We start from the raw sequence: 57,293 nt of genomic DNA on the forward strand, positions 1-57,293 counted from the left end.
CGCGCGCCACAACGCGGGTGTGGACGGCGGCTCCCAGCCGGGCTGGGCCGTGTGCGCCTGCAAGCACACGTAACCGCGGCCGCTGTAGGTGACCCGGGCGCCCGCGGAATAGCCGGTTCCCGCCGCCCAGGTCGTCCCGCCGGGCGGGTTGGAGGTCGAAGTCGGCGTCGTCGGCGTCGTACTGGTCGGCCGTGAGGTCGACGTCGGCGTCTGCGGCACGTTCAGCACGAAGTCGAACGCGGCCTGCTTGCCGGGAGGCTGATCGCGGACGGTCATCAGCAGCCGTGGGTCGAAGATCGAGTCGGTGTTGTTGCGCGGCTCGTTGGGGAAGTAGAGCTGCGTGGTCAGCACCGGCCTGCCGGGCGCCTGCACCTTGACATGGATGTGCCGCGTACGGCCGGGGTACAGGCCCGGCACGATCGTGCTCAGCGAGAACGCGCCCTGGTCGTTGGTGAACTGGTGACCGCGGAAGGTGTACCCCACGTTGTCGTAGGCGCCGTTGACGTCCGCCTGCCAGAAGTCCAGCAGCGCCCGCGCGATCGGAAGACACCCGAGACCGAAGACGTAGCCGGACACGGTGAGCCTCGTGCCCTGGGTGTTCGGCGTGACGAGCGACGTCCGCTGCGGCGAATTCGGCTTGAAGTAAGGACCTTCGGTCTGCGGCGGGGTCGGGTCGTCACCGTCGTCGCAGGCGGGGGTCAGCTCGGGTGCCTGGCCGTTCGCGACGGTGGTGCGCGCGAGGGCGGGGCCGCCGATCAACGCGACCGGCGCCGCCACACCCGCGGCGATCGCGGCCTTCAGCACGGTCTTCCGGCTGAGTTTGCTTTCTTCGTCCATACCTGCTCCTCGTGGGGGCTTCGGGAATCACCCTCGACGGTATGGAGAAGATCAGCCGCGGACGATGGACTGGGCCGGTCAGTCGTGGTGAATCTCCGGGGGCGCGTCACCGGTCCGGCGGTAATCGCCGGGGCTCAACCCCGTTTCCCGCCGGAAGAACCGGCAGAAATAGGCGGGATCCGCGAAGCCGACCCGGCTGGCGACCTGACGCACGGTCAGATCCGTACCGCGCAGGAATCGTTTCGCCTCCCTCGTCCTCGCCTCACGCATCAGTTGTGCCGCCGTCCGGCCGGTCGCCGTTTTCACCGCGTCGGTGAGATATCCCGGCGTGACCCCGATCCGCTCCGCGAGCGCGCCGACCGACCAGAGTCCCAGATCGGGCCTGCCGAGCAGCCGCGCGAATTCCGTGCCCACCGCCTGTGCCCTGGCCGGCGGGCGCGGGTCCGCCAATCCCGGAAGGCGTCCCGCCCGGACGATCAGCACGTGCATCAGTGCCCGGAGCACCGAATCGGTACCCTGGCCGCCACAACGGAATTCCTCGTCCAGTTCGGCGACCATCCGGGCCGTCTCCTCGGCCGCGCGTTCGTCGAGCCGCCACGGCTGTTGGCTGAGCCTTCGCAGTGTTTCGCGATCCGACGGATGTTCGAGCAGGAAATCGTCGGTGAACAACACGACGTACCCGCTGAGATCGCGGGCATCCCAATGATGCACCTGCCCCGGTGTTATGACCGCGAGTTGCGGCGGCCCCAATTCCCAGCGGGTGAAATCGATGACGTGGTCACCGGTACCACCGGTGACATGGACGATTTCGTAGAACGTGTGCCGATGCGGGAACGCCGCCCGCGACATCGGCCCGATCGTGTCGAATGTGCCGACCGTGAACGGCAGGGCGTCCGGCGCGCGGACCTCCAGCCGATGCAGTGGCAGTTCCCCCGCCTTCGGTTCGAGGCAAGGCGTCCTTGGCAACACCGTCGTTCCGCGCATGGACCGGTCCCTTTCACCACACTGGGAAAGAAAAGTCTAGACCAATGCCGGGTACGTCGGCTGCCGACGGAAGTCGCTTGTCCCCGCCGGGGTACAGTCGAGATCATCGACGCACGTCCGAAGGGTCACCACGCGATGTTCCCCACCAAGTCGCGCGGTCGGGCCTGGTGGCCGGTCGGCGCGTTCGCCGCGCTGACGCTGGCCTGCGCCGTGGCCTGGGCGACGACGGGCGCTTCCCACAGCGACCTCGAGATCTATCGATTCGGCGTCGACACCCTGTGGAACGGCGGCGACCTCTACGGCGCGTTGCCGCTTTCCGACGCGGGCATCCCGCTGCTGTTCATCTATCCACCGTTCGCCGCGCTGGTGCTCACCCCGCTGGCGCTGGGTGCCGTGGACCGGCTCGGTGCTCCTGCTGTTCGCGCTCAGCCTGGCCGCGCTGGGAATCACCTTCTACGGCATCGTCCGCACGCTGTGGCCGTCCGGGGGCCGGCGGAAGGCGCTGCTCGTCGCGTCGCTGGCGATCACGCCGGCGCTCTTCCTCGAACCGGTCCGCCAGACGCTCGGCTTCGGCCAGATCAATCTGGTACTGATGGGTCTCGTCGCGGCGGATTGCCTGCTGGCGCGGGGCCGCTACCGGGGAATCGGGGTCGGTCTCGCGGCCGCGATCAAGCTGACGCCCATGGCGTTCCTGCTGTTCTTCCTGGTACGCAAGGATTTTCGTGGTGCGCTGACCTCGATGGGCACGTTCGTGGCCGCCTCCGCCGTCGCGTTCGCGGTCGCCCCGGAGGCTTCCGCGCGGTATTGGTTCGGCGGCTTCGCCGGGGCGTCCGGAATCAGCGGCACCTCGTTCCACACCAACCAGACCCTGCAGGCCGTGCTGGCGCGATTCGGCGTCGAGGGCGCCGCGAAGCCGCTATGGATCGTCCTCACCGGCGTTCTGCTGGTTCTGGTGGCACTGACCATGTACCGCTCGGCCCCGGTGCCGGCGCTGCTGCTGAACGCGACGTTCGCGCTGCTCGTCTCACCGACGTCGTGGTCACACCATTGGGTGTGGATCGCCCGGCGCTGTTCACTACTGCCGCCTACGTGGCACTCAGACACCAGGCGATGCTTTGGCTCGCCGTCACTGGAGCAGGCGCCACGATCTTCGTCGCGGCGCCGTTCCGGTATTTCCCGGCCTTCGATCGGCCTGGCCAGACGTGGACGACCGCCCAGCAGTGGCTGGGAAACTGCTACGTCGTCGCGGGTCTGGTCTTCCTCGTCGTCGCGGCCGTTCTCGCGCTGCGGAAAGGACCACGATGCTCGACCTGAGCGGCACCACGACCCTCGTCACCGGGGCCAGCGGCGGCATCGGCCAAGGCATCGCGCTGCGCTTCGCCGAAGCGGGCAGCGCCGTCGCCGTGCATTACCACCGCGATGAACCCTCCGCGCACGCCGTCGTCGAGCGGATCCAGGAGGCGGGCGGCGCCGCCAAGGCGTTCTCCGCCGACCTCACCGACGACGGCGAATGCCGACGTCTCGTGGCCGCCGCCGCGGCCTGGACCGGGCGGCTGGACACGCTGGTCAACAACGCCGGCGTGCAGCCGATCGAACCCTTGCCGGAGATGTCGGCGGAAAGCTGGCGCGCCGTCCTCGACGCGAACCTCACCAGCGCGTTCTCCTGCACGCAGGCCGCCGCCGAGGTGATGGACAGCGGCAGCGTCATCCACATCGCCTCGATCGAAGCGGCCCACCCCGCGCCGGGACACGCGCACTACAGCAGCGCGAAGGCCGCCCTGGTCATGCACGCCCGCGCCGCCGCGCTCGAATACGGGCCGCGAGGCCTGCGCGTCAACGCCGTCTCCCCCGGTCTGATCGACCGCCCCGGCCTCGGCGACGACTGGCCGGACGGCGTCCGCCGCTGGGAACAGGCCGCACCCCTCGGCAGGCTCGGCACTCCTGGCGACGTCGCGAACGCCTGCCTGTTTCTCGCCTCGCCGCTCGCGGCGTGGATCACCGGACACAACCTGACCGTGGACGGCGGCGTCTCGGCGCGTCCCACGTGGTGATCGGGGATTCGGCTCGCTTGCTTCGTGTTCTTTAGTGGCGGTTCGGCGTCGTACTGGGCAAGCGAAGGGACTCACTTCAGGGCTGACACAGCGTCTTGCCGGGCGTCGCTCGCCCCTTTCTGCCTACTCTCTTGCTTCGCGTTCTTAAAGCTCTTCGCACCCTTAATCGCTTCGCGTCTCTAGGGGCTTCGCACCCTTAAGAGTGCTTCGCTACCTATTTCCGAAACATTTGCCCACTAGGCCGTTTGGACTAGCGCAGGTGTTCGATTCGGAGTAACGTCAGTGTCGTGGCCAGCAACGATGCACCCCAGAGGACGTCCACCGAGTGGTGGCGCGCCGACACCGCGAAGTTGCATGCCCGCAAACAGGAACTGGAAGTCCTGAAGCGCCAAGCGGATGCGGAGCAGAATGCGATCCTGGCGGAAATCAATCGTCGCGGGGTGCGCGGATGTTCGGGTCATTCGACGTTGGCGGGGCTGATTGTCGAGGACTTCCTGGTAACGGACAAGGAAGCCGGCGCTCGCGCCGACCGGGTGCTGGCGCTGCATCCCGGCCCAGCCATCGGCGGAGATCCCGAACCACCGCTGGCACCCCTGACAGCTGAAGCCGCCGCGGAGGGCGCGATCGGCGGGTCGCAGATCGACGCGATCATCAAGACGCTCGCCCGGATCCCGTCCATGGTGCCGGAGGATGAGGTGCGGGCCGGGGAGAAGATCCTGGTCGCACTGGCTCGCCACGCCGGACCCCGCCAGATCATGCGCGCCGGGCGCCGTCTGCTGGACGAGCTGGATCCCGATGGGAAAGAGCCCCGGAATGAGGACCCGAAGGACACCCGGCCGGAGTTGCGGTTCGTCAAGCACCGCGACGGCACCCTCGGCCTGAAAGCGCGCCTCGACCTGGAAACCTATGCCCGCCTGAAATCCGACCTCGACCCCATGGCGAAACCGCACAAAGCCATCGACGGGGTGCGCGACTCCCGCAGCCAGGATGAGCGCTACGGGGATGCCTTCACCGACTACGTGCGGTTGAAGACCACCAGCCGGAACCTTCCCGGCCAGGCCGGGGAAGCGACCCACATTTTGGTCACCATGTCCTATGAGGATCTGATCAACGATCTTGGTGAAGCACACCTGGATCTGGTCGGGCCGATCAGTGCCACCGACGCCCGCATCCTCGCCTGCGACGCCCGCGTGCGACCGGGTGTTCTCGGCACCGCCGGAGAACCCTTGGACATCGGCCGGTCGAAACGCACCGTGTCCCTGGCGCAGAAGTACGCACTCACCCTTCGTGACGGCGGCTGCGCGTTCCCCGGCTGTGACATGCCGGTACCCCGCTGCACCGCACACCACATTGTTTTCTGGCGCCACCACGGCGAAACGAAGATCGACAATTTGGTGTTGTTGTGCACCAAACACCACCGGTTGATCCACCACAGCGAATGGAAAGTTCAGATCGCCCAAGACGGACTTCCGGAATTCACCCCGCCCGCCTACCTCGACCCCACCGGGACACCGAGGCGGAACACCATGCACCTCAGGACATAGGCCGACCCCATGAAACTCCGAGACCGAGTCGACCCGGCGTTGCCAGGCCGCGACATCGACGAGCGCGGTTGCGGCGTCGGATCACATGGCTCCATCTCGCCGACCCGACCGCACCGAAGGCCAGCGAGCCACCTTCCGTGGCCACAGCCCTCCAGAACAGCCCTCTGGACCCCGAGGGCCGCCGCCTCCCCAGACCGCCGCCTCCAAGGGCGCCGCCCCCCGGACCGCTACCTCCAGAACCACTGCCTCCCAAGGGCGCCGCTCCCAGGACCGCTACCTCCCAAGAGCCCCCCAGGGCCCTACCTCCCGATGCCGCATCCCACAGACCGCTGCCCTCCCCAAAAAAGAGACCACAGCCCCCGGAACCGGCGCAACAGCAGAGGGCCGCCGCGACAATCACCGGCTCCGGATCTCGGCCCCACGCTTCAGATTCGTCACCAGCGCCGTCGACTTCCCCGTGACAGCGGCCGCGAGTGGCCGCTCGAGCCCGGGGAGGCGTGCCACGTGAAGGAAGACCCGGCGCACCTGGAGCAGGAATCGGTTGGCGGGCAGGAACCATCGCGCGCCACGGCGGGCGACCTGCTGCTTTTCGGTCACCACCGGGCGGACCAGTTTTTCGTACGCCGCGAGCGCGGTTTCGATCGAGGCCGAGCGGGCGAGCTGCTCGGCCAGCACGAACGCGCCCGCGATCCCCAGCGAAGCGCCCTGTCCGGCGAGAAGGGAGACGGCATAACAGGAATCGCCGACGAGCACGACCCGCCCGCGGCTCCAGGACGGCATCTCGATCTGCGCGACCTGGTCGTAGTACACCTCGGCGGAAGGCGGGCACAGAGCGAGCGCCCGGGGCACCGCCCAGCCGAGCGAACCGTAGGTCGCGCGCAAAGCCGCTCGCGCGTCGTCCGGCAGCACCGGATCCGTCGTGCGGTGCACGGCGAACGCCGCGAGCTTGCCGTCGCGAAGACCGTAGAAACCCATCTGCATCCCGATCGTGTCGGTCAGGCAGAACCGGTCCCCCACCCGCGCACGGATCTCCTCGTCCTCGAACACGAAGGCAGCCGTATGAAACCCGAGATGACGCAAGAACCGGCTCTCGTCGCCGAAGACCAGCCGGCGCACGGTCGAATGGATCCCGTCGGCCCCGACCAGCAGATCGGCTTCGAGCGTCTCGCCGTCCGCCGAAGTGACCCGCACCCGGTCGCCGAGATCCTCGACTCCCGTGACACCGGCACCGAATCGGACGTCCACTGTGGACGGAAGTCCGGCGCGCAGGACACGTTCCAGATCGGGCCGCATGATGCTGCAGATCCTGCCCCGCACCGATTTGGCGAACTGGACGTAGTCGATGGAGGCGCGGCGGCGACCGCGCTCGTCCAGCAAGCTCGCCTCGTCCACCTGGTACGCCGCGTCTACGACCCGGGGCAACAGGCCCATCTCCTCGACGGCGTCGAAGCCGGGACCGAAGAAGTCGATCATGTAGCCCTGCTCCCGGGGCCCCGCGGCCCGCTCCAGCACCACGACCTCGACGTCCAGCGCCGCGAGCCGGTGCGCCAGCGCCAGCCCGGTGATTCCGGCACCGCAGATCGCCACCTTCATGGGGTTCCTCCCTTTCGGTTCAGTCGACCAGTCTGCGCAGGACGGCAGGAGACACAGTGCCCGACTCCGGCCCGAGCGCCCGATGCAGCAGAAGCCCGTCCACCGCCGCGAAAAGAACCGCGGCCGTGTCCTCGGCCTCGGCCACCCCGCGCTGTGCCAGCCAGCCGCCGAGCCGGGTGCGCAGGTCGGCGAGCAGCTCGCGGATGCCTTGCCGCAGGGTGTCGTCGCGGGTCGCGGCGAGGTAGGACTCGGCGAACAGCAACGACATCGGGTCGATTCCGGAGTATCCACCGACCGACGCCAGCAGCGCGTCCACCGCGTCCGCGGGCGTTTCGACGGTTTCCAGTGCCGGCTCGAAGGCGAGGGCGACCTCGTGCATCGCTCCCAGCACGGCCTCGATCAACAAGGCCTGCAGCGAAGGGAAGTGGTAGTGCACGACGCTCGGCGTGACACCAGCGCGTTCGGCCAGGATCCGGGTGCTGACCGCGGACCAGCCGAGCTCAGGTACGAGCGCGACGGCCGCTTCGAGCAACCGCCGCCGAACGAGCTGACCGCGCGCCGCGGCCGGGGATCCTGCCACCGGTTCATCTCCTAGGGCGTTCGTCCTGTACGACTGCCCTGATCATATGCCCGGATCCAGCCGCGGCGCAAACAAGGGGGTCAGACCGCCTTCAGAAGCTCCACCACTCGCTCCGCGGTCGCGACGCTGGATTGCGGGTTCTGTCCGGTGACGAGGTTTCCGTCGACGACGACCTCGCTCGTCCAGGCGGCCGCCGGCGTGACGATCGCGCCCTGCTCCCGAAGCCGGGTCTCGACGAAGAACGGGCTCTTGTCACCCAGCCCGCCTTGCCGTTCCTCTTCGTCACTGAACGACGTCATCGTTCGGCCGGCGAAGGTGAACGAGCCGTCTTCGCCGCGCGCGCTGAGCAAGGCGGCGAGTCCATGGCAGAGGGCGGCGATGGTCTTGCCGCGCGCATCGGCGTCGTTCAGGAGGGCACCGAGCTCACCGTCGTCCACCAGGTCGGTCATCGGACCGTGCCCGCCGGGCAGGTAGACGGCGTCGTAGGCATCGGCCGAAACATCGGAAAGCTTGAGCGGCGCCGAAAGATCGAGCCCGTTGAGGTATTCCGCGAACTTCGCGCCCTCGGCGGGGTCGACGCCGCCGCGTTCGTCGAGGCTGAGGGGATCGACGGTCGGCCGGAGCCCGGACGGCGTCGCGATCTCCACCTGGTGCCCCGCCGCGGCGAGGACCCGATGCGATTCGGCGACCTCTTCGGCCCAGAAGCCGGTCGGGTGGTCGGTGCCGTCGGTGAGCCGCACGTGGTCGGCGGCCGAGACGATCATGAGGATCCGCGCCATGACTGTTCCTTTCGTTCCTCCGGGGCGGTGTGCCCCATTGCCGGCTTCAACGAGGTCTTCGCCGCGCGTACTCCGCACAGGCGGCTACGATCCATAAGATTTCTTATGGAAGGTGACTTGCATGCCCAACTTGGATCGGCTGGCGACCTTCCTGGCCATCTACCGGCAAGGCTCGCTCTCCGCGGCCGCCGCGGAGCTCGGCCTGACCCAGCCCGCCGTCACCGGACAGCTGCTCAAGCTCGAAGAGGAGCTCGGCGAGCAGCTGTTCGTCCGGTCAAGACAGGGCGCGGCGCCGACCGCCCGCGCGGCCGAACTGGCCGCCAGGATCGGCACCCGCATCGACGAACTGCGGGGCGCGCTGACGGCGGGCGACGACGACGTCCAGTACCGCGAACGGGTGGCGTTGGGCGGCGCGAGCGACGGCATGGCGACGCGGTTCCTGCCCGCGCTCGCCCCCCTGACCGAACGCGGGCTGCGCATCACCGTCACCCTCGGGCTCGCCGACGAACTCCTGTCCGCGCTCGAAGCCGCGCGGCTGGATCTCGTCGTCTCCTCGGTCCGCCCACGGCAGCGCGGTATCACCGCCCTTCCGTTGATCGACGAGGAATTCGTCCTCGTCGCCGCACCGGCCCTGGCGCGGAGCGTCGATCCCGTGCTGCTCGAGACCGACCCGGTGCCCGCGCTGGCGCATCTGCCGCTGATCGCGTACGCCGACGATCTGCCGATCATCCGCCGCTACTGGCGCAGCGAATTCGGGCGGCGGCCGCCGAACCGCGTCGCGATGGTCGTCCCCGACCTGCGCGCGATCCTCGCCGTCGTCGTCGCGGGCGCCGGGGTGAGCGTGCTGCCGCGCTACATCGCCGCGGCCGCGCTCGAAGCGGGATCGGTCGCGATCGTGCACAACCCGGTGGTGCCGCCGCTCAACACGATCTATCTCGCGCACCGGTCGGGCACGGCGCGGCCCGTGGTGACCCTCATCCGCGACAGGCTGCTGGAACGCGCCCGCGGCTGGGGTTCGCTCTGAATTCCCGGTGCGGCAAAAATGACCTCTTTCCGCGGCGGGATCGTCGCGAGGCTTGCTCTTCCGAATCCGTTTCTTGGAGGACACATGGTCTCGAAGCCCCGCCTCGCACTGGGAATGCTCGTTCTCGCCGCCTTGGCGGGCGGGCTGCTCGCGTTGCTCATCTCGCTCGACGTCGGCGCCTTCTGGGCCAAGACGCTGCCGCTCGTCTTCCTGGCGGGCGGGGCGGCGTTCGCCCAATCCCTCGGCCTGTTCAACAAGGCGCCGAAGGATTAGGGACCGGTCCCCGCACCCGCCGTTAGCGTCCTGCCCGTGACCGAACTGGGTGCCTACGTCGAACGCTTCGAAACGAATTGCCGCAGACGTGCGCTCCGAGGTGTGGCGGCGATCGTGATCGGCACGCCGATCGCGGTCCTCGGTGTCGTCGTGTTCGTGCTGGGGCAGGAGGCCGGGATCTCCGGTGGGGAGATGGTCATCGGCCTCGTCATCGGCTGCGGGCTGGGGCTGACGCTGATGGGAGCCTGGGGCTGCTGGCACGCCATCAGCAAGCGGGGCGAGATCTTCACCTTGTACGAACAGGGATTCGTGCACACCTGGCGGAGATCGACCACCGTCGTGCCGTGGACCAAGGTGGCGGTGGCCGTCGACCACGCCAAGAAGAACGCCCTCGCCAAAGCGTTCGGCGGCGATGTCGGCTGCCTCGTCAAACTCACCGACGGCCGGAAGATCCTCATCAACGGGTTCACCGAAGGCGCCGCGTTGCTGGCTCACAACATCTTCGAGGCCGTCGGACGGCGTCCCGGCTGAAGGCCGAGTCAGACCCGCTGTGGCGCGAAGGTCCGGCGATAGTCCTGCGGGGAAACGCCGACGACCTTGTGGAAATGGTGCCGCAGCAAGGCTCCCGAGCCGAAGCCGCAGCGGCGCGCGACCTCGTCGATGCTCATCGTCGTCTCCTCCAGCAGCGACCGCGCGTGCAGGACCCGTTGCGTCGAAAGCCATCGGTGTGGAGTGGTGCCCGTTTCCGCGACGAACTTGCGCGCGAAGGTGCGCTCGGACATCCGGGCCCGGCGGGCGAGTTCGGCGACCGGATGTTCGTGGGCGATGGTGTCCAGCATCCAGGTGAGCACCGGCTGAAGACTGTCCCCGGTGCACTCCGGGATCGGCACCTCGACGAACTGGCGCTGCCCGCCTTCCCGTTGCGGCGGCACCACCATGCGCCGGGCGATCACGGTGGCCGCGGCGGAACCGAGTTCGCGCCGGACCAGATGCAGGCACGCGTCGATGCCGGCGGCCGTTCCCGCGCTGGTGACGATGTCGCCGTCGTCGACGAAGAGGACGTCCGGATCCAGCTCGGCCTGCGGGAACCGCTTCCGGAACGCCGCGCTGTGGCGCCAATGGTTGGTGCACCGCCGTCCGTCGAGCAGTCCGGCGGCGCCCAGCACGAACGCGCCCGTGCAGACCGAAAGCAACGTGGCGCCGCGCTCCGAAGCCTTCCGGAGGGCTTCGAGCACCGCGGGCGGGTACTCGTCGCGCACATCGCAGGCGGGGACGACGACGAGATCCGCGTCCTCCGTCGCTTCGAGACCGTGTTCCGGGGTCACTTTGACGCCGTGGCCGATGCTGAGTGGTTCTCCCGCGCGTTCACCGCACACGCGGAAGTCGAGCAGTGGCACTCCGTCGTCGGTGCGGTCGTAGCCGAACACCTCGCAGACGACGCCGAACTCGAAGGCGGCGAAATCGTCCAGCAGCACCACGGCGACGGTTTTCAGCATGGTCCGAGCATAACTGGCAGGATTTTGCCACACAACGACAGAACTGCCACTTCTGGCAGGATCTCGTGCGGCGCACACTTACTGCCATGACCGCAATCATCGTCACCCTCGCCCTGCTCGCCCTCGTCGCCTACCTCCTGGAGCGCAACCACACGCGCCAGGGCCGCCCGGACACCGCCGGTGGAGACCCGCTCGGCAGGCCCTTCTGGAGAGGCGGGACCACGGTCTGAAATCCCTCGAAACCAGGCCGGTGAACGACGTCTTCTTCGTCCTGCCCTGCGGACCGCGGCTGTGCCGGCGGCCGACATCCCCTACGTGGACACCGATCGCGAACCGCAAGCTGGTGCTCGACTCGGGCGAAGCCCCATGAACAAACTGCCGGACGGAACCTGGGGTCGTTGCGGCAGACTGGACGGGGACCAGCCCGCCGATCACTGCGCCGGCGTCCGGATCGAGCAGACCGGCTGGACACCCGAGTGACGGCGGCCGTCGAGTCCGGCGGGTGTGAGGAAATCCTCGCCGAAGAACGGCGGTTCAGCAGGACTCTCTGCGAGAAGCTCGGCCCGATCTCCTGACCACCGGTGTCACGAGCGACACGTTCCCCGCCGGGACCGCGAACCGGACCGGCATCCACCGAGGTCAAGCCCATAATCACGGCTTTAAACCACTTCGCCCGTATTTTCTGCCAGTTACCAGTTTTCTGGTTAGGGTGCAGTGGTGCAAACGGGTTAACCTCGGGCGGAAGGAGAACGCGCCGCAGTCGGCGTGTCACTGAACATGAGTTCGCAGGACGGTAAACAAGCGGAAGAAGAGGTCGTCGCGGAGACCGCGGCCGACCTTGCCCACGCACCGGACACGACGGGTCCGGGCCACCCGCCCGATGAGCACGTCCCCCTCGACCTCGTCGCCGACCGACCCGCGGAGACCGACAAGACCGTTTTCGGTGTGGCGGCGGTGCTCGCGCTCGCGATCATCGTCTGGGGCGTGCTGGCCCCGGAAAACCTCGCGAGTGTCGCGTCGACCCTGCTGAACGACGCCGTGATCCCTTACGGCGGTTGGGCTTTCGTGCTGACCGCTAGCGGTTTCGTGCTCTTCGCGGTCTGTCTGGCCATAAGCCGCTACGGCCGGATCCCGCTGGGCGGGGACAAGGAACTGCCCGAATTCCGGACGTCGTCGTGGATCGCGATGATGTTCAGCGCCGGGATGGGCATCGGCCTGATGTTCTTCGGGGTGTACGAACCGGTCTCCCACCTCGCGAGCCCACCCCCGGGCACCGCGGCCCCGAATTCCGACGAAGCCGTCCACACCGCGATGGCGACGACGCTGTTCCACTGGACCGTGCACCCGTGGGCGATCTACGCGGTCGTCGGTCTCGCGATCGCCTACAGCACCTTCCGCAAGGGCCGCAGCCAGTTGATCAGCTCGGTGTTCGCGCCGCTGATCGGCAAGCGCCGCACCGAGGGCCCGCTGGGCAAGGCGATCGACATCATGGCGATCTTCGCCACGCTGTTCGGTTCCGCCGCTTCCCTCGGTCTCGGCGCGCTCCAGGTCGGCGGCGGCATGGGCGCCGTCGGCTGGATCGACGACCCCGGCAAGGGCCTGCTGGTCGCGATCATCGCGATCCTCACCATCGCGTTCATCGCTTCGGCGGTTTCCGGTGTGGCCAAGGGCATCCAGTGGCTGTCCAACATCAACATGGTGCTCGCCGCGGTACTCGCGGTGTTCGTGCTGGTGGTCGGGCCGACCGTGCTGATCCTCAACATCGTGCCGGGCGCCATCGGCGACTACTTCCGCGAGCTGGCGGAGATGTCCGGCCGTACCGGGATGACCGGTGGCGCGGAGATGCAGACCTGGCTCGGCGGCTGGACGGTCTTCTACTGGGCGTGGTGGATCTCGTGGACGCCCTTCGTCGGCATGTTCATCGCGCGGATCTCGCGCGGCCGCACGATCCGGCAGTTCATCTTCGGGGTCATCGCGATCCCGAGTGTCGTGAGCCTGATCTGGTTCGCGATCTTCGGTGGCGCGGCGATCAGCAGGCAACGAGCGGGGACGGACATCGCGGGCGCGGGCAGTGCCCAGTCGGCGACGTTCGAACTGCTCGAGACGCTGCCGTGGTTCATCCCGATCGCGATCCTGGTGATGATCCTGGTGTCCATCTTCTTCGTCTCCGGTGCGGACGCGGCGTCGGTGGTGATGGGCACCTTGTCCCAGCGCGGAAGCGTGCATCCGAAGAAGACCGTCGTGATCTTCTGGGGCGTGCTGATGGGCGCCGTGGCGGCGGTGATGCTGCTCGTCGGCGGGGACAAGGCGCTGACGGGTCTGCAGAACCTCACCATCCTGATCGCGGTTCCGTTCGTGTTCGTGATGGTCGGGTTGTGCGTCTCGGTCTGGAAGGACCTGCGCAACGACCCGCTGATGAAGCAGGAAGACGCGATGATGTTGTCGCTGAAGGAACTGCACGAGGAACGCACCAACGGTGGCCACGGCCGCCGTCGGATCCTCGGCCGGTCGAAACAGCGCACCTGATCTCGTGAGTACATGAAGGCCCCCATCCTTGCGCCTAGGTACAGGATGGGGGCCTTCATGTACTTCAGGCGCGTCCGATGGCGACGAAAGCGCACAGCGCCAGGTAACCGAGGTCCAGCAGCGCGATCAGGGGTTCGCGGCGGCGCAGCCGCACGACCACGGCGCCCGCCATGACCAGCGCCAGCCCGAGGGCGGCCAGCGGCACGAGTTCCGGTGCGATGTCGAGCAGCGCGGGCAGGATCAGGCCCACCGCGCCCAGGATCTCGACCACCCCGATGAACTTCACGGTGCCGGGACCAAAATCCAGCACCCATCCCGCGCCGGACGCCACCCCGGCGATCCTTTCCCGCGACAGGAACAGTTTCCCGACCCCGGACACCATGTACATGACGGCCAGCAGACCGGCGACGATCCACAGTGCGGTGTCCATCAGTGCCCCGCGAACTGGCCCGGCGTGTAGTCACCCGCCGGCTGCCGGGTGATGACGTTCAGCCGGTTGAAGGTGTTGATGAGCGCGATCTGGGCCACCAGCGCCACGAGCTGGTCGTCGTCGTAGTGCTTGGCGGCGGCCTCCCACGCCTCGTCGGTGACACCGGCGCTGTCGGCGAGGCGGCAGCCCTGTTCGGTGAGTTCCAGCGCGGCGCGCTCGGCCTCGGTGAAGACCGTCGCCTCGCGCCAGCAGGCGATCAGGTTCAGCCGGGTCGTGGTCTCCCCCGCGTGCGCGGCGTCCTTGGTGTGCATGTCGAGGCAGCCCGAGCAGCCGTTGATCTGGCTGGCCCGGATGTTCACCAATTCCCTTGTCGCCAAAGGAAGTTCGCTGCTGTCGAGGACTTTCGCGGCCGAAACGAAGTGCTTGACCAGCTTCGGCGCGAGAGCGGTCTTGAAGTAGTCGAGCCTTGCCTGCATGGGATTTCTCCTTCTCGTCGGTCTTCACTTACTTCGACGAGGAGGACTCCCGAGAGGTAACACCCATGGCCGCGAGGCGACGCGGGTCACTCACGGAATCGATTTCGACGATGCGGCCGTCGACGATGGTGCACGACATGACGCCCAGCAGCTTGCCGGTCCGGCTCCACGACACGATCCCCGGTTTGCCGTCGACCAGCGCTGGACGAGTGGTGACGACGGCGCGCGCCCCGCGCTGGACCCGCGTGGCCACCTCGGCCGCACCGAGCCGCACGACCTCGCCGTGGCGGCTCCGCGAGCGCCACGTCACGTCGGGGTCGAGCATCTCGACCAATCCTTCGAAGTCTCCTTCGCGCGCGGCCGCGAGGAACGCCTCGACGACCGCGTGCTGCCGGGACTCGTCGGCCGGACGCTGTCCCCGCACCTTCCGGCGGGCCCGGCTGGCGAGCATCTTGGCCGCGTCCGCGGATTTGCCGAGGATCTCGCCGACCTCGGCGAACGGGACCCCGAACAGGTCGTGCAGGACGAAGGCCAGCCGCTCGGCCGGGCCGAGGGTGTCCAGCACCACGACCAGGGCCACCCCGACCGATTCGGCGAGGAGCGCGTCCTCTTCCGGCGAGCCCTCCAGCACCAGCAGTTCGGGCGGCTCCTCGTAGGAGTCCTCGGGGTGGGCCTTGCGGGAACGCAGGACGTCGATGCAGACGCGGCCGACGACGGTGGTCAGCCAGCCGGAGAGGTTGTCGATCGTGTCGGCGTCCTGGCGGGCCAGCCGCAGCCAGGCCTCCTGGACCGCGTCCTCGGCGTCCGTGCGGGAGCCGAGCATCCGCTGGGCCACGGCCACCAGACGCCCGCGCTGCTCCTCGAACGCGCTGGCCAGGGCTTCGCCGGTCATGTCGATACCTTTCCCGCGCCGAATCCGTCATGGACATGACGAGCGCGACGCGAGAAAGGTAACCGACTACCCTCAGACGTCCCGGATAGGCGTCTTCACGACCTTCTTCATGCCGGGGTTCGACGTCTTCGGCTTCTTCGTCTTGCCCGGTTCGGGCTCCGGCTCGGGCTCGGCGGCCGAGCCGCCGATACCGGAGTCGATCGCCGCCGTGACGATCAGGTCACGCTCGTAGGACGAGATGGCTTCGCCGTCGAGCAGTTCCTGGGTCACGGCCCGCACGTAGGTCACGAACTGCTCGTTCGACGAGTAGTCCGACTCGTCGTCGATCACGTCGTTGATCGTGCAGCCGTTGCCGGTGTCGCGGTTCTCGACCTGGCTGTCCGCCGTGCCGAGGATCACGGTGTCCCGGACGTCGGAGTCCGGGCAGGCGTCCGGGCCCGGCGGCGCGGCGACGATGGTGAACGCGCCGCCCTGTTCCGCCGAGACGTTGCCCGCCTTGTCCGACGCGCGGTAGGCCAGCGTGTGCGTGCCGAGCTCGGTCACCTTCACCGGCGCGGTGTAGACCGTCCAGGCCCCACCGTCCAGCTGGTACTCGATCTTGTCCACACCGGACCCGGCGTCGGTGGCCGTCAGGTTGATGGTCGCGTCTTCGATGTACGACCAGCTTCCGTCCAGATCACCGCTCACCACCACCGAAACGGCGGGCGCGGTGCTGTCGTCGCCCTCGACGATGGTGAACGTCGCCGTGCCTTCGGCCGAGACGTTGCCCGCCTTGTCGGTGGCGCGGTACTTCACCGTGTGCGCGCCGACGACGGTGAGCGCGAGCGGCGCCGAATACGTCAGCCACGGTCCGCCGTTCAGCTGGTACTCGACCTTGCCGACGCCCGAGCCGCCATCGGTCGCCGTGAGCGTCACGGTCGCCTTGCCGACGTAGTTACCGGCGGTGTCCTTGGTGCCGGTCACCTCCGAGGTCACGGTCGGCGCGGTGGTGTCACTGCTGACGATGGTGAAATGCGCCATGCCCTCCGGCGAGACGTTGCCCGCCTTGTCCGACGCGCGGTACGAGACCATGTGCATCCCCGGTGCGGAGACCGCGACCGGAGCGGTGTACGCGGTCCACGCGCCTTCGTCCACTTTGTACTCGACCTTGTCGACGCCGGAGCCCGCGTCGGTGGCGGTGAGCTTCACGGTGGCGGTGTCGAGGTAGTTGCCCGCGGTGTCCTTGGTCCCCGTCACCTCGGCCGTCACCGTCGGCGGCGTTTTGTCGCCTGGGTCGCCCGTGACGACGGTGAACGACGACATCCCTTCCGGCGAAACGTTTCCGGCCTTGTCGGAAGCGCGATAGTGGACCATGTGCGACCCGGCGGTGGAGACCGCCACGGGTGCCGTGTACGCGGTCCAGGCACCGCCGTCGAGCTGGTACTCGACCTTGTCCACACCGGACTGGCTGTCCGAAGCGGACAGGTTCACCGTCGCGGAACCGACGTAGTTCCCGGCGGTGTCCTTGGTGCCGGTCACGTTCGCGGTCACCGTCGGCGGCGTGGTGTCGGGGGTCGGCTCGCCGGTGACGACGAACTCGCCCATCATCTTGGTGTGGCCCTGGATCGTGCAGTAGTACCGGTACTTGCCAGGGGTCAGCGTGACCGTGGCCTCGTGCACGCCGTTCTTGTCGTCGTAGGGATTGGCGACGATGTTGAGGTTGACGTCGTGGTTGTAGCCGGCGGTCGAGGTGTCGAACGTCAGCGTGTGCGACATCGTCGAGCCGAGCTCTTCGGTGTTCTTGAAGACGATCGTGGTCTCACCGGCCAGCGCGGTGCTCGGTGCGCTGAGGTAGTGGTCGGTGCTGTCGCCCGCGGTCCATTCCAGGGTCTGGACGGGCGCGGCGGAGGCGGGAGCGGACGAGCCCGGTAACACCAGGCCCGCCAGCGCGAGCGTCGCGACCACCAGGGTCACGACGAGGGTTCTTGGGGACATCGCAGGGAAACCTTCCGTACAGGGGAGCCCGGCCGGGCACGCGAACCCGCGCGCCCGGCCGGTTTTCGCGCTACAGCTGCCGCACCCGGATGTTGCGGAACTCCATCAGGTCGTTGTCACCGTGGTTCTGCAGACCGATGAACCCGCTGACGAACTGCCGGAAGTCGGTGGACGGGTCGCCCGCCCGCGACGACTGGATACCCGGCGCGTTCTCGAACTCGTTGATCACCACACCGTTGCGGATGATCGTGTACTTCTGCCCGACGACCTTGATCTCGTACTCGTTCCAGGTCCCCTTCGGCTTCACGCCCGCCTGGTCCAGCGGCCGCGGGTCGAAGTTGTAGATCGACCCGGTCTTCTGCGGCTCACCGGTGGCGCCGTCGTACAGCTGCACTTCGTGACCGCAGTAGATCGCGACCCAGGCCTGCGACGTCCTCGCCGAACCGACCGTGCCGCAACTGCCCGGCGGACGCTGCTCCAGCGGAGTGCGCGGATCCGGGAACCGGACGAACACACCACTGTTGGCACTGCCCGAAGGCGCGATGTCCTTGAACTGCAGCTTCACCGAGAAGTTGCCGAACTGCCGTGCCGAGTACCACAGCATGCCGAGCCCGCCGGACGGTCGCAGTGACCCGTCCGGCTGGATGGCGAACTGCCCGGACGGCGCCTGCGACCAGTTGCGGAACGATTCGGGCGTGCCGTCGTAGATCGCGTCGTAACCGGTGACGCCCTTGTTGCCGATGGGCGACGCGGCGGCCGCGGCGTTGATCTTGTCCGACTCGGCCGCGTTCAGCACGCCGAGGTCGCCCAGCCGGTCCACGGCCTGGGTGACGTGGTTGACGAAACCGGCGTGGGAGGTCCACGTGCTCTCGTCGTCGATCATGTCGTCGACCGTGCAGCCGCCACCGGCGTTCCGGTTGGTCACCCCGGTATCGGTGTCGCCGATGGTCACCGTGGCGCTGGAATCCGCCACGAGACACCCGACGTTCACCGAGTTCCGCGTGGTCACCTTCTCGCCGTCCGCGTAGGTCACGGTCAGCTTGGCGGTGTAGAACCCGGTGCGCGGGTAGGTGTGCCGCGGGTCGGGCTGGGTCGAGATCGTGCCGTCGCCGAACTCCCACCTGTAGGAGACGCCGCCGGACTTCGACCCGGTGAAGGCCGCGGTGAGCGGCTTGTTCTGTACCATGGTCGACGCCGCCGCCGCTGCCGGGGTGGCCTCGCCGCCGATGTAGCTGATCTTCAGCAGCTTCTGGTTGTTGGTCAGGGTGAAGAAGCCGCCGCCGTAGTCGAGCACGTACAGCGCGCCGTCCGGCCCGAACTTGGCGTCCATCCACTGGTTCAGCTTCGTGTCGCCACCACCGGTCGGGATGATCTGCCGCACCGTCTCGGCGAACACCGGCGGATCCTGCTTCGCGACGCCGTCTGGGTCGAGGGTGACCGCGATCCGGTTCTGCCCGTTGCTCTGGTCACCGATGAACCACTTGTCGTTCCAGTAGGCGGGCCACGCGACGCCGCTGTTGGTGTTGACCAGTTCGCGGTGGTACGTCGGCCCGGTCATGACCGCCTGGCCGCCGCCCTTGAGGTAAGGCTGCGTGTAGGTGGCCTCGGCCGCGTTGTACGTCGGGACGGAGCTGTTGGGGCGGTTGGGGAACACCGGCCCGCCGCCGTCCGGCGCGTACCAGATCATGTTCTTCTTGATCGGCGGCAGGTTCACCAGGCCGGTGTTGCGCGGCGAGGTGTTGACCGGGTTGTCGCAGTCGTACCAGCCGGTGAGCACCGCGGCGTCGGTGCTGCTGCGGTCGCGGTACGGCTGCTTGTTGCCCATGCAGTACGGCCAGCCGTGGTTACCCGCCTCGGTGATGACCGTGGCGGTCTCGTACTTGGCCGGGCCGAGCTCCGGGCTCGGCGAGGACGCGTCCGGGCCGACCCACGCGGCGGTCAGCCAGTTGGTCTTCTTGTCGACTTGCAGACGCGAGATGTTCCGCACGCCCATCACGTAGATCTCGGGCCTGGTCTTGTCCCCGGGGTCGTTCGCCTCGGGGAACAGGTTGCCCGCCGGGTTGGTGTACGTACCGTCCGGCTCCGGGTGGATCCGCAGGATCTTGCCGTTGAGGTCGTTGGTGTTACCGGCGGTGCGGCGCGCGTCCTGGAACGAGACGCCCTTGTAGTCCTTGGTCCAGTTGTTGCCGGAGTACCCGTTGGAGCCCTGCGACGAGTTGCTGTCACCGGAACCGATGTAGAGGTTCCCGTCCTTGTCGAAGTCCATGCCGCCGCCGGCGTGGCAGCAGCTGTGGACCTGGACGTCCCACGACAGCAGATCCTTGCGGGTCGCCTGGTCCAGCGTCTGGTTCTTCAGGTCGTAGGTGAACCGAGAGACCGTGCGCTTGCCGATCCGCTTGTCGAGGTCGACCGACGCGTGCGGCATCCAGTAGGCGTACATCCAGCCGTTCTCGCTGAACTTCGGGTCCAGCACGAGACCGAGGAGGCCTTCCTCGTTCTTGACCAGTTCGTCGCCGCTGCCGCGGTTGCCCATCACCTTCAGCGTGGTGAGCAGCTTCGGTTTCTTGGTGACCGGGTCCCACTGGTGGATCGTGCCGCAGCCGGCACCGATCTCGGGGTTGGTCCAGTCGTTCGGCGCGGGGACGACGTTGCCGGCGCAGGCGGCGCGGCCGATGTAGAAGACCCGGCCGTTCGGCGCGATGGTGAGCCCGTGCGGCTCGCCCATCTGGTCCAGCTGGCCGGGCTGGTTGATCCCGGTCAGGCGTTCGACCTTGTAGTTGGCCGCGATACCCGCCTTGCAGTCACCGCGCACCATGCCGGTGGTCCACTTCAGCGCACCGAGGATGTGGCTGCGGAACTGGGCTTCGCCGTAGCTCGCCTCGGTCCGGCCCATGCCGGTGTAGAAGGAGCGGCCGCCGTCGTAGTCACGGCACCACGAGATCGGGTGGAAGGCCCCGTTCGCGCCGACACCCGGCTTGTAGGTCGACTCCTCGACCTGCGCGACCGTGTGCACGGTGCCGACCGGGTTGACCTCCCAGTTGAGCCACCGGTCGGTGCGGACCCACTTCTGCGGCAGGCCCGCCGTGGCCGGGTTCGCCTTGTCGAGGACGTCGACCGTCGCCTCGGCCGGCGGAGCCTCCGGCGGCGGCGGGGTGGTCGAGTTGTCCTTGTACAGCTTCCAATCCGCCAGCTGGATGAGCGGGTCGCCCGCGTTGGCGGTGATGTTCAGCCGGTAGTTCGCGTACGCCGTGGTGTTGGCGAAGGTGAACTTGCGGCTCACGAACCGGTCGGGGAACGTCTCGTTGGTGCGGGTGTCGAGATCGGTCCACGTGGTCCCGTCGTTGGAGCCCTGCAGGGTCCAGTTCTTGGGGTCACGTCCGGCGTAGTCGTTCGCCGAAACGAGGTCGTAGCTGCTGACGGCGACCGGGGCGGCCATCTTGTAGGCGACCCAGCCGGTCGGGGAGAAGGTCAGCCACTTCGTGTTCTCGTTGTTGTCGGCGAGCTTTTCCTTTGTCTCGTTGGGCGGGTTCTCCGCGCTCGCGGTGATCGAGGCGACCGCCTCCGGCGTGGGACGCGCCCCCACCGGACGGGCCCCGATCAGCCCGGAGAACCACTGCGAGCCGTCCTGCGCCCGCGCGGCGTCCGACAGGCCGAGGAAGCCGCCGCCCGCCTTCATGTAGTTCTGCAGCGAGGTTTCCTGGTCACGGTTGAGCGTGATGCCCTGCGCGGACAGGAAGACGACGCCGCGGTACTTCGCGAGGTTCGCCTGCGTGAACACCGCGGGGTCCGAAGAGGACGAAACGGAGATCCCGTTCGCCTGGCCCAGGCTCGCGATCGCGTCCGTGGCGCGCAAGACGGGGTCCTTCTGGTCCGCGGCGGTGCCGTGGAAGACCAGGACGTTGACCGGGACGTTCGTCGCGGCTTCGGCGGTCACCGGTGCGATGGCCAGCGGAAGCCCGGAGGTGACGACGGCGCCGACCGCCAGCGCGGCCAGCGAACGTCTGCGGAGCCGACGTTGCGAAAATACTCGTCTCAAGTTCTCGCTCCTTTCAAGGCTAGTGGTGGTGGGCCGAAGCCCCGGTGGCGTCCGGAGTGGACGTGGTGTGCTGATGTCCCTTGAAGCGGTCGATCGCCGCCTGGGCGCCCGCGGGCATCCCGCCGTCGGCGTTGCGGACCAGGAACACCCCGGACATGCCGTCGTCCGAGTGCTGCTGGACGTGGCAGTGGTACATCCACGCGCCCGGCCCGACGCCGTCACCGGCGATCACCTGGAACCCGAAGGAGTTGCCGGGGTCCAGGGTCTTGTTGTCGAGGATCGGGGCGTTGTCGGTCGCGCTGGTGAGCATGCCGGTGCGGGTGTCCGCCCAGCGGTGCGCGTGCAGGTGGAAGGTGTGCATCAGGTTGCCGTGCCCGATGCAGATGAACTCGACGCGTTCGCCGAGGTTCGCCTCGAAGATCGGCGTGTTCGGGGCGACCTGGTGGTTGATCCACATTTCGGTGAACACCACGGTGAACTGCTTGCTGGGCAGCAGATCCCCGCGTTTGCGCACGATCAGGCCGCCGTAGAGACCCTTCATCAGGCCCACCGTGCCGTGGTCGCCGCCGAACGCGTGGTCGTGGTAGTGCCAGTACCCCGCGCTACCGGGCATCCAGAAACCGTTGGCCGCCTGATACGCCGTCCGCGTCCGCCAGGTGTAGGTCTTGGTCTCGTAGGGCTTGTTGAAGGAGTCGTTGAACGGCGAGCCGTCCGACTTGGTGTCGTAGTTGACGCCGTGCGGGTGGATCGAGAGCCGCTGGTCGGTGTTGTTGACCAGCTCGATCACCAGCGTGTCACCCTCGTAGCACTCCAGGAGCGGCCCGGGGATCGTCGGTTTCCCGGGCTCCAGCCCGTAACCGACCCGGGTCGAACCGGGAACGTAGTCGGCGTAGATGGTGATGTTGCGCGTCATCCCGGCCGCGGCGGCCGGCGCCGAGCCGGCGCTCGCCGACACCACGACCGGGGCGATGACCCCGGCCGCGGTGCCCGCGAGCATCGATCTGCGGGACAGCCCGCGTTTCTTCTTGTCCATTGTGGATTCCCCAGCTAGAAGCGGACGTTACGGAGATAGGTGAATCCGGTCTGGGCGGTGCTCAGGGGATCCGTGGGGTTGTCGTGCTCGACGATGTATTCGGCGAGATGGGGACGGGTGTGGCGGAAGATGCGGGGGAAGTCGATGACGCCCTTGCCGGGGTCGACCATCTTCCCGTCCGCCGTCCGGTCCTTGACGTGGTACTGCACCACGCGCGGGCAGTGCTGCCGGTACAGCGAAACCGGGTCCATCCCGCCCTCCACCGCCCAGAACAGGTCGATCTCCAGGTGCACGTAACGCGGGTTCGTGTGCCTGGTGAGCACGTCGTACGGGCGCACGCCGTCGATGGGCGCGAACTCGTGCGCGTGGTTGTGGTAGCCGAGCGGGATACCGGCCTGGCGGAACTTCCGTGCCGCCGTGTCCATCCGCCCGGCGAACTGCTTCCAGCCGTCGATGGTGTCGAAGTTCGCCCACGGCACGTTGGCGCGGGTGTTCCCGAGGATCTTCGCGTCCGCGATGGTCTTGTCGAGGTCACCGTCGATGCCGACGTGGGTGGACGTCGCCTTGATGTGGTTCTTGTCCAGCAGCCCGCGGAACTCCTCCGCCGAGCGGCCGTAGGTGCCCGCCAGTTCGACCTTCCGGTAGCCGATGTCCGCCAGCGCGGACAGGGTTCCCGGGAGATCGGCCTGCAGCGCGGTGCGCAGGGAGTAGAGCTGGATGCTGATCTTCTCCACCGGGACCCGGCCCCGGCCGTGGTGGCCGGCTCCCGCTGTGGGCGCAGTGGCCGCACTGGCCACGCCCGGCAGGGCTACCGCCGCGCCGACCGCGACCGCCGCCGTCGCCGCGCCGCGCAGGAGCGCCCGTCGAGAGTGGAACTGCTCAGCTTCTTCACCGCACATGAAACCGCCCTCACTTCTGGTTGCTGAAAGCCGCGTCGAAGGCCGCCGACGGCTTGTCGAACAGGAGCCCCCGCAGAAAGGTCACGGCCTCCGCCGCGCCCCGGAGCCGGTCCATGCCGGCGTCCTCCCACTCCACCGAGATCGGACCGGCGTAGCCGATCGAATTCAGTGCGCGGAAACAGTCCTCCCAGGGCACGTCGCCGTGCCCGGTCGAAACGAAGTCCCAGCCGCGTCGGGGATCTCCCCAGGGGAGATGCGAGCCGAGCCGTCCGTTCCGTCCGTCGAACCGCTTCCTGGTGTCCTTGCAGTCCACGTGGTAGATCCGGTCGGCGAAGTCGAGGATGAAGCCGACCGGGTCGAGGTCCTGCCAGATGAAATGCGAAGGATCCCAATTGAGCCCGAATGCCGGACGGTCGCCGACAGCTTCGAGCGCACGTTTCGTGGTCCAGTAGTCGTACGCGATCTCCGACGGGTGGACCTCGTGGGCGAACCGCACGCCCACCTGGTCGAAGACGTCGAGGATCGGGTTCCACCGGTCGGCGAAGTCGGTGTAGCCGTCGTCGATGACCGCCTGCGACACCGGCGGGAACATCGCGACGTACTTCCACGTCTTCGATCCGGTGAAGCCGATCACCGTGTCCACGCCGAGTTTCGCCGCCGCGCGGGCGGTGTCGGCCATCTCCTTCGCCGCCCGTTGACGGACGCCTTCGGGCTCACCGTCGCCCCACACCCTGGACGGGATGATCGCCTGGTGGCGTTCGTCGATCGGGTCGTCGCAGACGGCCTGCCCGACGAGATGGTTGGAGATCGCCCACACCTTGAGGCCGTGCTCGGCCAGCAGCTTCAGGCGGCCGGGCACATAGTCCTCTTCGGACAGTGCGCGGTCGACCTCGAAATGGTCGCCGGAACACGCGATCTCGAGGCCGTCGTAGCCCCATTCGCTGGCCAGCCTGCACACCTCGGTGAACGGAAGATCCGCCCACTGACCGGTGAACAGGGTGATCGGACGGCTCATCAGTTCTCCTTCTTTGCCTTGTGTGAACCCGCGGCCGCGATAGACGTCGGCAGGGCGCAGCTGAGAAATCAAGTCACTACGGTGAACAAGGGCGCCCTGCCACCGCGATCGCGGAGCCTTCGGCTGGGCGGGTTCACGCTTGTGGTCACTTCTTCGTGTTCATCTCAGCTCCGCTCCCAGGTTGCTCGAAGGTGATCGCGTCTACGTCGAACAAGCCGCCGGAACCGCCCTTGAACACGAGGAACAACGGGCCGGTCCCGCCGGGGTCGGTGATGGCGGACGCCGGGATGTCGGCATAGGTGTCCCAGCCGCCGGTGTTGGCGACGGTGACCGTCTGGACCAGCGGCCCGTCCACCGCGCCCGAGCGGACCTCGATCGTGCCGCCGGCGCCGCCGGAGGAGACCCGGTAGCCGATGCCGCTGACGCCGACGAGGTTCACCGGGTCGAATTTGATCCAGTCGCCGGATTCGATGTGGCCGACGCGTTTGCCGCCACTGGCGCCGGCGTGCGCGACGACCTCGATGCCGCTGGACTGGGTGTAGAACTCGGCCTGCTTCAGCTTCGGCTGCAGGATGGACTCCGCCTCGCCGGTGAGCGCCGGCACGCCGTTTCCGCCGTTGTCGGTGTAGCTGGCGTTGATGACGCCGAAGACGTTGGCGTCCGCGCCGTGTCCTTCGTCGGCGGGCGTGGCGATGGTGCCTTCGCAGCCGGTCGCGCGGCTGAGCGGATGCCCGTGGCCTTCGTGGCCGAGGATGTATTCGACGGTCACCTTCGAGCAGTCGATCGGGTTGTCCTCGGCATCGGTCACCTCGACCTTGAACGGGACCATGTCGCCGAAGCTGAACACGCTGCCGTCGACCGGGGTCTTCAGCGTGACCACCGGCGCGGTGTTGCCGACGGTGACCACCACGCTCGCCGATCCGGTCAGCCCGGTGGAGTCGGTGACCGAGAGCTTCGCCGTGTACTGGCCGTTCGCGGCGTAGGTGTGGGAAACCGGAGCGGCTTCGGTGGAGTCGGTCGTGCCGTCGCCGTCGAAGTCCCAGGCGTAGGTCAGCGCTTGGCCGTCGGGGTCGTTCGTCCCCGCCGGGTCGAACTTCACGGTCAGCGGCGCCTGGCCGGACGTCTTGTCCGCGGCCACCTGGGCGACCGGCGTGCGGCGGCCCTTGGTGTAGTCGATGCGGTAGACGGCCGATTCCTTGGAGCCGCCGAAGTAGCCGGTGCCGTAGTCGAGGACGTACATGGCGCCGTCCGGGCCGAACTCGACGTTCATCGGGCGGACGAGGTCCATCGAGTCGAAGAACGGCTTGATGGCGCCGCGTTCACCGTTCGGTCCGACGGTGATCTCCTTGATCCAGCCGCGTTCCCATTCGTAGGCGAAGGTCTTGCCGTCGAAGTACTCCGGGAACTTGGTCTGCGACGGGTTCTTCGCGTCGAACTGGTAGACCGGCCCGCCCATCGGCGACTCGGGGCCGGTGCCGAACTCGGGCAGCGAACCGCCGTCGTAGGCGATCCACGCCTTCTCCACCGGCGGCAGATCGGTCAGCCCGGTGTTGCGCGGGCTGGTGTTCTTCGGCTTGGCGCAGTCGAACGCGGCGCCGGACTGCTTCGTGGCGAAGTCGTAGTCGATGAACGGCTGGTTGTCCCCGACGCAGTACGGCCAGCCGAAGTTGCCCGGCTTCTTGATCAGGTTGAACTCGACCGTGCCGCCGGGACCGCGCTTGGGGTCGGCCGCACCGGCGTCGGGACCGTAGTCGGCCAGGTGGATCCAGCCGGTCTCGCGGTCGACGGCGAACCGGAACGGGTTGCGGAAGCCCATCGCGTAGATCTCGGGTTTGGTCTTGGCCTTGCCCTTGGGGAACAGGTTGCCCTTGGGGATCGTGTACTTCCCTCCTCCGCCGACCTTGATCCGCAGCACCTTGCCGCGCAGGTCGTTGGTGTTGGCCGAGGTGCGCTGCGCGTCGTAGACCGGGTTGCGGTCGGCGCGTTCGTCGATCGGGGTGAACCCGTCGGAGGCGAACGGGTTGGAATCGTCCCCTGTGGACAGATACAGGTTGCCCTTGGCGTCGAAGTCGATCTCGCCGCCGGCGTGGCAGCAGATCCCGCGTTCGGCGGGGACCTGCAGGATCTTCTGCTCGCTCGCGAGGTCGAGCTTGTTGTCGGTGCCCAGCTTGAACCGCGACAGCTGGTTGTAGCCCTTGAACGGCTCGAAGTCGGCGGGGGTGCCGTTCTCCGGCGCGTCACCGGCCGGGGTGTTCAGCTTGGGGGCGTAGTACAGGTAGACCCAGCGGTTCTTGGCGAAGTCCGGGTCGATGGCGACACCCTGGAGGCCGTCCTCGTCGTGGTTGTAGACGGGGATCTGCCCGGCCAGCGACGTCGTCGCGGACGAACTGGTGTACCAGACGCGGCCGTCGCGCGAGGTGTGCAGGACGTCGCGGTTGGGCAGCACGGACAGCGCGATTGGCTCGCCGGTCTTCTCCTCGCCCTTGGCCAGGGTGATCTGGTCGAAGTCCGCGTCGACCGGAGCTTCCTGGGGCTTGGCGCAACCCGCCTCGCTCAGCTTGGTGGCGTACTTGATGCCGCCGGCCAGATGCTTGAGGAAGGCCGGCTCGGCGTAGGACTCCTTGGTGTGCCCGCCGCCGGTGTACCAGGAGCGGCCGCCGGAGTTCTCGTGGCACCAGGCGATCGGGTGGTCGCCCATCGCGCCGTCACCGGGCTGGTAGCTCTTCTCGTCCAGGCTCGCGAGCACGTGGACGTTGCTCCGCGGGTTCTCGCGGTAGTTGTACCACTCGTCCGTCCGCGGCCAGGTCTCCGGAAGGTCCACAGTGGACACGTGCTCGTGGTCCTCGACCTTGACGCTCGCCTGCTGGATCTGCGGGTGCGACTTGAAGTACGCGCCGACCAGCTCGCCGTACCAGGGCCAGTCGTACTCGGTGTCGGAGGCGGCGTGCACGCCCACGTACCCGCCGCCTCCCTTCACGTACCGCTCGAACGCGGACTGCTGGTCCGCGTTCAGCACGTCACCGGTGGTGGAAAGCCAGACCACCGCATTGAAGCGTTTGAGGTTCGCGTCGGTGAAGGCCGCCGCGTCCTCGGTCGCCTCCACCGCGAAGTGGTTCTGCGCCCCCAAATCCTTGATCGCTTTGATCCCGTCGGGGATCGAATCGTGCCGGAAACCCGCGGTCTTGGAGAACACGAGCACCGTCGCTGCTTCGTGCGCCGATGCGGTCTGCACCGGTAGCGCGACGCCTGTCAGAGCCGTGACCACGGATGTGACGAGCACACCCCATCGTCGTTTCAAAGACATAGCAGTAGCGATCCTTTCGATGAGCGGCGGCGATCAAGGAAGGGGATGCGGGTGGAGCGCGCCTTTCTGTGCGGTGGGGACGGAGTTGTCGTGAGTGATCCGGGTCGTTGGAACGACCCGAATCACTCACGGCCTACTGGATCGAGGGGCTTGCTGGCCCCGAACTGGCTTGAGGTGTTGCGAAAGCCACTTTCGCAACGTTGAAGGTTGCGAAAGTGGCTTTCGCAACGTCGGTACCGACCCCTGGACCGAAGCACTCACTTCAATCCCTGGAGCGACAACAGCAGCGGATGCACGTCAGTGGCGCCGACGCGGCCGGACGGCTCGAAGGCCGGATCCGAACACAGCAGCACCGGACCGTCCTCAGTAGAGTCCGGCAGCCGCCCGTGCGAGCCGCGCACCCAGCGCGGATCGGTCGGGACGACGTCCATCGCGTACCGGAGCCCGGCGAACTTCTTCGCCAGGTTGAGCCCGGCCCGCGCCTTGGCGAACTTGTCCTCGGGGTCGAAGAACAGCTCGGCGGGGTCGTAACCCGGTTTGCGGTGGATCTCGACGCCGCGCGCGAAGTCGGGCTTCCGCTCGTCGTCGAGCCAGTAGTAGTAGGTGAACCACGAGTCCGGCTCGGCGACCGCGACGAGTTCGCCCGCGCGTTCGTGGTCGATTCCATAGCGGGCCTGCGCCTCGCGGTCGAGCACCTCGTCGACACCGGCCAGCTCGCCGACGATCGACCGCACCCGCTCCAGATCAGCGGAGTCGCGGACGTAGACGTGCGCGACCTGGTGGTCGGCGACGGCGAACGCGCGCGACGCCCACGGGTCGAGATACTCCATACCCGCCTGGGTGTAGACCTCCAGCAGACCCTCGCGCCGCAGCGCCCGGTTGATGTCGACCGGCCGGTGCACGTTGGTGATGCCGTATTCGCTGAGCGCGACCACGGTCGCCCCGGCGTTGCGGGCGTCGTCGAGCAGCGGTGCGAGCGCGTTGTCCAACTCCCGCGCCGCCTGCCGGGCTTGCGGCGCGTCGGGGCCGAAGCGCTGAAGGTCGTAGTCCAGGTGCGGCACGTAGGTCAGCAGCAGATCCGGCCGCTTCTCCCGCAGGATCTGCCGCGACGCCCCGATCACCCACTTGCTCGACTTGAGCGACGCCGTCGGTCCCCAGTACTGGAAGAGCGGGAACTCCCCCAGCGCGCCGGTCAGCTGGTCGTGCAGCTCGGGCGGGCGGACGTAGGCGTCCGGCGACTTGCGGCCGTCGGCGTGGTAGATCGGCCGCGGGGTCACCGTGACGTCGGTGCTCATCCCCATCGCGTACCACCAGCAGACGTTCGCCGACGTGTAGCCGGGGTGCGCCGCCCGCGCGGTCTCCCACAGCTTCTCGCCGCCGACGAGCCGGTTGTGCTGGCGCCACAGGAAGATCTCGCCCAGCTCGCGGAAGTACCAGCCGTTGCCGACGATCCCGTGCTGCGCGGGCATGAGCCCGGTGAGGAACGTCGACTGCGCGCTGCAGGTGACGGCGGGCAGCACCGTGCCCAGTTCGGCCTGCCAGCCGTCGCGGGCGACGGCGGACAGTTTCGGCATGTCCCGCAACGCCTTCGGGGTCAGCCCGACGACGTCGATGACGACCAAGGGTTTCACGCGGACGCCCCTTCCTTGACGAGGTTCGCCTGTGCCCATTCGAGTTCCGCGGCGATCCCGCCGACGAGGTCGCCCGCGTCCGGGAGCACGCTCCAGGTGTAGGTCTCGACCTCGACATGCGGTTCGCCGGGCAGCCCGGCGGCGACGGTGCGCAGGACGTCGGTCGTGGTGGACAGCGGTGCGGCCGGGGCCTGGTGCAGCGGCATGTGGAAGTGCACGCGCCACGGCCCCTCGCCCGGCAGCTCGGTCCACGCCTCGGGCAGGTCGTCGGCCTTGCGCACGACGCCACCCGAGAACTCGCGGACCTGGTGCAGGTACCGCGGTTCGGCGAACGCGGCCAGCGCCTCCCGCGCTTCGGCGGGCTTCTCGACGTGCAGCGCGGCGGAAGCCTGCACCTTCACGATGTCCACATCGGACTCCGCGATCGCCTTGAGCGTCTCCGCCGGGTCGGCGAACGACACCGCGAGGTGACAGGTGTCCAGGCACAGCCCGACGTGCTCCGGGTCGACGCGGCCGGACAGCCAGCCCAGCGCGTCGGCCACGGTGTCGAGCACGCAGCCGGGCTCTGGCTCGACGGCCAGCTTGATCGGCCGGTCACCGATCGCCCGCACGACCTCACCGAAGGCTTCGGCCGCGCGGCGGTCGTCCGATTCGGTCCATGGTTCACGCCAAGCCAACGGCAGCGTGGATATGCTGCCGTAAGAAGCATCCTCGGCGAGGAGGTCGGACAGCACGTTCACGCAGTCGATCGTGTACGCGACCCGGTCGGGATTCGTCCACTCAGGACGGTAGACCGCGTGCTTGACGACGTCGTCGTGGAAGCCGCCGTACGGGAAGGCGTTGAGCGTGTACACCGAAAGCCCGCGGGCGTCGAGTTCGGCACGGAAACGCTTGCGCGCCTCGGTGTCTTCGGCGAGCCCGCGCGCGACCGGCGCGGAAAGCCACAGTCCGACGCCGAGCCGATCGGCGCCCAGCCGTTCACGCACCGGGAGCGCGTACCGCTCCAGCTGCGCGACGATGCCGTCGACATCCTCGGCCGGGTGGACGTTCGTACAGTAGGAGATCATTTGCGGGCACCTCGCAGCACCGAGTTGCCCTCGAAGGTCACGGCCTCGCCGGTGAATCCGGGCAGCGGGTCGAGCGTGAGCCTGCCGCTGAGCCCGTAGAAGTCGACCGGGTTCTGCCACAGCACCTTGTCGACGTCGGCCTCGGTGAATCCGCCGTCGAGCATCGCCTGCCCGGTCTTGGCGGTCTTCAGCGGATCGGACCGGCCCCAGTCGGCGGCCGAGTTGACGATCATCTGCTCCAGCCCGTACTGGCGCAGGATCTCGACCATCCGGTGCTCGTCCATCTTGGTGTCCGGGTAGATGGAGAAGCCCATCCAGGCGCCGGAGTCCTTGACCAGCTCGACGGTGACCTCGTTGAGGTGGTCGACGACCACGCGCTCCGGGGCGACACCGGCCTCGCGCACGACGTCGAGGGTGCGCTTGGTGCCTTCCAGCTTGTCGCGGTGCGGGGTGTGCACGAGCACCGGGAGGTCGTGCTCCAGCGCCATCGCAAGCTGCCGCGAAAAGACCTCGTCCTCTTCCTTGGTCATCGAGTCGTAGCCGACCTCGCCGACCGCGACCACACCGTCCTTCGCCAGGTACCTCGGGAGCACGTCGAGCACCTCGCGGCAGCGGGGGTCGTTGGCCTCCTTGGGGTTCAGCGCGATCGTGCAGTGGTGCCGGATGCCGAACTGGGCGGCGCGGAACCGTTCCCAGCCGATCAACGCGTCGAAGTAGTCGGTGTACGAGCCGACGCTGGTGCGCGGCTGCCCCAGCCAGAACGCCGGCTCGACCAGCGCGCGGACACCGGCCGCGTACATGGCTTCGTAGTCGTCGGTGGTCCGGGAGGACATGTGGATGTGGGGATCGAAGATACGCACTGGCTCAGTTCTCCTTGAGCAATGAGAGGGCGTCGGCGGGTACGTCACGTCCGGCCGCCCTGCGTTCGTCGGCGAAATCGGCGAGCATTCTTCGCAGCTCGTCGTCCGCGCGGGAAGTGAGGTCCGCGACGGCGGCCAGCGGCACACCGACGAAGACGCATTTGAGGACGCCGTGGCGCCACGTGTGGTCGTCGAGGAACCGGGCGAAAGCCCCCATGGCGGCGGCGACCAGCCTGATGTCGTTGGCGCGCAAGGCGTCTTCGACCAGTCTGATCCCGGTGTCGGTGACTTCGGCGCCTGGGGACTCCAGCGCGTTGAGCGCCCGCAGAACCCCGCGCCGCTCGGCGTCGTCGCCGTAGCGGTAGAGATCGTGCAGTTCCGTGGCCAGCGCGGCGTCGTCGAGGACCTCGGCCAGCACCGTCACGAGCCGGACCCTGGCCCGGTCGTCGACGGTGCCGTGGACCAGCCCCCGCGGATCGGTGTCCGGGCGCAGCGCCTCCCGGCCGACCTCGCGGCCGACGGCCGGGAAGAGCGAGCCGATCACCGACGGCCTCTCCCGGATCCGGCGTTCCGCCTTGGCCTGCCATGTCTGCGGCATCGCCGCGGTGAGCGCCTCGAAGGCCCGGCGCGCGGTGTCCGGCGCGGCGTGGCTGTGCCGGGGCAGTTCGACCGCGGCAAGCCCGGTGTAGCCGATCTCCGCCAGCGCGGCGAGTGTCCCCGGCAGATCCAGATGCCCGTCGCCGAACTCCAGATGCTCGTGGACCCTCGGCAGCATGTCGTCCAGCTGCACGTTCCACAGCAGCGGACCGGCGAGGCGGACGCATTCGGCCGCGTTGACCGGCTCGACGGCGACACAGTGCCCGACGTCGAGTGTGACCCCGAACAGCTCCGGTTCGCCGAGTTCCTTGCGCAGGTCCAGAACCTGGCTCAGTTGCTGCACGAGGTGCCCGGGCTCGGGTTCCATCGCCAGCCGCACGTTCAGCCGCGCGGCGTGTTCCAGGACCGCCGCGACCCCCTCACGCAACCGGGACCAGGCGAGTTCGTTGTCCACAGTGGACACGCCCGACCAGAAAGACACGCAATCCGCGCCGAGATCCCCGGCGATTTGCAAGGCCCGTGCCAGGAAGTCGATCCGCAACGCCGGATCGTCCGACAGCAGCGTCGGCGAGTGCTTGCGCCACGGGTCGAGCAGGTACCGCGCGCCCGTCTCGACGACGACACGGTTCAGGCCGAGCGCCGAAAGCCGCGAGGCCACGTGATCGACCTGCCGGGCCAGATCGTCGGCGAACGGGTCGAGATGGTCGTGGTCCAGCGTCAGCGCCACCCCGGTGTACCCGAGGTCGGCGATGATCGCGAGGGCATCGTCGAGGCGGTGGTTGGAGAAGCCGTTGGTGCCGTATCCCAAGGAGAACGTCATGTGGGGCTCACCTTCCTCGACAGCTTGCGGGCGATCGGCAGCGCGGCGGCGACCAGCGCCGCCCCCAGTACCGAGCCCTTGGCCGTGACCGCCGCCTGCAGCGGGACCATGCCGTGGATGCCGGATTTCGTCGCCGAGCGAACGGACTTCGCCGACGGATCGCGGACGGCGTCCGCCTGCGCCCGGCCGACCAGGCCCGCGTAGCCCGAACCGGCCGCCATCGAGGCCGCGCGATGCCACCCGCCCCGTGCCGGTCCGGTCAATGCCAACGTTGTCGCCGCGCAGCTGGTGGCCAGCGCCACCCGGGCGGTCGCCGGGTTCGCACCGTGGACCTCCCCGGTGGAGAGCGCGGTGACGCCGAGCGTGTGGACGCCGACAGCCGCCGCGGCAGTGAGAGCACGGCGGGTTTCAAGGCCAGCGCCCAGCAGAACGTCGAGCGTGCGGCAGGCCGCCATCGCCACCGGCCCGGCCGGCGTCGGTTTGAGCACGGTGTCGTAGGCCCACACCGCACCCGCGAGCGGGACCGCGACGCGCAGCGCCCGGCGGCCGCCGCCGAGCGCTGCCAGGCCGAGTCCGGTAGCGGTCAGCGCGGCCCCGGTGGTGAGCGCCGCGCCCGCGCTCACCCGCCCGGACGGGATCGGCCGCTCGGGACGCTCCACGGCGTCGAGCTTCCGGTCCGCCCAGTCGTTGAGGGCCATCCCGGCCCAGTAGAAGGCGACCGACGACAGCGGCAGCAGCAGCCGTCGCCCGGTCATCTTGAGCCCCGCCGCGGCGGATCCGGCGACCGTGTCGCCGAGCACCGTCAGCGCGGCGGGCGCCCGGACCAGTTCGATGTAGGCCTTCACAGGGCTCCCGCCCAGGCGATCAGGCGGGCGGTCTGCTCGGCGAACCGGTGTTCGTCGCTGCCCAGCGGATCCTTGAAGAAGAAGCCGAGTTCGGTCAGCGCGCCGCTCTGGCCGCCGGCGTGCGCCGCGGTCACCAGCCTCGCCAGGTCGAGGATCAGCGGCGCCGCGAGCGCGGAGTCGTAGCCGGTCCAGGTGAACTGCAGGTTCATCCGCGCGCCGAGGAAACCCTCGAACGACACGTGGTCCCACGCGGTCTTGATCTCGCCGAGGTCGGGCACGTTGTCGATGTGCAGCGGCGCGGTGACGTCCTCGCCGAGCAGCGCCGCGAGCCCGCGGGCCTTGGATTCCAGCTTGCTGTTCGCGGTCACCGGGTCGGCGAGGGTCTCGCCGTCGCCACCGCCCAGCAGGTTGGTGCCCGCCCAGGAGCGGACCTTCAACGCCCGCGCGCCGAACATCGGCGCGAGGACCGTGCGCAGCAGCGTCTCGCCGGTCTTGCCGTCGCAACCCGCGTACGGCAGGCCTTCCCGCTCGGCCAGCTCCCGCAGCGCGGGCAGGGTGACCCCGGCGGACGGCGTGAACTCGACGTACGGGCTTCCCGCCTTCAGCGCCGCGTAAGCCGACAGGGAACTCGACGGCAGTACCGCCCGCTCCGGGTCGGCGAGCGCCGCTTCCAGCGCGGCGAGATCGTCGTGTTCGGGCAGGTGGGGGCACGGGGCCTCGGTGGAGGACACGTTGACCACCACGACCCGCGCGAGATCGTGCCGGCCGGCGAAAGCTCGGATGTCCGCCGTCAGCCGGGCGGCCGCGTCGGCCTGGGTACCGGTGTGGGACGCCGGGTGGTAGCCGTCGCGGATCTCGGCGTCCACTTCGGCCAGCCCGGACCGGACCGCGGCGAACACCGAGTGCCCGAAGACGCCGGCGTGCGCCAGCTGCTCGGCCCGCTTCTCCAGCGGTGTGTGCGCGATGTCGTGCCCGCCGAGGACCAGATCGTCCCAGCCCGGCAACGGAACCCCGGCGAACGCGGGGAGCTCGGTGACGCAGCCGCCACCGCCCGTCACCCCCGCGCGCAGCGCGAGGAGCCCCACGGCGGCCGTGGTGGCCACCGATCCCCTCGCCCCGATCAACCAGATGCCCGTACGCTCGTGAGCAGGCATTTCCTCCACCTTTCCCAGCCCGAGAACACCAACCTCCGATGGTCGGATGTTTCGGATCGAACCAAGTCGCAGTGACAGTCGTCATGCGACTTTCGGCTGGATCTCTCGCTCAGTTACTCCCCTTCGCAGTGACACCGGGCACAGCGGTCCATCGCGCCTCTTCGGCCGCGCTGCGCTCGACCGCGGCCAAGACCTGCTGAACCCTCAACCCGTCCTCGAAGGACGGTTCGGGATCAGTGCCGTCGCCGATCGCGGTGAGCAGGTCGGCGACCTCGTTGGTGAAGGTGTGCTCGTAGCCGAGGAGATGCCCCGGCGGCCACCACACCCCGACGTACGGATGCTCGGGTTCGGTGACCAGGATCCGGCGGAATCCCGCCTCGGTGGCGGGCTGGCCGCCGTCGAAGAAGGACAGTTCGTTCATCGACTCGAAGTCGAACGCGAGGCTCGCCTTCGAACCGTTGATCTCCAGCCGCATCGCGTTCTTGCGGCCCAGCGCGAACCGGGTCGCCTCGAAACTCGCCACCGCGCCGCCGGTGAACCGGCCGAGGAACAGCGCGGTGTCGTCGACCGTCACCTGCCCGGTGCCGCCGTTGCCGTCCGGCCGCTCCTTGACGAAGGTGTTGGTCAGCGCGGAAACCCCGGTGATCGTGTCGCCGGTGACGAACTGGGCGGCGTCGACGATGTGCGCGCCGAGGTCGCCCAGCGCGCCGGAGCCCGCCTTGTCCTTGTGCAGCCGCCAGGTCATCGGCGCCTGGGCGTCGGACAGCCAGTCCTGCAGGTAGACCGATCGCACGTGGCGGATTTCGCCGAGCGCCCCGCTCGCGACCAGTTTCCTGGCGTGCGCGAGCGCGGGCACGCGGCGGTAGTTGAACGCCACCATCGACCGGACGCCGCCGGCCCGCGCCTTCGCCGCCGCCTCGGCCATCGCTTCGGCCTCGGCGAGGGTGTTGGCCAGCGGCTTCTCGCACAGCACGTGCTTGCCCGCTTCGAGCGCGGCGATCGCGATCTCGGCGTGGCTGTCGCCCGGCGTGCAGATGTCGACCAGGTCGACGTCGTCACGGGCGATCAGCGCGCGCCAGTCCGTCTCGACGTCTTCCCAGCCGAACCGTTCCGCCGCGGCCTTCGCCCGCACCTCGTCACGGCCGCCGAGCACGGCGAGTCTCGGGATCAGTGGTGGCGCGAAGAACCGGTGCACACTGCGCCACGCGTGCGAATGCACCGCACCCATGAACGCGTGGCCCACCATGCCGATCCCGATCGTTTCCTTTGCCGTGCTCATGCCCCTCCTAGATGCGTGCGTGTGCCGGGTACGCGGGTCTTACGAGTCGAAGCCGACGTCCATGTACTTGTCGACGTTCTCCTTGGTGACCACCGCGGAGTACGTGGTGATCTCGGCGGGGATCTCGTGCTCGGCGAAGTCGCCCGCCCCCTTGCCCTGGCCGAGAAGCCGCGCGAGCGAGATCGCCGAAGACGCCATCGACGGGCTGTAGAGCACCGTCGCCTTCAGCGGTTCGGCGTCGGACTTGATCAGGTTCATCGCGTTCTTGGACCCCGCGCCGCCGACCATCAGGAAGTCCTTGCGGTTGGCGTTGTTGATCGCCGCGATGACGCCGACGCCCTGGTCGTCGTCGTGGTTCCACAGAGCGTCCAATTTGGACGCGGACTGCAGGAGGTTCGACGTCTGCTTCTCACCGGATTCCGGCGTGAACTCGGCGGCGACCCGCGGGCCGACCGTGAAACCCTGACGGGTCAAGGCGTCTTTGAAGCCCTTGCTGCGTTCCTGGGTCAGCGGCAGCGAGTCGATGCCCGCGACCTCGCCGATCACCGGGCTGGCGATGTTCTTCGCCTTCATCTGCTGGGCGATGTAGTTCCCGGCGTTGACGCCCATGCGGTAGTTGTCGCCACCGATCCAGGTGCGGTACGCGAGCGGGGTGTCGAAGACGCGGTCCAGGTTGATCACCTGGATCCCGGCGTCCATCGCCTGCTGGCCGACCGCGGTCAGCGCCTTGCCGTCGAACGGCAGGATCACCAGGACGTTGACCTTGGCGTTGATCAGGGTCTCCACCTGGGAGATCTGCTGGTTGACGTCGTTGGTGCCCTCGGTCGCGTTGAGCGTGACCTCACTGAACTTCTGCGCCTGCGCGCGGGCGTTCTTGGTGATGGCCGCCATCCAGCCGTGGTCCGCGGCAGGCGCCGAGAACCCGATGGTGACGGGCGTGCCGGGTTGCGAGTTCGCCCCGGCGTTGGCCACGTTGGCCGCGTTGTTCTGCGCCGGTGCCTCGTTCGAGGTGCACGCGGTCAGCAGCGCGCCCGCTCCGACGGCCGCGCCTCCCAGCAGGAAGCGGCGGCGTTGCAGGGATTGTTCGGTCATGACGATTCTCCATCCACGGTGATGAGTGGTGCCACCCGGCGGTCTCGTGAGTGTTTAGGGCGGTTAGAACCGTCCTAAACACTCACGAGCCCTCAGCCAGTACTCGCCTTGGTCTTCTTCACGGAGCGGAACTGCAGTAGCGCGGCCAGGACGATGATCACGCCCTTGGCGATGTTCTGGATGTCGGTGTCCAGGTTGTTGAGCGTGAAGATGTTGGACAGCACGGTGAAGATCAGCACGCCGATCAGGGTGCCGATGAGCGAACCGCGGCCACCGGTGAGCAGCGTGCCGCCGATGACGACCGCCGCGATGGCGTCGAGTTCGTAGAGCATGCCGTTGGTCGAGGCGCCCGCGGTGGTGCGGGCGACGACCATCAGCGCCGCGATACCGCAGCACAGGCCCGCGACGCCGTAGACGAGCGCGGTGTGCCGCTTGACGTTGATCCCGGCCAGCCGCGAAGCCTCGGCGTTGCCGCCGACCGCGAAGGTGCGGCGGCCGAACGTGGTGCGGTTCAACAGCACCCAGCCGACCACGAACACCAGCGCGAACATCCAGATCAGCACCGGGATGCCGAGCAGGTCACCGCGGAAGAAGTCGAGGAAGCCCGCCTCCGACACCACCTGCGTGCGGCGGCCGCTGATGCGTTCCGCGAGCCCGCGGGCCGAGACGTACATCGCCAGTGTCGCGATGAACGGCACGATCTTCCCGTAGGAGACCAGGATCCCGTTGACCAGCCCGCAGCCGAGGCCGACCAGGAGTCCACAAAGGATCATCACGAACGGGCCGTAGGACTGGGTGGCCAGCGTGGTCAGCCAGACACTGGAGAGCGCGACGATCGACCCGACCGAGAGGTCGATGCCGCCGGCGATGATCACGAACGTCATCCCGACGCTGACCACCCCGATCGCCGCGGCGAGCCGCAGGATCGTGGAGATGTTGCCGTCGGTGAAGAACTGATCGGGCCTGGTCACCTGCCCGACGACGCACAGGATCACCAGCACACCGGTCAGCCCGAGCAACCGGGGGTCGGCGGTGAATTTGAACCCGGTCTTCTTGGGTGGCACGGGTTCCACGGCGTTTTCGGTACGCACCGATTCCGCTTGGTCGGTCACGCCGCACTCCCTTCGAGAATCACGTCGAGCACTTCCGCCTCTGTCAGCTCCGCGGACGGCTTTTCAGCCAGGACACGTCCTTCACGCAGCACCAGCACCCGGTCGGACAGGCCGAGCACTTCGGGGATCTCGCTGCTGACGAGCACGATCGCGACGCCGGTCGCGGCCAGCTCCTCGATCAGCCGGTACAGCTCCGCCCGCGCGCCGACGTCGACCCCGCGCGTCGGTTCGTCCAGCAGCAGGACCCGGCAGCCGCGGACCAGCCAGCGCGCCAGCACCGCCTTCTGCTGATTGCCGCCGGACAGCGTGCGGATGATCCGGTGCGGGTCGGCCGGCCGGAGATCGAGGCGCCGCAGGCTTTCCCCGGCGTCGTCGAGTTCCCTGCCCCGCTCCGTGAACCCGAACGTCGCGTACTTGCTCAGGCTCGCCAGGGTCACGTTGTGCACGACCGGCAGGTCCAGCAGCAGCCCCTGGCTCTTGCGTTCCTCCGGCGCCAGCCCGATCCCGGCCTTGACCGCCGCGGACACGCTGCCCGGCCGCACCGGTTCGCCGTCGACCGACACCGTGCCGGTGTCCTGCTTGCGCGCGCCGAAGATCGTCTCCAGCAGTTCGCTGCGTCCCGAGCCGACGAGGCCCGCGATCCCGACGACCTCACCGGCGTGCACGGTGAAGTTCACGTTCTCGAACTCGCCGATGGTGGTCAGGTTCTCGACCTTGAGGACCTCGTTGTCCGCGTCCACGTGTTCCTGATGGCGCGGGCCGAACACGGTTTCGACCTTGCGGCCCGCCATCAGCGCGACGAGGTCGGCGGTCGGCGTTTCCTTGGCGTCGAGGCCGGTGGAGACGGTCTTGCCGTCCTTGAGCACGGTGACGCGGTGCCCGATCCGGCGCAGTTCCTCGAGCCGGTGGGAGATGTAGACGATCGCGACACCTTCGGCGGTCAGCTCGCCGACGATGCGGAACAGGTTGTCGACCTCTTCGCCCGCCAGCGCCGCGGTGGGCTCGTCCATCACCAGCAGCTTCGCGTCGTACGCGAGCGCCCGAGCCATCGAGACCAGCTGCTGGCCCGCGGCGGAGAGCTTGCCGACCTCTGTCGACGGCGCGATCTCGGGGTGCCCGAGCCGCGCCATCAGTTTGGCGGCCTTGTTCCGTGACTCGCTGATCCGCGTGAACCCGAAGGTCGCGCGCTCGCGGCCGAGGAAGATGTTGTCCGCCACGGAAAGCCCGGGCACCAGGTCGAGTTCCTGGTACATGGTCGCGATGCCGATCTTCAGCGCGGCGACCGGCGAGGGCAGCGTGACCGGCTCGCCCTGCCAGAAGATCTCGCCGCCGTCGGGGCGATGCGCCCCGGCGAGCGTTTTGATCAGCGTGGACTTGCCCGCGCCGTTCTGGCCGAGGAGACAGTGCACCTCACCGGGTTCGACGTCGAAGTCGACGCGAGAGAGCGCACGCACCCCCGGGAAGGTCTTCACGATCCCCCGGACGGAGAGCAGGGTCATGCCGGAGCCTCCTCGGTCTCGAAAGGAACTAATGTCGGGTCGGCGAAAAGCCGTTCGGTGGCGAGATGCGCGGCGCCGCGCAACGGGGCGGTGGTGCCCAGCGGGGACGGCTCGACGCGACAGGTGGGCTCGTGCCCGAGCGGCCGCGCGGACAGTTCGCGGCGCACCGGCTCGACCAGCCATTCGCCCAGTTCGGCGAAGTAGCCGCCGAGCACGACGACGTCCGGGTCGAGTACGTCGACCACAGTGGACACCGCGATGCCGAGCGCGACCCCGAGTTCCGAGACCGCGACGACCGCTCGCTGGTCACCGCGCTGCACGCGGTGCTTGAGCAGCCCGACCCGGCCGTCGACGCCCAGTGCGGGATCGTGCAGCGGGTCGCCGGGCGAAGCCGCGCCGCGCAGGACCGCGTTGAGCCCGGCCTTGGTCTCCAGGCAGCCGACCCGGCCACACTGGCACTGCTCGCCGGACGGGTCGACGGTGATGTGCCCGACCTCGCCCGCGAAACCCCTGGCGCCACGCAGGATCGCGCCGCCGGACACGAGTCCGCCGCCGACGCCCGTGCCGCCGCTGAGGTAGAAGAGCTCCCGCACACCTTGCCCGACACCGGCGACGGCCTCGCCGATCGCGCCGAGGTTGGCCTCGTTGTCGACCGCGATGGCGGCGGCGGGCAGGCCGAGCCGGGCGGCGAGGAGGTCGGCGATCTCGGCGTCGCGCCAGCGCAGGGTCGGCGCGAACCGCAGCACGGCGGCGGCCGAATCGACCAGACCGGGTACCGAGACGGTGACCCCGACGGGCTGATCGTCGAGCAGCACGCTCCGGGCGAGGAAGGCGAGTTCGTCCATGCTCCGGTGCAGCCCGAGGGCGGCGACATCGGCGGTCTCGGTGCGTTCGGCGACCACGCGGCCGTCGAGGTTCGTGACGACGGCGGCGAAGCGGTCGGCCTCGACACTGAGCGCGAGCCCGCAAGCGCTGGAGCCGTTCAGCTCGACCAGCTGGCTGGGCCTGCCGTTGCCGCCGCCCTGGAGTCCGGCGGAGCGGACGAGACCGCGTTCGGACAGCTCGGTGATCAAACCGGAGACGGCCGCCTTGGTGAGTCCGCAGCGCGCGGCGAGCTGGGTACGCGAGAGCGGCCCCGCACGCAACGCCCGCAGGAGCACGGCGAGGTTCGAGGTCCGAGGGCTGACCTGGTCGAGCTGCCCTGGTTCGATCGCGGCCACACTGCCCTCACTTACGAATCGGCCGTAACAAACTTTGTTACTTAGCCAGCGAAAGTAGGGTGGTGCCCGTCACCCGTCAAGGTGACAACAGGACAGAAATGTCGACTAAAGCCCTCCGTCACCCGAATAGCCGTCCGTTTCGGAGCAGACTTTCGTACTTTTCAAGCGAAAGTCTGTACGATCTTGACGTTACTATTCGGAATCAGGTGAGTGCCCAACGTGCCACGGAGGGGCGTCGGCGCCGGTCAGCTGCTGAGCGTGAAGGCCCGGTCCGTCGCGGACCAGGCGGCCCCGATGACACCCGCGGTGTCGCCCAGTTCGGACAGCACGATCGGCAGGTTCCCGGTCGCGAGCGGCAGTGACCGCCGGTAGACCGAGCTGCGGATCTCCGCGAGCAGCTGATGCCCGAGCTGCGCCACGCCGCCGCCGATCACGACCATGCCCGGGTTCACGAAACTGACCAGCGAGGCGACCACCTGCCCGAGCCGCCGCCCGCCGTCACGGATCAGGTTGACGGCGCCGAAATCGCCCGACGCCGCCGCGCGGCCGACGTCCTGCGCGGTGATGGCGCCGCGGGCCGCGACGACGTCGGCGAGGTAGGTCGAGCGGCCGCTTCGGGCCAGCGTCAGCCCGTCGCGGGCCAGCGCGGCGCCGCCGAAGTACGCCTCGAGGCAGCCCGTCTCACCGCAGGCGCAGGTCGGCCCGTAGTCGTCGAGGCGGATGTGTCCGATGTCGCCCGCCGTGCCGGCGACACCGCGGTACACCTTGCCACCGAGCACGATCCCGCAGCCGATACCGGTACCGATCTTGACGAACACCAGATCGTCGATGGAACGCGCGACCCCGGCGTGCCGTTCCCCGAGCGCCATCGAGTTCACGTCGTTGTCGACCGTGACCGGGCAGCGCAGCAGCCCGCCGAGATGGTCGCGCACGGAGAACCGGTCCCAGCCGGGCATTATCGGCGGCGCGACCGCCATCCCCTCGGCGAAACTCACCGGCCCGGGGAGACCGATCCCGGCGGCGATCAGCTTGCCCGGCGCCTCTTCGCGGATCTTCTCCGCCAGCGCGACGACACGTTTGAGCACGGCGTGCGGCCCTTGCCGGACGTCGCAGTCCTCGACGGTGTGCACCAGCACCTCGCACGAAGCGTCGGTGAGGGCGACCCCGACCGACGTCGCGCCGACGTCGACCGACAGCACCCGCAAGTCTCCCGCGAGCCGCACCAGCGTGGACCGCCTGCCGCCGCGACTCGCCGAAGGGCCGGCGGTCTCGACGAGGCCCACCTCGGCCAGTCGCGCGACCTCGGCCCCCACCCGGGCACGCGGCAGCTCCAGCCGCTCCCCCAGTTCGACCCGGGACATCGGCCCCTCATCCCGCAACAGGGTGAGCAGCTGGGTCTGGTGCCGGGTTTCGACCATCGGATGCTCCGAGGTGGATGCCGTGCTCATTCACCTGAGCCTACGGCGTTGTCCACCCGCTGTCCCGAATGCCACTCGGAACCTTCGGGGCGCAGCGGGCGGGAACAAACCCACCGGAGCACGTCAGTCCTTTGTGGACGCTTCGATGCGCGCGGGGATGACTTCCGATCATCCTACCTGCCGATCTTATCGCCGTTAAGATCTTAACGGTGATAAGGTCCGGTCGAGTTGTCAACTCCGATGCGGACGGGTGAAGGTGTGCGCATGGTCGTGAGACGGGATGGCTACGTTCGAGCCGCGCTCGAACTCCTCGACGAGGTCGGGCTGGACGGATTGAGCCTGCGCAAGCTCGGCGAAAAGCTCGGCGTGCGCGGTCCCGCGCTCTACACGCATTTCGAGAGCAAGCAGGCGTTGCTCGACCAGATGGCCGAAACCATGCTGGACGACCGGCTCGCCCCGCTCGACGATCCCTCGGCGATGGCCGATTGGGCCGAGTGGCTCGCCCGGCGCGCCCGCACCATCCGCTGCACGCTGCTGTCCTACCGGGACGGCGCACGCCTGCACGCCGGCTCCCGCCCGACCGGCCGCTCGGCGATGACGCCGCTGATCAAACCGTTGCTGCGAGCGGGTTTCACCGAAGAGGACGCGACGCACGCGATCCTCGCGATCAGCCGGTACACGCTCGGCTGCGCGATCGACGAACAGCAGCACGTCGAGGGCGACCACGACGAGGACCCGGCAGCCTCGTTCGAATACGGTCTCGCGCGCCTGATCGCCGGACTCCGCGCCGACGTCGATGTCGCGAATCCGCCAGACCAGGATGTCGCATAGCTGCTGGAACTGACGCCATGACAAGCGAAACCGCCCGGCTGTTCCATTCCCTGCACGTCCCGTCGAGCACACGCGAGCCCCGCCAACCGGGGGAGGGGAGCGCCGGGCGAGGCTGCCGGTGACCCGCATTCAGAGGACGAAATGCGGCAAGTCAGGACCAGAGGTAGCGGCGTTCGGGCCGCCCCGTCCCGCCGTACTTGAGGGTCACCTCCGCCTTGCCGGTCGCCACGAAATGCTCCAGGTACCGGCGCGCGCTCACCCGCGCGACGCCGGTCGCCTCGGCGCATTCGCTCGCCGACATCCCGCCGGGCGCGCCCCGCAGCGCGGTCTCCACCAACCGCGCGGTCTGGACGGTGAGTCCCTTGGGCAGCACCGGTTTCGCGCTCGGCCGCGCGCCGAAGACCTGGTCGACGTCGGCCTGACCGGCCTCGTCCAGCCGGTCCAGCCGACGATGCAGCGACGCGAAATGGGTGAGCTGATCGCGCAGCGACGCGTACTCGAACGGCTTGATCAGGTAGTGCAGGACCCCGCCCCGCATCGCCTGCCGCACGGTTTCCACGTCGGTCGCGGCGGTGATGAGGATGACGTCGACGTCTTCGGTCGCACGCAGTTCCCGCAGCACCGAAAGCCCGTCGAGATCGGGAAGGTAGACGTCCAGCAGCACCAGGTCCGGTTTCAGTTCCCGCGCCAGGCGGAGCGCGTCGGCTCCGGTGTGCGCGACCCCGACCACGGCGAAGCCCTCCGTGCGCGTGACGTATCCACTGTGGACTTTCGCGACCATGAAATCGTCGTCGACGACGAGCACCTTGATCATCGCGGCAACCTCGCCGTGAACACCGCGCCGCCGGAGTTGTGCACCTCGACCGAACCGCCCCGCCGCACGCACGCCTGCCGGATCAGCGCGAGCCCGAGGCCGCGCTGGCCGTGCGCGGCGGCCTTCGTGGTGAAGCCGTGTTCGAACACTTCCTCCGCGATCTCCGGGGCGACTCCCGGCCCGGAGTCACGGACCTCCACCCGCACTTCGTCCTCCTCCTGCCACACCCCGACCTCGATCCAGCCCTGCTCCCCGCCCAGCGCGTCCAGGGCGTTGTCGACGAGATTTCCCAGCACTGTCACCAAATCCGTGGACAGGCCGTCCTCGACGCGGTCCAGTCCGCTGTCCGGCGCCATGCGCAGCCCGACACCCCGCTCCGCGGCGAGCGACGCCTTCGCGATCAACAGCGCGGCCACCGCGGGATCGCCGACCCGGGAGCCGACCTCCGCGCGCCACTCCCCCTGCGCCGAGCTGATCCGGCTGACGTAACCGCGAACCTCTTCGTATTCCCCGAGTTCCAGCAGCCCGGAGATGGTGTGCAGCCGGTTGCTGAACTCGTGCGCCTGTGCCCGCAACGTGTCGGTCGCGTGCCTGCTGGCGTCGAGTTCGTCCCGCAGGGTCATCAGATCGGTGCGGTCCCGCAGGGTGACCACGGCTCCCCGCACGTCGATCGGCATCCGGTTCAGCGTCAGCACCTTCCCTTGCCGCAGCACGATCTGGTCGGCGCCGGTCGCGCGGCCGGTGAGCAGGTCGCGGATCCGTTCGTTGAGATCGAGGTCTTCGACCGACCGGCCGACGGCGTCCTCCGGCAGCGCCAGCAGTTCGCGGGCCTGATCGTTCACCAGGGTGATCCGGTGCTGTGGATCCAGGCCGACGACACCCTCCTTGATGCCGTGCAGGAGCGCTTCCCGGTTCTCGACCAGCGCGGTGATCTCGTGCGGCTCCAGGCCGAGCGTCTGGTTCTTCACGCGCCGCGCGAGCAGCAGCGAACCGCTCACCCCGATCACCAGCGCGACCCCCAGCACCCGCAGCGCGTTGTCCGGCGATTCGAGCACGCCGGCGAAGAAGCCCGGCGATTTCGAGCCCGCCGCGACCATGCGGACCACCTTGCCGCCCTTTTCGTCGAGCACCGGGACGTGCGCCACGGTCGAACCGTCGAGTTCGCCGACCCAAGACCGTCCGGAAAGGACGGTGCTGTCGCCGATGTCGAGCAGCGTCCGCACCTGCCCCGGATCCGGTGACGCGAGCACGTACCGGTTCGCGTCGGCGATGACGACGAAATCGACCCCGGAGAGGCTTCGCGCGGTCTCCGCGGGCGCGTTCAATTCCAACGGGCCGTTCTCGAGGTCGCCCACGACCCCTTGCGCGGCGACACTCTCCGCGACCGAGAGCGCCCGGCGTCCCTCGGTCGTGCGGAAATTGTTCCCCGCCTGGACGACGGCCAGCACGCCCACCGCGCACAGTAGGCAGGTGACGACCACCAGTTGCCACACGAGGAGCTGACGGGCCAGCGAACCCCGAGCACCCATCGCCACCTCCGCGTGACCACAAAGAACACTGTGTCTCCCAAGACGCGACCACAAAGACCAAAAAGAATCTTAGGCGCCTAACGGAGACATCTCTGTTTACACGAGTGCAACATGTCCAACCACGCGGCAGAGAGGCGGGGATCACAGTGAAGCCCAGTAGCTGGTTGGCCATGGCGGCGGCGCTCGTCGCCGTCTTGCTGGTGCCACCGTTGCTCACCCCGGGCGGCGAGGCCGACGAGGGCTCGCAGATCCGGTCGTTGCGGGTGCTCGTGCCCAACGCGCCCGGCGGCGGTTACGACATCACGGCGCGGACCGCGACCAAGGCGATGGAGGACGCCGACCTGCTCGGCAACGCGGAGGTGTTCAACCTCCCCGGCGCCGGCGGCACGGTCGGTCTCGGGCGCACGGTGGCCGAACGCGGCAACGGCAAACTCGTCATGTCGATGGGTCTCGGCGTCGTCGGCAGCGTGTTCACGAACAAGTCGCCGTCTTCACTGCTCGACACCACACCGGTGGCGAAGCTGATCGAAGAGTCGGACATCGTCGTGGTCGGCAAGGACTCGCCGTACCAGAACATCGGCCAGCTGATCGAGGCATGGAAGAAGGACCCCGGCGCGGTACAGGTCGGCGGCGGTTCGTCGCCCGGCGGGCCGGACCACCTGGCGCCGATGCTGATGGCGAAGGCCGTCGGGCTCGCGCCCAAGTCGGTCAACTACGTCCAGTTCGACGGCGGCGGTGAACTGCTCGCGTCGGTCCTCGGCGGCAAGGTCGCGTTCGGCGTCTCGGGGGTCGGCGAATACCGCGACCAGATCGCGGCGGGCACGCTCCGGGTGCTGGCGGTGACCAGCGCGAACCGGGTCCCCGGAATCGACGCGCCGACGCTTGCGGAGTCCGGTGTGGACGTCAAGTTCACCAACTGGCGCGGCATCGTCGCGCCGCCCGGTATCACCGAAGCGGACCGCGCGAAGCTCGTGAGCCTGTTCGAGCGGCTGCAGAAGACGCCGCAGTGGCAGGAAGCCTTGCAGCGCAACGGATGGACCGGCGCGTTCGCGCCAGGTGAGCAGTTCGGTTCGTTTCTCAAAGAGGAGAACACTCGAGTGGCAACGGTGCTGAAAGAGCTGGGTCTGGCATGACGACCACGTGGCTGAAGGAGCGCTCCGAACTCGGGGTGAGCGTCGGGCTCGTGGTGCTCGGTGTCCTGGTGCTCACCGACGCGCTGAGCATTCCCACCGACTTCGCCCAGCGCGGGCCGGTGGGGCCGAAGGCGGTGCCGATCCTGGTCGGCTCGCTGCTGCTGCTCGTCGCCGTGCTGCTGGCGCGCGACGTGCTGCGCGGCGGCAAGGGCGAGGCCGAGGGCGGCGAGGACGTCGACCTGACCGCGCCCGCCGATCTGCGCACGGTGTTGCTGCTGTGCGGCGCCTTCCTCGCCAACGCGGCGCTGATCGGCCTGGTCGGGTTCCCGATCTCGGGCGCGGTCCTGTTCTGGGGCGCGGCGTACGCGCTCGGCAGCCGCAACCTGGTGCGTGACCCGCTGATCGCGGCGGGCATGTCCGTCGTGACCTTCCTGGTCTTCAACAACCTGCTCGGAGTCCCGCTCCCCGGTGGCCCGTTGATGGAGGTGTTCTGATGTTCCAGCAACTCATCGACGGCTTCGGCACCGCGCTGACCCCGACCCATATCGCGATGGCGGCGATCGGGGTTCTGCTGGGCACCGCGATCGGCGTGCTGCCGGGTATCGGCCCGGCCATGGCGGTGGCGCTGCTGCTCCCGGTGACCTACGGGCTGGAGCCCACGGGCGCGTTCATCATGTTCGCCGGCATCTACTACGGCGGGATGTTCGGCGGTTCGACGACGTCGATCCTGCTGAACACGCCGGGTGAGAGCGCGGCGGTGGTCGCGGCCATCGACGGCAACCCGATGGCCCGCAAGGGCCGCGGCGCGCAAGCGCTGGCGGCGGCCGCGATCGGGCATTTCGTCGGCGGCATCCTCGGCACGATCGCGCTGGTCGTGCTGGCCCCGGTGATCGCGAAGCACGCCGTCGACATCGGCGCGCCGGATCTGTTCGCGATCATGGTGCTGGCGTTCATCGCGGTCACCTCGGTGCTCGGCAGTTCCCGGATCCGCGGCGTGGCGTCGCTGCTGATCGGGCTCACCATCGGGCTGGTCGGCCTGGACGAGATGACCGGGCAGCAGCGGCTGACCTTCGGTTCACTGCACCTCTCGGACGGGATCGACGTCGTGATCGTGGCGGTCGCGCTGTTCGCGGTCGGCGAGTCGCTCTGGGTCGCGGCGCATCTGCGGCGCAACGCGTTCAAACCGATCCCGGTCGGCAGGCCGTGGCTCTCCCGTGCCGATCTGAAGCGGACGTGGAAGCCGTGGCTGCGCGGTCCGGTCATCGGGTTCCCGTTCGGCGCGGTGCCGGCCGGTGGCGCCGAGATCCCGACTTTCCTCTCCTACGTCACGGAAAAGCGGCTCTCGAAACACAAGGACGAGTTCGGCAAGGGCGCCATCGAAGGCGTCGCGGGACCGGAAGCGACGGCGTCGGCCTCCGCCGCCGGGACGCTGGTCTCGATGCTGACGCTCGGCCTGCCCACCACCGCGGTCGCGGCCGTGATGCTGGCGGCGTTCCAGCAGTACGGCATCCAGCCGGGACCGCTGCTGTTCGAGCGGGAGTCGTCGCTGGTGTGGGGCCTGATCGCCTCGCTGTTCGTCGGGCTGACCCTGCTGCTGGTGCTGAACCTGCCGCTGGCCCCACTGTGGGTGAAGCTGCTCCGGATCCCGCGGCCGTACCTCTACGCGGGCATCCTGTTCTTCGCCAGTGTCGGCGCGTACGCGGTCAACGCGGACATCTTCGACCTGCTGGTGATGTTCGTGATCGGCCTGATCGGCTTCGCGATGCGCCGCTACGGGCTGCCGGTGCTGCCGGCGATCATCGGCGTCATCCTCGGCCCGGCCGCCGAACAACAGATGCGGCGCGCGCTGCAACTGAGTGACGGCAGCCTGACCGGGCTGGTCGACACCCCGTTCGCGATCGTGGTCTACGTGATCATCCTGGTGATCCTGTTCTTCCCGTTGATCAAGCGTTTCCTGCCTGCCCGCCGCAGCGCTCCCGAGGCGGAGCCCAAGGACAAGGTCGACGCCTGACCAGTGGGAATCCGGCCCGGCCTCGACTGCCCCGAGGCCGGGCCTTCTCCCTCTTCGGAAGGAAGGAACTTGTCCGCGCGAGTGATCTTTCCGGTGCCTCACGGCGACAGGATCGACTTCATGAAGATCCTTCACCGTCCCCCGGCGGTCAGCGACACGGAGCGACCGGTTCCCCGCTGGGCGACGCGACTGGCCTACGCGCTCCCCTGGCTTCTGCTGCCTTCGTGCCTGTGGCGGCTCCCTTTCGCCGTACATTTCGAAATGGGGCAGATCCACGATCGCGAGATGCCGGATTACTGGTTGAGCGTCCCGTACGTCCTCACGCTCAGCGTGCTTTCCGAGGTGATCGCGATCCTGACCATCGGCCTGGTCCGCGGCTGGGGCGAGGTGGCGCCCCGGTGGGTCCCGTTCCTCGGTGGCAAACGGGTCCGGCCTCTCGCGGCCGCCGTCCCCGCTGTCGCCGGAGGCTTGATACTCACCGCGCTTTTCACCTCGATCCCCCTCGGTGACGGCCGATGGCTCACCGTGTTCGGCTTCGACCAGAACGCCGCCTACGTCGACAAGGCATGGGAAACGCTGGCCACGATCTGCGTCGCGCCGCTCGCCTTGTGGGGGCCGATCACCATCGTTCTGGGACTCGCCTATCACCACCGCCGCAAGGTAACGAACGCATAACGGCGAGGTCGCGTTTTGAACCGGGTGTCCGCTGGGGCCGTTTCAGCCAACACGGAGTCAGTGCCGCCGGTGCCGCCGGCGGCGCATCCCCCGGGCTTCGCGCAACGACACCGAACGAGGTGAACAAGTTCATGCCCCGTAACCAAAGAACCGCCGGCCGCCATCGCATGGCGCGCCGCACCAAGGTCGCCACGGGCGCCACCGCCCTCGCCCTCGCCGTCGGCGGGATCGTCGTGCTCAACACGACCGGAACCCCCGACGCCGCCAGGGCCGACGGCGCGGACAAATCGTTCTTCATCGACATCACGAAGGTCCCCCGCGGCAACAACGTCAACCTCGACCTCGCGAAACGGGGCGCACGAGGGACGTTCACCGTGGACTGCGGCCGCAACGAGAACGGCCACTTCAACGGCGACAACTTCATCGCGCAGCCCGGTGTCCGCAATGGTGCCGAGCATCTGCACGACTACGTCGGCAACCTGTCGACCAACGCGGACTCGAACAACAAGAGCCTGCTGCGCGCGGGAACCACCTGCAAGAACGGGGACAAGTCGGCCTACTTCTGGCCGGTCGTCCGGATCAACACCGAGGAAGAGGAGGAGAACGAGGCGGCGAACGAAGAGAAACTCGCCGCCGATCGCGTCGACGCGGCCAAAGACGAGGCCGGCGCCCAGGTCGACTGCCCCGACGTCGCCAGCGAGCTCGAAGAAGTGCCCGACCAGGCCATGCCCGCGGTCGACGAAAACCTCGACAAGCTCGACCAGGCGTCCGAGAACGCGAACAACCAGCTGGCGCAAGGAAAACAGGCCGGCCAGGTGCTCGACGAGCTGAAGAACAAACGGAAGCCGTCGATCAAGAACATCGGCGACACCATGCGGCAGGCCGGCAAGCCGGTCGCGAAGAACGAAGACCAGCTCGCCGGCTGCGCGGTGAAACAGAACGGCAGGGGCGGCCTCGACAACGGTGGCGACAACAGCAACGTCAACGCCGCCGGGGACGCCGAGAAGAAGAAGTCCGACGGCAAGGCCGCCGACCTGCCCGGTGTCGATGACAACAACGAGATCGGCAACAACGAAGGCGAGATCCAGCGCGCCGAAAAGGTCGACCTGACCTTCACCAGCGGCGGCGCCCGCCGGGTCGTCGCGATGCCGAAATTCCTGCGCGTGCTCTACGGCGACGCCAAGCAGAGCACCAACGGCCCGGCCAACGCGCGGCCGAGCTGGACCTGCACCGGCTTCGAAGACCGGCTCACCGAGCTGTACCCGATCTGCCCGCGGGGCAGCAAGGTCACCCGGATCCACTCGTTCCCGAACTGCTGGGACGGGAAGAACACCGACAGCGCGAACCACCGCACGCATATCGTGTTCTCCGACCGCAACGGGAGATGCCCGCGCGGCTTCAAGAACGTGCCGCAGCTGCGGATCACGCTGGTCTACAACATCCCGCCGGAGGTGCAGGCCGCCGGGCAGTACGCGGTCGACGCGTTCGCGCAGGAGAAGCACAACCCACGCTCCGACCACGACGACTTCGCGAACGTCATGTCGCAGCGGCTGATGAACCAGCTGGTGAAGTGCGTCAACAGCGGTAAGCGCTGCCGGCAGTGATCAAAGCTCGTGAGTGGTAAGGACGGTTAGAACCGTCCTTACCACTCACGAGGTCTCCGCGAGAGGGCGCGGCGGGGATGACCCGCGCCCCCACCCCCCGCGCCGGGGGTCCGGTTCCCGGCCCGGCGTAGGGGTACCGGGCCGGGAACCGGCGAGCGATACGGTTTTCCCTCCCTGGAAACCGGACCGCCCGGTCTGGGTCAGGCCGTGGTGGACAACCGGCTCACCCGGTCGAACACGAGCGGCACCGCGACAGCGGGGTTCAGTTCGGCGAGGACCGCTTCCGCGTCCAGGCCAGGCAGGTGGATCCACGCGCTGTCCGCGAAATCCGGGGTCGTGACGCTGATCCGGGCGCAGCGAGCAGGCGGGACCAGCGCGACCCCGAACGGCTCGACCACGTTGCGCCACACGGATTGCGAGACGATCATCCCGGCGCCGAACTTGTCGCCCGTCGGATCCGAACGGCACCAGTAACCCACCGCGTCGTTGAAGGTGGAGGCGCACAGCAACCGGGTCAGCGTGATGTACGTGCGGTGGTAGCGGTGATTGTCCGCCATCGGTCCCATGTGGACGGCCACGCGCGCCCGCATCGGGACGCGGGCGTAGCGGTTGCGGGTCCGGAGGAGATGGTCCAGGTGGAACACGACCTCGCAGAGCTGGCCGACGGCGTGGTCCGGATACGCGACCATCAGCCCGTCCCCGGTCTCCCGGAAGTGACGCGCTTCCCCCGGCGCGAGCCCGACCGCGGTGAACGAGCGGGAAACCAGCGTTTCCATCTCGGTCTTCATCGGGTCCAGCAGGTCGTCACTGGCCTTGGACGAACCGACGATGTCGACGGACAGGACGGCGTGGGTGTGCGCGTTGTAATGGCCTGAGGTCAGCACCTGCATCTCTGCGACCCCTCCCCTGATCGGTGAAAACTGGCGGCAGGAAGCAGTGTTCCCACTCCTCACCGGAAGTTCTGTTCGGAACCGAACAAAACATGACCTCGCGATGGTCAACGCCAGTGAGCTAAGTCACACCTTTTTCCGTGACCACCCGCAATGCCTCGCGGTCGATGACGGTGATCGCACGGCGCGAACTGGCCACCACTCCCGCCTTCCGGAGTTTGTCCAGCGCCTGCGCGACCATGGTCCGGCCCATCGGGATGAACTGCGCGAGTTCGTCCTGGCTCAGCGGGATCCCGATCCGCCAGCCCGCCGGTGTCCGGATGCCACAGACGTCGACGAGGTAGTCCAATCTGGTCGCGACCCTGGCCACCGCCTGCGGTTTCCAGGACTGGGTCCGCTGCCGCTGGGCGAGCACGAACCGGCGGGCGACGCTGACGAGCACCTCCCGCATCGCCGCCGGATGCTCCAGCAGGAACCGGTTGAACTCGCTCGCCGCGATGCGCCGGACGTGCACCTCTTCGATGGCGACGACGTCGGCCATCCGGATGCCGCCCGCGATCACCGCGATCTCGCCGTGCAGATCGCCGGGGACCCCGACGTCGAGGATGACCGTCGCGCCCATCCGGTCGGCGCTGGTCACCTTCACGTAGCCGTGCCGCAGCAGCATGACGAAGTCGCCGGGTTCGCCCGCCCGCATGAGCGCCTGTCTGCTCTCGTAGGTCTGCGGCGTGCCCATCTCCAGCAACCGGGCACGGACGGGTTCGTCCAGCCGCTCCAGGAACGGACGTTCTCTCTCTTCGGCGGCCTCCTGGCCCAAACCCACGAGACACCCTCCCAGGCAGTCGTGAACACCTATCGCGGAGAGTAACCGAATCGGCCACCCGATCCGGCGGTGGAACCGTCGTGGGTGGTGAAGATGCCCAGCCGGACCAGTTCCGATCTGATCCACTCGGCCAACCGGTGCAACGGTCCGTCTTCGGCCTCGACGAAGTAGCTGTCCACGATCTGGTGTCGTCTGTCGGCGTGCTTCGCCGCGTAAAGCAGCGCTGACCGTACCTCCGACACCTTCAGCGGAGCGACCTTGATACCCGGAGCGGGCCGCACGGTGCTCTTGGCGGCCATCACCGCCAGCACGGCCTCCTCCAGGCTGAACCGGTGCTCCACCGGTACGACCACATGTTCCACGCCCTCGACAACCCGGCGCCCGATCAACGGCATGCCCTCAGATCAGCACGACGCACGGCCGTAGTCTGTTCGGCACCGAACACTCACCGTGGTTCTACCGCCGCGAGGGCGTCTTCGAGCGTTTCCCGGTACAGCCTCATCCGCTCGACGAGCATCACCGGATCAGGGTTCTCGTCCCGCGCGTGTCGTTCCAGCTTCTCGGTGGTCTGCTTCACCGTCACCCGCAGCTCGACGACTTCGGGAGTGTTCCGGTCCTTGCGGCTTTCCAGTCTCGCCACCGCCTGCCGGAAGACCCCGGCCAGCTCGGTTTCGCCCGGCCGCACCGTTTCGATGGCCGTCAGCGCCCGGCCGAGCAGGCTGTAGTGGTCGAAGCCCGCTGGTTCCGGCGCACGTTTCCTCTCCCGTGCCGGCCGCCGTCGCCTGCCGTTCAGCACGAAGAACGCGGTCTCGGCCGGGACCAGCACGGCCAACGCGGCGACGGCGCCGAAAAGCCAGGCCTGCGGATGCGGATAGGTCACCGCGCGCCCGATCATCCCCGCGATCAGGCCGAGCACCACCGCGACGACGTGAAACGGCCGGTTGTCGTACTCGGCCATGTCAGAAGTTGCTGAAGACGTTGACGAACATCTTGTCGATGCCGTGCGGGTCGACGGCCTGGTAGCCGCGGGCCTTGGACTTCTGCGCGATCTCGTCGAGGACGCGACTGTCGGCCTGCGGGCCGTAGGCCATGGTGAAGATGCGGACGGAGTTGTCCAGCCGCTCGGCGTCGACGTTCTGCAGCACCTGCTCCTTCGTCCCGGCCTCGGTGTTCTCGCCGTCGGTCAGGAAGACGACGGCGTTGATCAGGTTCGGGTCGAACTCCCGCCGCATCTTCTCGTTGGCGGCCATCACGGTCTCGTACAGCGCCGTATCGCCTTTCGGGGTCAGGTTTTCGACCAGGTCGAGCATCGGGCCGCGGACGTTCTTCACCTTGCCGATCGGCATCTTCTCCTCGTACCGGTCGGAGAACGTCCACAGCCCGACCTCGTCTTCGGGATGCAGGTACTCGAGCTGTTTCCGGATCGCGGGTTTCAGCAGGGCGATCCGGCTTTCGGAGTACGGCTTGTCCTTGCGGTTCTTGTCGAACGGTTCGTTCATCGAGCCGGACAGGTCCAGTACCAGCAGGATCCGGCCGCGCCGCTGCGTGTACTCCCACCCGTCCAGCATCTTCTGGATCTGTTCGCCGGTGGGGACGCCGATCTTCGGCGGCTCCTGGGCTCCCTGGGTGCCCACGACGCTGGCGAGCTCCGGGGTCCCGTTACCGCCGGGGTCGCGGAACCCGAGCTCCCGGAACCGGTCCTGCTGGCCGGGTTCCAGGAGGAAGTCGTAGAAGTCCTTGGCCGCGGCCTGCTGCTCCGGGGACGCGTTCGCGGTGGTCAGGAAGGGATGATCGATCAGCATCGTCCCTTCCCGGGGGTGGACGGCGACCAGCGGGCGCAACGGCGCGACGGGGTTTCCCTTCAGCTGCGCCGGATCCCCGGTCGGCACGCCCCGGTTGTAGAGGTAGACCATCTGCTCCTGCATCGCCATCGCGCTGATGTAGGGCGTCGGCTTCTTGCGGTCCTCGTCGTACAGCGTCTTCAGGAAGGCCACCGAATCGTCGCTGTAGTAGGCGACCGACGCCTCGATCCCGCGGACGAACTGCACGGTCTCCGCCGTGCCGATCTTGCCGTAGTCGCCACCCGTCGCGGCGAAGTAGGTCGCGATGGTCGCGGCGAGCCCGGACGTCGACCGCCGCGGGTTGTCCTTGCCGAGCGTGAAGTTCCCCCACTGGGCGTACGCCGCGCCTTTCGAGGCCCAGCCACCGTTCCGGTTCACTTCCAGTACGTCGCCCCAGCCGAGGGTCTTGCCCGGCCAGCCCATCGCCTTGGCCATCGGCTCCGGCATCGCGATCACCATCGGGCTGGTCGCGAGCGAGGTCTTCGGCCCGGCCTTGATCCGGTCGCCCTTTCCGCGCTGGCGCAGCAGATCGAGCCAGAGTGACGAACTGGGCAGCCAGACCTGGGGCTCGGGCTGGTGCTGGTCGACGTCGTTCCAGCCGTCGGCGATGAGGTCGAGCGTGGCACCCGAGGTCTTCTTGTGTGCCTCGACCTTCGCGCACCGGCCGCCGTCGAACGTCCGGCCGGTGTTGTTGTACCGCTCGGCCAGTTCGGCGATCAGATCGCCCTTCTCCGTGGAAGAACTGGTGATCAGGCGGACGCAGTCGGCCCTGGTCGCGTTCGAGGGCGGGGGGACCGTGGTGGCGAGCAGGACGATCACGAGCGTCCCGACGAGCGCGCCGAAGACGAGCGAAAGCCAGCCTGATCTCCGCATGCGCCGCCCCCTAGCCGTCGTAGCGGGCAAGTGTAGCTACAACGTGGTTCCCGCTTCCGCGTCCTCGGTCACCAAATCGTAGGTTTCGAAACTGAAGCGGGCGAGGGTGCCCACCCAATTCCGATAGACCTGTAGATCATCGAAGGATTCGGCGTCTAGCCGCCATTCAGGTGGAAAGGCCTCCCGTAACGATTCCCCGGCGGAGAGGGCGATGAACGTCCTGCGCGCGGCGTCGGGATCGGCGACCAGCAGGGTCAGCAGGACGAGCACCGCGCGGTAGGGGCCACCGACGAACCGCGCGAGCCGCGCGTCCGGGATACCGATGCGCACGAGCCGGTAGAGGTTGACCAGCTTCCGGATCTCTCGCGGTGTGTTCAGCCTTTTCCTCAGTACATGGACGAAGGCGCGTTCGACCTCGGTGAGCCGCAACCGGTCCGGCCGCATGTTGTAGAACGTCGGCGGGGCCGTTTCCCGGACGACGACCTCTCTCGTTTCGCCGTCTTCGGGGACACTCTCGTCCTCAGGCCATTCTTCGGGCTCGGACGGCCGGGGGTCCCGTTCCTCGATCGGCATCAGGGCGTCGATCAGCTCGTCCGCCGCGGTTCCCATGGGGCGCAGGGCGAACACGATCTGGAAGATCTTGTCGAGGTACTCCGCCCGCCGCGCCTCCCCCGCGCCGAACAGTTCCTCGTGGTGCTGGTCGAGACAGCGCCGCAGCCACCGCGGGTCGACCGCGACCACCACGACGAACGCGGGAAGCGCCAGCAGCAGATGCACCGCGGCCAGCACTTCGATCACCTTCGACGGCGGACAGCGGTCGAGATCGTCGATGTAGAGGACGATCCGTTCCAGCGGCGGCTTGCCCTCGCCGCCCGCCCGCAGCCATTCCTCCCTGGCGTCCACCAGATCGGCGCTCAGGTTCGCGAGGTCTTCCCGGACCCGGGCGAAAACCCCTTGGTAGTCCCCGTATCTCCCGGTCTTCGCCTCTTCGATCAGATCTCCGAGCCTGCTGGCCGCGTCCAGCCGCCGCAGTCGTTCCTCGGTCTCCCGCACCTCGGCGTCGAACCGTTCCGCGCGTTTGTCGACGTCGTGCCGCAGCTTGTCCAATGTGGACTTCACCGGCGCGAGCGCGGATCTGGCGGTGGTGAGCGCCGGGGTCAGCACGGCGCCGATCGCGACGACGGCACCGGCCGCGGCGAGGATCGCGTTGTGCCACAAGGCCCAGCCGGTGATCGCCGCGGCGGCGCCGAGCACGCCCAGCACCGCGTACCCCGCGACGGCGAGCCTCCGCCGTCGGCGTTCGGCCCGGTCCACCCCGGACACCAGCAGCCGCCAGCGCCAGGTGAGCGGGGAATCCGCCTTGACGGCCTTCAGCCCCGCGAGCCGGTTCCGCAGCTCCTCGCGTTCGGCGCGGACCTCGCCGGCGTCCGCGTGCGTCTCGGGCGCGCCGAGGTTGCGGAACAGGTGGTCCACCAGCCCGACCCACAGATGGTCGTCGTGGTACTGCCAGGCGTTGAACCGGATCTGCCGGATCTCACCGGTGAACACGCTGTTGGCGGCGTCGCCGCGGGAGCGGCGCGCCAGTTCGGCCACCCGGTCGGTCACCTGCCGGACGAAACTCGACTTGCCGGAACCCCACGGGCCCAGCAGCGCGACGCACAGCGGCGGGCTGGTCTCGCGGTCGGCGATGACCGCGGCGAGGGTGCGCACGTCGTCGTGGAAGCCGATCAGGTCGACCGGGCTTTCGACGTCGGGAGTGATCCGCGGCCGCGCCCGGCCCGGTTTGGGCTCGACGAAGCCGGTGCCGTCGATCTGGTTGCCGAAGCGGTCCCACACCCGGATCGTGCGGTCGTCCCCGACCGTGACGATCTTCTCGTTGCCCGCGGTGCAGACGATCGCCCGGACGTTCCCCTGATGTCCCTTGAGGAG

General features: G+C 68.4%; 49 protein-coding genes (2 of these 49 cut by a window edge). 14 read left to right on the top strand and 35 right to left on the bottom strand.

Annotated features, from left to right (window positions below):
- On the bottom strand, positions 1–837 hold the 5' portion of the coding sequence (locus ACZ3HL_RS26590; protein ID WP_465420098.1) for a dioxygenase family protein. It extends 6 nt beyond the left edge of the window; the window shows 837 of its 843 coding nt (coding positions 1–837); the start codon lies at positions 835–837; its stop codon lies beyond the left edge, outside the window.
- A gap of 78 nt (positions 838–915) precedes the next feature.
- A complete protein-coding gene (locus ACZ3HL_RS26595) occupies positions 916–1,821 on the bottom strand; it encodes a helix-turn-helix transcriptional regulator (protein ID WP_465534473.1) in 906 nt (301 codons plus the stop codon).
- A gap of 406 nt (positions 1,822–2,227) precedes the next feature.
- Here ACZ3HL_RS26595 and ACZ3HL_RS26600 point away from each other — a divergent pair, with 406 nt between their 5' ends.
- The 3 genes from ACZ3HL_RS26600 (at position 2,228) to ACZ3HL_RS26610 (ending at position 5,416) form a co-directional block, all read left to right on the top strand.
- Complete coding sequence (locus ACZ3HL_RS26600; RefSeq protein ID WP_465534474.1) at positions 2,228–3,244, top strand: glycosyltransferase family 87 protein; 1,017 nt, start codon at positions 2,228–2,230, stop codon at positions 3,242–3,244.
- Positions 3,132–3,872: an SDR family NAD(P)-dependent oxidoreductase gene (locus ACZ3HL_RS26605; protein ID WP_465534589.1), complete on the top strand. Its 741-nt coding sequence runs from the start codon at positions 3,132–3,134 to the stop codon at positions 3,870–3,872. Before ACZ3HL_RS26600 ends, ACZ3HL_RS26605 begins: the two co-directional genes overlap by 113 nt.
- A 287-nt stretch (positions 3,873–4,159) precedes the next feature.
- Positions 4,160–5,416, top strand: a complete 1,257-nt coding sequence (locus ACZ3HL_RS26610; RefSeq protein ID WP_465534475.1) for an HNH endonuclease signature motif containing protein — start codon at positions 4,160–4,162, stop codon at positions 5,414–5,416.
- 396 nt (positions 5,417–5,812) lie between these two features.
- Here the strand turns inward: ACZ3HL_RS26610 and ACZ3HL_RS26615 are convergent, their stop codons facing one another.
- From ACZ3HL_RS26615 to ACZ3HL_RS26625, 3 genes are all read right to left on the bottom strand, one after another.
- Positions 5,813–7,009 (bottom strand): FAD-dependent monooxygenase, encoded by a 1,197-nt coding sequence (locus tag ACZ3HL_RS26615; RefSeq protein WP_465534476.1) that lies wholly within the window; start codon positions 7,007–7,009, stop codon positions 5,813–5,815.
- 19 nt (positions 7,010–7,028) lie between these two features.
- Complete coding sequence (locus ACZ3HL_RS26620) at positions 7,029–7,589, bottom strand: TetR/AcrR family transcriptional regulator (protein WP_465534477.1); 561 nt, start codon at positions 7,587–7,589, stop codon at positions 7,029–7,031.
- An 80-nt stretch (positions 7,590–7,669) separates the two neighbouring features.
- On the bottom strand, positions 7,670–8,368 hold the full coding sequence (locus tag ACZ3HL_RS26625) for a type 1 glutamine amidotransferase domain-containing protein (protein WP_465534478.1): 699 nt from the start codon (positions 8,366–8,368) through the stop codon (positions 7,670–7,672).
- A 121-nt stretch (positions 8,369–8,489) separates the two neighbouring features.
- Here ACZ3HL_RS26625 and ACZ3HL_RS26630 point away from each other — a divergent pair, with 121 nt between their 5' ends.
- The 3 genes from ACZ3HL_RS26630 to ACZ3HL_RS26640 all read left to right on the top strand — a co-directional run bounded on the left by ACZ3HL_RS26630 (position 8,490) and on the right by ACZ3HL_RS26640 (position 10,196).
- Positions 8,490–9,392: a LysR family transcriptional regulator gene (locus ACZ3HL_RS26630; RefSeq protein WP_465534479.1), complete on the top strand. Its 903-nt coding sequence runs from the start codon at positions 8,490–8,492 to the stop codon at positions 9,390–9,392.
- An 84-nt stretch (positions 9,393–9,476) separates the two neighbouring features.
- Positions 9,477–9,665 (top strand): hypothetical protein, encoded by a 189-nt coding sequence (locus ACZ3HL_RS26635; RefSeq protein ID WP_240595238.1) that lies wholly within the window; start codon positions 9,477–9,479, stop codon positions 9,663–9,665.
- A 36-nt stretch (positions 9,666–9,701) separates the two neighbouring features.
- The gene (locus ACZ3HL_RS26640; protein WP_465420080.1) at positions 9,702–10,196 is read left to right on the top strand and encodes a hypothetical protein; all 495 of its coding nucleotides are present in this window, start codon (positions 9,702–9,704) and stop codon (positions 10,194–10,196) included.
- 8 nt (positions 10,197–10,204) lie between these two features.
- Here the strand turns inward: ACZ3HL_RS26640 and ACZ3HL_RS26645 are convergent, their stop codons facing one another.
- On the bottom strand, positions 10,205–11,161 hold the full coding sequence (locus ACZ3HL_RS26645) for a GlxA family transcriptional regulator (RefSeq protein WP_465534480.1): 957 nt from the start codon (positions 11,159–11,161) through the stop codon (positions 10,205–10,207).
- A gap of 86 nt (positions 11,162–11,247) precedes the next feature.
- Between ACZ3HL_RS26645 and ACZ3HL_RS26650 the strand changes: the two genes are divergently transcribed.
- On the top strand, positions 11,248–11,391 hold the full coding sequence (locus tag ACZ3HL_RS26650) for a hypothetical protein (RefSeq protein ID WP_465420076.1): 144 nt from the start codon (positions 11,248–11,250) through the stop codon (positions 11,389–11,391).
- Between the two features lie 547 nt (positions 11,392–11,938).
- Complete coding sequence (locus ACZ3HL_RS26655) at positions 11,939–13,687, top strand: BCCT family transporter (protein ID WP_465534481.1); 1,749 nt, start codon at positions 11,939–11,941, stop codon at positions 13,685–13,687.
- Positions 13,688–13,751: 64 nt separating this feature from the next.
- On the opposite strand, the gene ACZ3HL_RS26660 is transcribed toward ACZ3HL_RS26655, so the two are convergent.
- The 21 genes from ACZ3HL_RS26660 to ACZ3HL_RS26760 form a co-directional block, all read right to left on the bottom strand.
- Complete coding sequence (locus ACZ3HL_RS26660; protein WP_465534482.1) at positions 13,752–14,117, bottom strand: DoxX family protein; 366 nt, start codon at positions 14,115–14,117, stop codon at positions 13,752–13,754.
- Entirely contained in the window at positions 14,117–14,593 is a 477-nt protein-coding gene (locus ACZ3HL_RS26665) for a carboxymuconolactone decarboxylase family protein (RefSeq protein ID WP_465420070.1), read from the bottom strand. The genes ACZ3HL_RS26660 and ACZ3HL_RS26665 overlap by 1 nt, the downstream gene beginning before the upstream one ends.
- Before the next feature lie 28 nt (positions 14,594–14,621).
- Positions 14,622–15,485: a sigma-70 family RNA polymerase sigma factor gene (locus ACZ3HL_RS26670; protein WP_465420069.1), complete on the bottom strand. Its 864-nt coding sequence runs from the start codon at positions 15,483–15,485 to the stop codon at positions 14,622–14,624.
- Between the two features lie 72 nt (positions 15,486–15,557).
- The gene (locus ACZ3HL_RS26675) at positions 15,558–17,459 is read right to left on the bottom strand and encodes an OmpL47-type beta-barrel domain-containing protein (protein WP_465534483.1); all 1,902 of its coding nucleotides are present in this window, start codon (positions 17,457–17,459) and stop codon (positions 15,558–15,560) included.
- Positions 17,460–17,529: 70 nt separating this feature from the next.
- Positions 17,530–21,495, bottom strand: a complete 3,966-nt coding sequence (locus ACZ3HL_RS26680) for a ThuA domain-containing protein (RefSeq protein WP_465534484.1) — start codon at positions 21,493–21,495, stop codon at positions 17,530–17,532.
- 19 nt (positions 21,496–21,514) lie between these two features.
- Complete coding sequence (locus ACZ3HL_RS26685) at positions 21,515–22,528, bottom strand: multicopper oxidase domain-containing protein (protein ID WP_465534485.1); 1,014 nt, start codon at positions 22,526–22,528, stop codon at positions 21,515–21,517.
- Between the two features lie 14 nt (positions 22,529–22,542).
- A complete protein-coding gene (locus ACZ3HL_RS26690; protein ID WP_465534486.1) occupies positions 22,543–23,427 on the bottom strand; it encodes a sugar phosphate isomerase/epimerase family protein in 885 nt (294 codons plus the stop codon).
- A gap of 10 nt (positions 23,428–23,437) precedes the next feature.
- Positions 23,438–24,442, bottom strand: a complete 1,005-nt coding sequence (locus ACZ3HL_RS26695; protein ID WP_465534487.1) for a sugar phosphate isomerase/epimerase family protein — start codon at positions 24,440–24,442, stop codon at positions 23,438–23,440.
- Between the two features lie 145 nt (positions 24,443–24,587).
- Positions 24,588–27,746 (bottom strand): ThuA domain-containing protein, encoded by a 3,159-nt coding sequence (locus tag ACZ3HL_RS26700; RefSeq protein WP_465534488.1) that lies wholly within the window; start codon positions 27,744–27,746, stop codon positions 24,588–24,590.
- A 257-nt stretch (positions 27,747–28,003) separates the two neighbouring features.
- The gene (locus tag ACZ3HL_RS26705) at positions 28,004–29,377 is read right to left on the bottom strand and encodes an alkaline phosphatase family protein (RefSeq protein ID WP_465534489.1); all 1,374 of its coding nucleotides are present in this window, start codon (positions 29,375–29,377) and stop codon (positions 28,004–28,006) included.
- Entirely contained in the window at positions 29,374–30,444 is a 1,071-nt protein-coding gene (gene eboE / locus ACZ3HL_RS26710) for a metabolite traffic protein EboE (protein ID WP_465534490.1), read from the bottom strand. Before eboE ends, ACZ3HL_RS26705 begins: the two co-directional genes overlap by 4 nt.
- Positions 30,441–31,304, bottom strand: coding sequence for a TatD family hydrolase (locus ACZ3HL_RS26715; RefSeq protein ID WP_465534491.1), 864 nt, complete (start codon positions 31,302–31,304; stop codon positions 30,441–30,443). The genes eboE and ACZ3HL_RS26715 overlap by 4 nt, the downstream gene beginning before the upstream one ends.
- A gap of 4 nt (positions 31,305–31,308) precedes the next feature.
- A complete protein-coding gene (locus ACZ3HL_RS26720) occupies positions 31,309–32,721 on the bottom strand; it encodes an EboA domain-containing protein (RefSeq protein WP_465534492.1) in 1,413 nt (470 codons plus the stop codon).
- Positions 32,718–33,566 (bottom strand): SCO3242 family prenyltransferase, encoded by an 849-nt coding sequence (locus ACZ3HL_RS26725; protein WP_465534493.1) that lies wholly within the window; start codon positions 33,564–33,566, stop codon positions 32,718–32,720. The genes ACZ3HL_RS26720 and ACZ3HL_RS26725 overlap by 4 nt, the downstream gene beginning before the upstream one ends.
- Positions 33,563–34,720, bottom strand: a complete 1,158-nt coding sequence (locus tag ACZ3HL_RS26730) for an inositol-3-phosphate synthase (protein ID WP_465534494.1) — start codon at positions 34,718–34,720, stop codon at positions 33,563–33,565. The genes ACZ3HL_RS26725 and ACZ3HL_RS26730 overlap by 4 nt, the downstream gene beginning before the upstream one ends.
- Before the next feature lie 109 nt (positions 34,721–34,829).
- Complete coding sequence (locus tag ACZ3HL_RS26735; RefSeq protein WP_465534495.1) at positions 34,830–35,999, bottom strand: Gfo/Idh/MocA family protein; 1,170 nt, start codon at positions 35,997–35,999, stop codon at positions 34,830–34,832.
- A gap of 39 nt (positions 36,000–36,038) precedes the next feature.
- Complete coding sequence (locus tag ACZ3HL_RS26740; protein ID WP_465534496.1) at positions 36,039–37,091, bottom strand: substrate-binding domain-containing protein; 1,053 nt, start codon at positions 37,089–37,091, stop codon at positions 36,039–36,041.
- 92 nt (positions 37,092–37,183) lie between these two features.
- Positions 37,184–38,164: an ABC transporter permease gene (locus ACZ3HL_RS26745; RefSeq protein ID WP_465534590.1), complete on the bottom strand. Its 981-nt coding sequence runs from the start codon at positions 38,162–38,164 to the stop codon at positions 37,184–37,186.
- Positions 38,165–38,199: 35 nt separating this feature from the next.
- Positions 38,200–39,702: a sugar ABC transporter ATP-binding protein gene (locus tag ACZ3HL_RS26750; protein ID WP_465534497.1), complete on the bottom strand. Its 1,503-nt coding sequence runs from the start codon at positions 39,700–39,702 to the stop codon at positions 38,200–38,202.
- Positions 39,699–40,922 carry an ROK family protein gene (locus ACZ3HL_RS26755; protein WP_465420048.1) on the bottom strand — a complete coding sequence of 408 codons (1,224 nt, stop codon included), beginning with the start codon at positions 40,920–40,922 and terminating at the stop codon, positions 39,699–39,701. Before ACZ3HL_RS26755 ends, ACZ3HL_RS26750 begins: the two co-directional genes overlap by 4 nt.
- Before the next feature lie 245 nt (positions 40,923–41,167).
- Positions 41,168–42,370, bottom strand: coding sequence for an ROK family transcriptional regulator (locus ACZ3HL_RS26760; protein WP_007034224.1), 1,203 nt, complete (start codon positions 42,368–42,370; stop codon positions 41,168–41,170).
- A gap of 234 nt (positions 42,371–42,604) precedes the next feature.
- Between ACZ3HL_RS26760 and ACZ3HL_RS26765 the strand changes: the two genes are divergently transcribed.
- Entirely contained in the window at positions 42,605–43,171 is a 567-nt protein-coding gene (locus tag ACZ3HL_RS26765; protein ID WP_465534498.1) for a TetR/AcrR family transcriptional regulator C-terminal domain-containing protein, read from the top strand.
- 151 nt (positions 43,172–43,322) lie between these two features.
- Here the strand turns inward: ACZ3HL_RS26765 and ACZ3HL_RS26770 are convergent, their stop codons facing one another.
- Positions 43,323–43,985, bottom strand: coding sequence for a response regulator (locus ACZ3HL_RS26770; protein ID WP_465420043.1), 663 nt, complete (start codon positions 43,983–43,985; stop codon positions 43,323–43,325).
- Positions 43,982–45,514: a sensor histidine kinase gene (locus ACZ3HL_RS26775; protein ID WP_465420041.1), complete on the bottom strand. Its 1,533-nt coding sequence runs from the start codon at positions 45,512–45,514 to the stop codon at positions 43,982–43,984. The genes ACZ3HL_RS26770 and ACZ3HL_RS26775 overlap by 4 nt, the downstream gene beginning before the upstream one ends.
- A gap of 170 nt (positions 45,515–45,684) precedes the next feature.
- Between ACZ3HL_RS26775 and ACZ3HL_RS26780 the strand changes: the two genes are divergently transcribed.
- The 5 genes from ACZ3HL_RS26780 (at position 45,685) to ACZ3HL_RS26800 (ending at position 50,937) form a co-directional block, all read left to right on the top strand.
- Entirely contained in the window at positions 45,685–46,647 is a 963-nt protein-coding gene (locus ACZ3HL_RS26780) for a Bug family tripartite tricarboxylate transporter substrate binding protein (protein ID WP_465534591.1), read from the top strand.
- On the top strand, positions 46,644–47,141 hold the full coding sequence (locus ACZ3HL_RS26785; protein ID WP_465420039.1) for a tripartite tricarboxylate transporter TctB family protein: 498 nt from the start codon (positions 46,644–46,646) through the stop codon (positions 47,139–47,141). The genes ACZ3HL_RS26780 and ACZ3HL_RS26785 overlap by 4 nt, the downstream gene beginning before the upstream one ends.
- Positions 47,141–48,658 carry a tripartite tricarboxylate transporter permease gene (locus ACZ3HL_RS26790; protein ID WP_465420037.1) on the top strand — a complete coding sequence of 506 codons (1,518 nt, stop codon included), beginning with the start codon at positions 47,141–47,143 and terminating at the stop codon, positions 48,656–48,658. Before ACZ3HL_RS26785 ends, ACZ3HL_RS26790 begins: the two co-directional genes overlap by 1 nt.
- Before the next feature lie 120 nt (positions 48,659–48,778).
- The gene (locus ACZ3HL_RS26795) at positions 48,779–49,333 is read left to right on the top strand and encodes a hypothetical protein (protein ID WP_465420033.1); all 555 of its coding nucleotides are present in this window, start codon (positions 48,779–48,781) and stop codon (positions 49,331–49,333) included.
- Positions 49,334–49,500: 167 nt separating this feature from the next.
- Positions 49,501–50,937, top strand: a complete 1,437-nt coding sequence (locus ACZ3HL_RS26800; RefSeq protein ID WP_465534592.1) for a DUF1996 domain-containing protein — start codon at positions 49,501–49,503, stop codon at positions 50,935–50,937.
- Positions 50,938–51,137: 200 nt separating this feature from the next.
- On the opposite strand, the gene ACZ3HL_RS26805 is transcribed toward ACZ3HL_RS26800, so the two are convergent.
- The 6 genes from ACZ3HL_RS26805 to ACZ3HL_RS26830 form a co-directional block, all read right to left on the bottom strand.
- Entirely contained in the window at positions 51,138–51,827 is a 690-nt protein-coding gene (locus ACZ3HL_RS26805; RefSeq protein WP_340684177.1) for a hypothetical protein, read from the bottom strand.
- Positions 51,828–51,948: 121 nt separating this feature from the next.
- Positions 51,949–52,650, bottom strand: coding sequence for a Crp/Fnr family transcriptional regulator (locus ACZ3HL_RS26810; protein ID WP_465420030.1), 702 nt, complete (start codon positions 52,648–52,650; stop codon positions 51,949–51,951).
- A 29-nt stretch (positions 52,651–52,679) separates the two neighbouring features.
- The gene (locus tag ACZ3HL_RS26815) at positions 52,680–53,045 is read right to left on the bottom strand and encodes a hypothetical protein (RefSeq protein WP_410652923.1); all 366 of its coding nucleotides are present in this window, start codon (positions 53,043–53,045) and stop codon (positions 52,680–52,682) included.
- A 50-nt stretch (positions 53,046–53,095) separates the two neighbouring features.
- Entirely contained in the window at positions 53,096–53,608 is a 513-nt protein-coding gene (locus tag ACZ3HL_RS26820; RefSeq protein WP_465420028.1) for a hypothetical protein, read from the bottom strand.
- A gap of 1 nt (position 53,609) precedes the next feature.
- The gene (locus ACZ3HL_RS26825) at positions 53,610–55,364 is read right to left on the bottom strand and encodes a substrate-binding and vWA domain-containing protein (protein WP_465534499.1); all 1,755 of its coding nucleotides are present in this window, start codon (positions 55,362–55,364) and stop codon (positions 53,610–53,612) included.
- Between the two features lie 36 nt (positions 55,365–55,400).
- Positions 55,401–57,293, bottom strand: the 3' portion of a protein-coding gene (locus ACZ3HL_RS26830; RefSeq protein ID WP_465534500.1) for a P-loop NTPase fold protein. Its footprint extends 729 nt past the window's final position; the window shows 1,893 of its 2,622 coding nt (coding positions 730–2,622); the start codon falls outside the window, past its right edge; its stop codon occupies positions 55,401–55,403.

This window comes from Amycolatopsis sp. NPDC000009 (genome assembly GCF_055563465.1).

Coding starts and splice junctions, on each gene's coding strand:
- ACZ3HL_RS26630 (WP_465534479.1), top strand. CDS start 8,490: ATGCCCAACTTGGATCGGCTGGCGACCTTCCTGGCCATCTACCGGCAA.
- ACZ3HL_RS26700 (WP_465534488.1), bottom strand. CDS start 27,746: ATGTCTTTGAAACGACGATGGGGTGTGCTCGTCACATCCGTGGTCACG.
- ACZ3HL_RS26615 (WP_465534476.1), bottom strand. CDS start 7,009: ATGAAGGTGGCGATCTGCGGTGCCGGAATCACCGGGCTGGCGCTGGCG.
- ACZ3HL_RS26635 (WP_240595238.1), top strand. CDS start 9,477: ATGGTCTCGAAGCCCCGCCTCGCACTGGGAATGCTCGTTCTCGCCGCC.
- ACZ3HL_RS26800 (WP_465534592.1), top strand. CDS start 49,501: ATGGCGCGCCGCACCAAGGTCGCCACGGGCGCCACCGCCCTCGCCCTC.
- ACZ3HL_RS26820 (WP_465420028.1), bottom strand. CDS start 53,608: ATGGCCGAGTACGACAACCGGCCGTTTCACGTCGTCGCGGTGGTGCTC.
- ACZ3HL_RS26805 (WP_340684177.1), bottom strand. CDS start 51,827: ATGCAGGTGCTGACCTCAGGCCATTACAACGCGCACACCCACGCCGTC.
- ACZ3HL_RS26825 (WP_465534499.1), bottom strand. CDS start 55,364: ATGCGGAGATCAGGCTGGCTTTCGCTCGTCTTCGGCGCGCTCGTCGGG.
- ACZ3HL_RS26670 (WP_465420069.1), bottom strand. CDS start 15,485: ATGACCGGCGAAGCCCTGGCCAGCGCGTTCGAGGAGCAGCGCGGGCGT.
- ACZ3HL_RS26685 (WP_465534485.1), bottom strand. CDS start 22,528: ATGGACAAGAAGAAACGCGGGCTGTCCCGCAGATCGATGCTCGCGGGC.
- ACZ3HL_RS26595 (WP_465534473.1), bottom strand. CDS start 1,821: ATGCGCGGAACGACGGTGTTGCCAAGGACGCCTTGCCTCGAACCGAAG.
- ACZ3HL_RS26650 (WP_465420076.1), top strand. CDS start 11,248: ATGACCGCAATCATCGTCACCCTCGCCCTGCTCGCCCTCGTCGCCTAC.
- ACZ3HL_RS26735 (WP_465534495.1), bottom strand. CDS start 35,999: ATGAGCACGGCAAAGGAAACGATCGGGATCGGCATGGTGGGCCACGCG.
- ACZ3HL_RS26765 (WP_465534498.1), top strand. CDS start 42,605: ATGGTCGTGAGACGGGATGGCTACGTTCGAGCCGCGCTCGAACTCCTC.
- ACZ3HL_RS26815 (WP_410652923.1), bottom strand. CDS start 53,045: ATGCCGTTGATCGGGCGCCGGGTTGTCGAGGGCGTGGAACATGTGGTC.
- ACZ3HL_RS26750 (WP_465534497.1), bottom strand. CDS start 39,702: ATGACCCTGCTCTCCGTCCGGGGGATCGTGAAGACCTTCCCGGGGGTG.
- ACZ3HL_RS26645 (WP_465534480.1), bottom strand. CDS start 11,161: ATGCTGAAAACCGTCGCCGTGGTGCTGCTGGACGATTTCGCCGCCTTC.
- ACZ3HL_RS26795 (WP_465420033.1), top strand. CDS start 48,779: ATGAAGATCCTTCACCGTCCCCCGGCGGTCAGCGACACGGAGCGACCG.
- ACZ3HL_RS26655 (WP_465534481.1), top strand. CDS start 11,939: ATGAGTTCGCAGGACGGTAAACAAGCGGAAGAAGAGGTCGTCGCGGAG.
- ACZ3HL_RS26690 (WP_465534486.1), bottom strand. CDS start 23,427: ATGTGCGGTGAAGAAGCTGAGCAGTTCCACTCTCGACGGGCGCTCCTG.
- ACZ3HL_RS26660 (WP_465534482.1), bottom strand. CDS start 14,117: ATGGACACCGCACTGTGGATCGTCGCCGGTCTGCTGGCCGTCATGTAC.
- ACZ3HL_RS26775 (WP_465420041.1), bottom strand. CDS start 45,514: ATGGGTGCTCGGGGTTCGCTGGCCCGTCAGCTCCTCGTGTGGCAACTG.
- ACZ3HL_RS26770 (WP_465420043.1), bottom strand. CDS start 43,985: ATGATCAAGGTGCTCGTCGTCGACGACGATTTCATGGTCGCGAAAGTC.
- ACZ3HL_RS26740 (WP_465534496.1), bottom strand. CDS start 37,091: ATGACCGAACAATCCCTGCAACGCCGCCGCTTCCTGCTGGGAGGCGCG.
- ACZ3HL_RS26665 (WP_465420070.1), bottom strand. CDS start 14,593: ATGCAGGCAAGGCTCGACTACTTCAAGACCGCTCTCGCGCCGAAGCTG.
- eboE (WP_465534490.1), bottom strand. CDS start 30,444: ATGATCTCCTACTGTACGAACGTCCACCCGGCCGAGGATGTCGACGGC.
- ACZ3HL_RS26760 (WP_007034224.1), bottom strand. CDS start 42,370: ATGAGCACGGCATCCACCTCGGAGCATCCGATGGTCGAAACCCGGCAC.
- ACZ3HL_RS26790 (WP_465420037.1), top strand. CDS start 47,141: ATGTTCCAGCAACTCATCGACGGCTTCGGCACCGCGCTGACCCCGACC.
- ACZ3HL_RS26785 (WP_465420039.1), top strand. CDS start 46,644: ATGACGACCACGTGGCTGAAGGAGCGCTCCGAACTCGGGGTGAGCGTC.
- ACZ3HL_RS26720 (WP_465534492.1), bottom strand. CDS start 32,721: ATGACGTTCTCCTTGGGATACGGCACCAACGGCTTCTCCAACCACCGC.
- ACZ3HL_RS26675 (WP_465534483.1), bottom strand. CDS start 17,459: ATGTCCCCAAGAACCCTCGTCGTGACCCTGGTGGTCGCGACGCTCGCG.
- ACZ3HL_RS26695 (WP_465534487.1), bottom strand. CDS start 24,442: ATGAGCCGTCCGATCACCCTGTTCACCGGTCAGTGGGCGGATCTTCCG.
- ACZ3HL_RS26730 (WP_465534494.1), bottom strand. CDS start 34,720: ATGCCTGCTCACGAGCGTACGGGCATCTGGTTGATCGGGGCGAGGGGA.
- ACZ3HL_RS26625 (WP_465534478.1), bottom strand. CDS start 8,368: ATGGCGCGGATCCTCATGATCGTCTCGGCCGCCGACCACGTGCGGCTC.
- ACZ3HL_RS26780 (WP_465534591.1), top strand. CDS start 45,685: ATGGCGGCGGCGCTCGTCGCCGTCTTGCTGGTGCCACCGTTGCTCACC.